Raw genomic sequence first — 56,961 nt, 5'->3', positions numbered from 1 at the left:
CACCGCTTCGGCCAGGGTCATGGCCACCTGCTGGATGGAGATCTTCACGAAGCGTGAGCTGTCGTAGGGCGTGGCCCACTTCATGCCTTCCGGGAAGAAGCGCTGCAGCTCGGTGAGACGGTCCCGAACCGCCTGTGCGGTGGCCAGCGCGTTGCCCGAGGGCGCCAGCTGGATGCCGATTGCGGTGGACGGCTGGCCATTGAGACGGGCAGAGGTGGCATAGGCCTGTGCCCCCAGCTCGATGCGTGCCACGTCCTTGAGCCGGACAGTGGAACCGTCGGTGCTGGCACGCAGGACGATGTTGCCGAACTGCTCGACCGATCCCAGCTGACCGTTGACCACCACGGTGGCGGAAATGGCCTGACCGGCCACGTTGGGCAAGGCGCCGATTTCACCGCCGGAGACCTGGGCGTTCTGCCCCCGGATGGCCGCGTTGACATCGGCCGCGCTCAGACCGAAGCCCTGCAGCTTGGCGGGATCGATCCAGATGCGCATGGCGCGCTCGGTACCGAAGAGCTGGGCCTGCCCCACGCCGGGCACCCGCTGCAGTTCGGGCAGCACGCTGCGCGCGGCGTAGTCACCCAGTGCCACCGGGTCCCATGCGGGGTTGTCGGACGAGAGCACCGCGACCATCAGGAAGTTGCTTTGGGCCTTCTCGACCCGGACACCCTGCTGGGTCACCGCCGACGGCAGACGGGGGGTGGCACGGGACAGACGGTTCTGCACATCCACCTGCGCCAAGTCGGGATCGGTGCCAGGTTCGAAACTCAGGGTGATCTGGCCGGTGCCGTTGGCCTGCGCCACCGACTCCATGTAGATCAGACCCGGCGAGCCGTTCATTTCCTGCTCGATGATGGACAGGACGCTGTCTTCCAGCGTCTTGGCCGAGGCGCCCGGGTAAGCCGCACTGATGTTGACCGACGGCGGTGCCACCGGTGGGTACTGGGCAATCGGCAACTGCGTGATGGCCACCGCGCCGGCCACCATGATGAACAGCGCGATCACCCACGCGAAGATGGGGCGGTCGATGAAAAACTTCGCCATGTCGGCCGCTCCTTATTTTGCCGCCGGTTGGGCAGGCGCCTTCGCCGCAGCAGGCGCACCCGGTTGCCACGGCACGGCCTTGACCGGGGTCCCCGGGGGCAGCATCTGGACTTTCTGGAAGCCGTCGACCATGACCTGCTCACCCGCCTGGAGGCCCTCCAGGATGACCCAGCGGCCGCCCTGTTGACCACCCACCTTCACGGGGCGCGTCTCAATCTTGCCTTCGGAACCCACGACCTTGACGGAATCGCCCTGAGCCGAACGCGCCACAGCCTGCTGCGGCAGTGTGATTGCGTTGGCCACCTTGGCCTGCTCGAGCCGCACGCGCACGTACAGCCCCGGCAACAGGCGGCCGCCCGGGTTGGGCACCTCGGCCCGCAGAGTGACCTGACCCGTGGTGGTGTCCACCGTCAGATCGGTGAACAGGAGCTTGCCCGGTTTGGCATGCTCGGAGCCGTCGTCAAGGACCACACGCACTTGCGCGGCACCCTCCCCGGCCGACTTGAGCTGCCCGGCTTCCATCGCACGGCGAAGACGCATGGCTTCGGCCGCAGACTGGGTGAAGTTCACGTACAGGGGATCGACCTGCTGGATCACCGCCAGGGCGGTCGCCTCACCCTGCCCGACCAGGGCACCTTCGGTGACGAGCGATCGCCCGATCCGGCCAGAGATCGGCGCGCTGACATTGGCATGCCCCAGGTTGATGGTGGCGGTCTGCACCGCCGCCTTGCCGGCGGCCACATCGGCCTCGGCCACCTTTTGCGCCGCGAGGGCGTTGGCGTACTCCTGCTGGCTGATCGCGTTTTCGGCCACCAGCGGCTTGTAGCGATCGGCCAGCGCGGTCGCCTGGGTGAGGCTGGCTTCGGCCTTTGCCAGGGAGGCGCGCGCCGATTGCAGCGCGGCTTCGTACGGCGCAGGATCAATGCGGAACAGGGGTTGCCCCGCTTTCACGTCACTGCCCTCGGTGAACAGCCGCTGCTGCAGGATGCCGGCAGCGCGTGCGCGCACCTGGGCCACCCGCGAAGCCTCCAGCCGCCCGGGCAACTCGGTCTGCAGTCCGACGTCACCGGGCGTCACGGTCACCACACCCACCTCAGGCAGTGGCATGCCGCCCGCGGGTGCACCTCCTCCTGCGGCAGGCTTGTCGCCCTGCCCGCAGGCCGCCAGCGTGGCCGCCGCCAGGGCCACGGCCAGCGAAGTCATGACCAGACGGGACGGTGCCGGTCGCTGTGAAGAAGAGGATGAGGTGCTGTCGGCGGGCATGGTGTTCTCTTGAAAGAAGGAAGAAATCCGGGCACGAATGAAACCCGCATGACCGGTGGTCAACGGGCATGCGGCGAAGTATACATTCATTCCTGAATGTATGTGCATAATCGGGGTATTGGCAGCACGCCAAAACCCATCATGCAGGAGTTATGCCATGGTACGACGCACCAAGGCCGACGCAGAGGTCACCCGGCATCGTCTGCTGGACGCCGCCGAGACGCTCTTCCAGGCCCAGGGCGTGTCCAGCACGTCGTTACAACAGATTGCCGCGGCGGCGGGCGCCACACGTGGCGCCATCTACTGGCACTTCAAGGACAAGGCCGATCTCTTCAATGCCATGATGGACCGGGCAACCCTGCCCATGGAGTGCGGCTTTCCGGACCTGGAGACACCGGCAGAGGCACTGGAAGCGCCCCTGGAAGCCTTGCGGTCAGGCATGCGTTACGTGTTGCACCTGATCGCGACCGACGAGCGCATCCGGCGGGTGTTCGAGGTCGCCACCCATCAGGTGGAATACAACGCCGAGATGGCGGGCGCGCGGGAACGGCACCTGCGCATCCGCAATCAGTACCTTGAACTGAGCGCCCAAAAAATCGCTGTGGCGGCAGAACGTGCCGGCATCCGCTTGCCGGTGCCTCTGCGCTCGGCCAGCCTGGGTCTTCACATCGTCATGGATGGTCTGCTCCAGAGCTGGCTGCTCGACCCGGCCGCCTTCGACCTGGAGCTGGTCGGACAGCACACCATGGATACCTATTTCAGGGGGCTGGGCTTTGATCTGGCTCCGCCGCCTGCGCCGGCTCCACAGCGGAAGGCAGCGGCGCACGGGAAGGCAGCCGCAGATGCAGCGCCGCCTGCGCCAGCAGATTGGCCGACACCGGCGCCGTCACAAAAACGAACAGCGTGATCAGCAACTCGGGAATGCCCGGCCGCCCTTGAACGGCTGACAGCACGATGGACGCCAACAGCACGCCGCCCACCCCCAGCGTGGACGCCTTGGTGGGCGCATGCAGACGCATGTAGAAATCAGGCAGACGGACCAGCCCGATCGCGCCGACCAGCAGGAAAAAAGCGCCGACCAGAATGAAGATGGCGGCCAGCCATTCGATGGCGGTTTGCACAGCGATTCCTCCCGTCACTCGACCACATCACCACGACTGAGGTAGCGCGCCAGGGCCACCGTCCCGGCAAAGCCGAGCATGGCAATGATCAGCGCCGCCTCGAACAGCAGCGAGGTCTGCCAGCGCAGCCCCAGCATGACCACCAACGCCACCACGCTGAGATAGAGCGTGTCCAGCGCCAGGATGCGATCGGTCAGGGTCGGTCCGCCCACCAGTCGCCAGGTACACAGAAGGATGGCCACGGCCACCGCGGCGATGCCGATGTTCAGCGCCATTTCCAGGATATTCATGCGCGCCCTCCTTCAGGCAGACGAAACACCCGCAGCAGGGCAGTCTCGTAGCGCCCCTTCATGTCCGCCACCATGGCCCCGGCGTCGCTGCAGTCCAGGGCATGCACCCAGATCACTCCCTGCTGCTCATCCACCACGGCCGACACGGTGCCCGGGGTGGTCGTGATGATGCTGGCAAACAGGGCATTCACGCGGGGATGATCGCTGGCCAGGGGCACTGCCATCCAGCGCGGTTGGGGCCGGTTCATCGGACCGAGCACCAACCGGGCCACCGTGATGTTGGCCACCACGATATCCCAGAGCACCACCATCAGCAGGCGCAGCGCGGCGATCCAGTCAATAGGGCGACCAGGCCACAGGAAACTGCTCAGCAGGCGAGGCACCAGCAGCGCGATGAGGGCGGCCGACAGCAGGTGCACGGGCTCCACGCTGCGCGACAGGGCCAGCCAGGTGGCGGCAAGCAGCAGCGACAGAACCGGATGGTCGAACCACCCGGGCCGGCGGGACGGTTCGGATGCAGAGGTCTTCATGGTGACTTCTCCCCGGATGTGGTGCGTTGGCCGTCATACGGACGGGTGGTGGGCTGGCTGCCTGCCTCTGCCCCGAGCACCGCTTCCACATAGGCCGCGGAGTCGGCCAGTTGCGCAGCGGCGGCATCGGTGTAGCGCTTGACCGGGGACGCCAGCACCGCCAGCGCCACAGTAAGACCCATGAATGCCCAGACGGACGACAGGAGCTTGGCACTGGCCCCGGCTGGGCTGCCCTGCCCCCGATCATCCGGCTGCACATGCCAGAACACGATGACACCGGCACGTGCCAGGCCCACGATGGTCAGGAACCCCACCACCAGCACCACCGACCAGACCCAGGCCTGCGCCGGCAATCCGGCACTGCTGCCCAGCACCATCAGCTTGCCGAGGAAACCCGGCAGTGGCGGCAGGCCCGCCGCCGAGGCGGCACCAAAGATCATGAGCAGTCCCAGCAGCACGGGCTCCCTGACGGCGGACGCCGGCTTGAGCCGGTCCTGCGCATCACCCCGCTGGGCACCAATCAGCTCCACCAGCAGGAACAGGCCGGCCATCACGATGGTGGAGTGCAGCAGGTAGTACAGCGCCGCAGAAAGTGTGCCCACCGTGTGAAGCCCCACACCCGCCATGATGGTGCCCACCGAGGACACCGTGAGGTAAGCGACCAGCCGTCCCATCGAATGGGCGGCTAGCGCCCCCAGCACACCCAGCACACTGGTGATCAGGGCCATCGGCAACAACCAGTCGGCGGCAACCTGCGCCACCGGTCCGGCGTCGGCGCCAAACACCCCCCAGTGGACACGGACGATGCTGTAGACGCCCACCTTGGTCATGATGGCGAACAAGGCCGCCACCGGCGCACTGGCGGACGCATAGGTGCCAGGCAGCCAGAAGTACAGGGGAACCAGCGCGGCCTTCAGGCCAAAGACGATGAGCAGGATCAGTCCCGCAGCTCGGGCCAGGGGCACCGTGTCCGCCGGCAGCTGCGACAGACGCAAGCCGACGTCGGCCATGTTGAGTGTGCCGGTCACCGCATATACGAGCGCCAGTCCGATCAGGAACAGGCCGGAGGCGCACAGGTTGAGGATCACGTAGTGCACGCCCATGCGCAGCCGCTCGCGGCCCTGCCCGTGCAACAGCAGCACGTAAGAGGCGATCAGCAGCACCTCGAAGAACACGAAGAGGTTGAACAGGTCGCCCGTCAGGAAGGCACCACTGAGCCCCATCAGCTGGAACTGGAACAGCGCATGGAAATAGCGGCCGCGGCCATCCCACCCCCCGCTGGCGTACCACAGCACCGGCACCGCGACCAGATAGGTCAGCAGCACCATCATGGCGGACAGGCGATCCACCACCATCACGATGCCGAAGGGGGCAGGCCAGTCGCCCAGGCGGTAGACCATCAGCTCGCCGCCCTGGGCCATGTGCACCAGGCCGACGGCCATGGCCAGACCCGCCAGGGTGACCAGCATAGCCACCCGGCGCCGCCAGCGCAGCCGCGCATCGTCGTGTCCACCACCTTGACCGGCCATGCCGCCAGCATCGCCGATGAGCAACAGCAGGACGGCCCCCAGCATTGGCAGCACCACTGACAGCACCGGCGCGTGCTGCGCCCAGAAGTCCATGAGCGAATGCAGCATCAGCCCCGACCTCCCGGCTCGACGCCATCGATGTGGTCGGTACCATTCTCATGCCGGCTGCGCAGCGCCAGTTCGACCACAAAACCGGTGGTGGCAAAACCGATCACGATGGCGGTCAGCACCAGCGCCTGAGGCAACGGATCGGCTACTGGTCCCTCGCCGACCAGTATCGGCTGGGCGTTGCTCCACAGCCGCCCCATGACGAAGATGAACACGTTGACGGCATAGCCGAACAGCGACAGACCCAGCACCACCGGGAAGGTGCGCCCCCGCAGCATCAGATAGATGGCGGTGGCCGTCACCACGCCAATGCCGCTGGCCAGCAGGAATTCCATGCTCATGCGACCACTCCTTTGGTCGTGCTGGCCGGTGAAGCCCCTTCGCGGGACACCTGCCCAAGCACCGAAATCGTCAACAGGGTGGACCCGACCACGGTCAGGTAGACCCCCAGATCGAACACCGCCGCCGAGGCCAGCGGCAACTCACCGAGCACGGGCACGTGGGGATGCCCGAAGGCGCTGGTCAGGAAAGGCCGCCCGAACATGAACGCCCCCACCCCGGTGAGACCGGCGATACCCAGTCCGCTGCCGATCCAGCGCACAAAGCGCCGTCCACCAGCCGCCGCCAGCATCGCCTCCGCCCTGGCCTGCCCGAGCGCCATGAACTGAAGGACCAGCGCCACCGCGGTGATCAACCCGGCGATGAAGCCCCCGCCCGGCAGGTTGTGACCCCGCATGAAGATGTAGAGCGAGAACACCAGCGCCACAGGCAGCACCACCGACGCCGCCACGCGCAACAGCAACGGTTGCTCGGCAAACGACCAGGGCATTCCTGCTGGATCGGTCAGCGGCCGGCGCGCACGCATGCCATCCATGAGTGCGAGCACACCCACCGCCGCAATGCCCAGCACGGTGATTTCGCCCATCGTGTCGTAGCCTCGGAAGTCCACCAGGATGACGTTCACCACGTTGCTGCCACCCCCCTTGGGCAGGGACTGCTCCAGGAAATACCAGGAGATCGAGTCGTGGTCACGGGTGAGCACCAGCCAGGTCAGCGCCGACATGCCCAGTCCACCCGCCAGCGCCAGCATGGCATGCAAGCCCTTGCGCACGGCGGTCGACTCCTTCGGTGAGAACTGGGGCAGCAGGGCCAGGCCCATCAGCAGCAGGACGGTCGAAACGATATCGACCGAGACCTGCGTCAAGGCAAGATCCGGGGCAGAGAACCCGAGGAAGGTCAGCGAAGCCGCCAGGCCGACCACCCCCACCAGCACCACCGTCTGGAACCGGCGGTGGTGGGTCAGGACGATGACTGCGCATGTGACCAGCAGGGCCAGCCAGACCACGACCGCCAGCGGCGTGGCGGCCATCGTGGGACGCGGACCGGTTCCGATGCCACTGCCCAGCAAGGGGGCCGCACCGACCACCAGGGCCGCCAGAAGAAACCAGGCCACATAGCGCTGCAGCGAGCCGGTCTCCAACCGGCCCGTGATTTGCCCGGCCCAGCGAAACAGTCCGTCGATGATCGACTCGAACATCTGGCGCCCTGTGGCCGGGCCGAACCACTGCTCGGACGCCAGGCGATGCAGCCGTCGACCCGACGCCAGCCAGACATATAGGCCGACACCGGCGGCCAGCGCAACCACGCTCATGAGCAGCGGCAGGTTGAAGCCGTGCCAGATCGAGAGGTGGTACTCGGGCAGCGGACGCGCCACCATGGCCGTCGCCGCGACATCCACCAGGGGTCCGAAGGTGGCCGCCGGCAGCAGGCCCACCGCGATGCACAGCGTCACCAGCAGCATCGCCGGCAGCTTCATGCCCAGGGGCGGCTCGTGCGGGTGGGTGTTGGGAACATCCCCGAGCGGTCCGTTGAAGTAGGTGTCGTGCACGAAGCGCAGCGAGTACGCCACGCTGAAGATGCCGGCCAGGGTCACCACGGCGGGTACCAGCCAGGCCCAGATGCCGGCTGTGCCATTGACGGCCTCGGTGAAGAACATTTCCTTGGACAGGAAGCCATTGGTCAGCGGCACACCCGCCATTGAGGCGGCCGCCACCATCGACAGCGTGGCCGTCCATGGCATCAGCGACCACAGGCCACCCAGGCGTCGCATGTCGCGCGAGTGCGTTTCGTGATCGACGATGCCCGCGATCATGAAGAGCGAGGCCTTGAAGGTCGCGTGGTTGAGCACATGAAACACCGCCGCCACAGCGGCCAGGGGCGAGCCGAGTCCGACCAGAAAAGTCACCAACCCCAGATGGCTGACCGTGGAATACGCCAGCAATCCCTTGAGGTCGTGCTTGAAGATGGCGATGAAGGCGGCAAACAGCACGGTCACCAGGCCGGCGGCCGTCACGATGGCCTCAAACCAGCCGGAGCCGCCCAGCACCGGGTACATGCGCATCAACAGGAAGACGCCCGCCTTGACCATGGTGGCCGAATGCAGGTAGGCCGACACCGGTGTGGGCGCCGCCATGGCATCGGGCAGCCAGAAGTGAAACGGGAACTGCGCGCTCTTGGTGAAGCAGCCCAACAGGATCAGCAGCAGGGCCGGTACAAATCGCGGATCGGCCTGGATCTCGGCGGCCCGCCCGACCATCTCGCTGAGTTCAAAGGTGCCGGCAATCTGGCCCAGCAGCACGAAACCACCGAGCATGGCCAGGCCACCGCCCCCGGTGACCGCGAGTGCCTGACGCGCCCCGGCCCGGGCATCGGGCCGATGGCTCCAGTAGCCCACGAGCAGGAAGGACGACAGGCTGGTCAGCTCCCAGAACACCACCAGCAGCAACAGGTTGTCCGACAACACCACGCCCAGCATGGCCGCCATGAACAGCATCATGAGGCTGTAGAACTTGGCCGCCGAATCCTTGGGGCTGAGGTAGTAGGCCGCGTACAGGATGATGCACAGCCCGATCACCATGATCAGGCCGGCGAACATCAGGGACAGGCCATCCAGTCGAAAGCTCAGGGCCAGTCCGATCTCCGGCACCCAGGACCAGGCCTGCCGGATGCCCTCGCCGCCCATGACCCGGGGGGCCATGGACAGCAGCAAGCCGAGGCTGGAAGCCGTGACCGCAGCGGCCAGCCACGCGGAAGCCATGCGGGCACGAGAACCTGCCCAGGCAGTGGCAATGGTGCCCAGCAGCAGCGGGAGCAAGACAATCAGAAGCAGCACGTCATGACACCTCGGAGAGAACAGGCCGCAGAGCGCACGCCGCTGGCCGAAGTTGTAACGGACCCTTTCAAGACGCAAGGGTTCCCGATCATCTCAGAATCGGTACTGGTCATTGCACAGGCTCGGTCGATCAATCCTTCAGGCGCAGCCTGACAGGCTCCTGTCCGGCCGGACGGATACGGAACGCGAGACGGGAGCCGGTACCGACCACCGATCCGACGGTCCAGAACACAGCCGTGACGCCGACCAGGGTTCCTGCCGAACCGAACAGCAAGGGCATGACCACACTGGACAGGTTGATGGCCATGGACCTCAACCCCAAGGCTTCGCCGTGCCGGTGCCGCGGTGTGATCTGATGCAGTGTGCTCATGACCATGGGTTGCACGGAGCCCAGCGCCACCCCAAGAAGCACGGAGAGGATGGTCATCAGCAGCGCCGACTGCACCAGCGGGTAGAGCGCGAACAGCAAGGCGGTGGCCAGCATGGCCGCACCGACCACCAGGCCCTCCCGCAGGCGGGCCGCCAGCCAGGGCATGGCTACCCGCACGGCGGTGGCGGCCAGCGCGAAGGCACCCAGCACCGATCCGATGGCCGTGGCGCTGAAGCCGCGTTCATGGCCGAGCACTGGCACCAGGAAAGTGTGCACATCCCAGCAGGACGCCAGCAGCCAGTTGACCAGCATCAGGTGACGGAAGTCCTTTTGTCGCAGCAGGTCCCAGGAGCGCTGCCCCGCCGGCCGCTCCACCGCCACCTCGGCGGGGTGTTCATCGACGCGGGCCACCCAGGCCCAGGCCAGCAGGGGCAACACGGCCAGAAAGGCGTAGGCCGCCCGAAAGCCCGAGGCATCGATCAGCAGGCCAGCCGCCAAGGGACCCACAAAGTTCGAGATCGACGGACCGATGGCCAGCCAGCTGAACACCTGCCGCAGCTCGTGGGCATCTTGGGCCAGTCGCCCGGCGTGGCGCTGCAAGGCGATGACCGTGATGCCCGAGCCCGCCCCGGTGGCCAGGGCGGCCAGACAGAGCACGGGAAACACCGGCCAGGCCACCGCCAGGGCGGCACCCGCCACCGTGATCACGACGGCCCAGTGCACGGGCTTGCGAAGGCCATGCCGGTCCACGTAGCGTCCGGCCGGCAGCGCCAGGAACACCTGCGAGGTCGCAAAGAGTGCCAGCAGGATGCCCACGGTCGCCGGCCCCTGCCCTTCGCGCAGGGCCATGAGCGGAGCCGCCATCCGGAAACCGGTCATGGCGGCGTGCAGACAGATCTGGGCGCCGATCAGGCGCCACAGGGCGCGCCTCAGGCCGGCGTTCAATCGCCGTTCCCGTCGCTGCCCTCCAGCGGCAGCAGCGCCTGGGCCCGGTCCTGGGGCAAGGCTTCCACCCCCTTGAGGGCACGGCCCATGGCTCGGCTGCGCACTTCGGCGGCATCCAGGGTGTTGAGCACGGTCTGGGTCTGGTTCTTGACCTTGGCCAGCACGTCACCGAACTTGCCGAATTCGGTCTTGACGGCACCCAGCACCTGCCAGACCTCGCTGCTGCGCTTTTCCAGGGCCAGGGTGCGGAAGCCCATCTGCAGGGAGTTGAGCATCGCCATCAGCGTGGTCGGGCCCGCCAGGGTGACACGGTGGTCGCGCTGCAGCGCCTCCATCAGCCCCGGTCTGCGCAGCACCTCGGCATACAGTCCTTCGGTGGGCAGGAACAGGATGGCAAAGTCGGTGGTGTGCGGCGGCTCCAGGTACTTGTCGGCCATGGACTTGGCCTCCAGACGGATGCGCTGCTCCAGACCGCGTGCCGCCAGTTCCACACCCTCCGCATCGGCCCGCTGCTGGGCGTCCAGCAGGCGTTCGTAGTCCTCGTTGGGAAACTTGGCGTCGATGGGCAGCCAGCACGGTGCACCGTCATCGCCGCGCCCTGGCAGACGGATGGCAAAGTCCACCACGTTGCGGCTGCCCGGGCGCGTGGCTACCTGGGTGGCGTACTGCTCAGGGGCAAAGACCTGTTCCAGCAACGCACCCAGCTGCGCCTCGCCGAACATGCCGCGTGTCTTGACGTTGGTCAGCAGGTGCTTGAGATCGCCCACGCCCTGCGCCAGGTTCTGCATCTCGCCCAGTCCCTTGTGGACCTGCTCCAGGCGCTCGGCCACCTGCTTGAAGCTTTCCCCCAGGCGTTGCTCCAGCGTCGCGTGCAGCTTCTCATCAACGGTTGCGCGCATCTCGTCCAGCTTGGCTGCATTGCTCTGCTGCAACAGCCCCAACTGGGCTTCCAGCGTGGCGCGCACCTCCGACAGGCGACGGGCATTGGCCTCGCTCAGATCCTGCAACTGGCGCGTGAGGGTATCCGACAAGGTACCGCGCAACTGCAGCAGTTGCTGGGCAAACGCGTCGATCTGGGCGTTCTGGGTGCGCGTAGCCTCGGCCGCCTGCCGATTGACCGCCTCCTGAAAGGTGGCCAGGGTCTGCAGCACCTCCTGGCGTCCTGCGCGGGCGTTGTCACCCACCTCCCGCCGCAATTCGCTCTCCAGCACACCCAGACGGCTTTCGGTCTGCCGCGACAGGTCCTGCACCTGCTGCGACAGCTGCTGCCGCTGGGCCTGAGCCTGCTCGTCGGGTGGCGGGCGACGCACCAACAACCAGCATAGCAGCGCCAGGTTCAGCAGGCCAAGTGCCAACAATGCCCAGACCATCGCATCCCCGGTCATGCGCTCACCCTGGGATCACCTGCGGGTTCAGCGGCGTCAGGGCCCGCCCCTCGGTCAGGTAGGCGATCAGGTTGTCGGCCGCCAGCATGGCCATGGCCATGCGCGTCTTGAGGGTGGCGCTGGCAATGTGGGGCGTGAGCACCACATTGGGCACCGTGAGCAGATCCGGGTGCACCGCCGGCTCCCCCTCAAAGACATCCAGACCGGCTGCCGCGATCCGCCGCTCGCGCAGCGCCAGCGCCAGCGCGGCATCGTCGACGATGCCACCGCGGGCGATGTTGGTCAGCGTCGCCGTCGGCTTCATCTTCGCGATTTCGGTGGCACCGATGATGTGGTGCACTGCCGGCGAATAGGGCAGCACCAGCACCAGGTGGTCGGCCTGGGCCAGCAGTTCCTCCATGCCTACGTAGCGCGCACCGCAGGCGCCCTCGGTGGCCGCATCCAGGCGCGAACGGTTGTGATAGATCACCTTCATGCCAAAGCCATGAGCCCCCCGGCGGGCGATGCCCTGACCGATGCGCCCCATGCCCAGAATGCCCAGCGTGCTGCCATGCACCTCGGCGCCGGCAAACAGGTCCAGCGACCACTGCTTCCACAGCCCCGCGCGCAGGAAATGCTCGCTCTCGGTCATGCGCCGGGCGGTCGCCATCATCAGGGCGAACCCGAAGTCGGCCGTCGTCTCGGTCAGCACATCCGGGGTGTTGGTGCCCAGCACACCCGAGGCCGTCATGGCCTCCAGATCGAAGTTGTTGTAACCCACCGCGATGTTGGCCGCGATCTTCAACTGCGGGCAGGCGGCCAGCAAGGTCGCATCGATCCGCTCGCCGCCGGTGGTCATCACCCCCACCTTGCCCTGAAGGCTCTGCGCCAGTTCCTGTGCGGTGCGGGTGACCCCCGGCGCGGTGGTCTCGACATCGAAATGGGCTTGCAGGCGCTCGACCACTTCAGGAAAGACATCGCGGGCGATCAGGATGGCAGGACGTGTGCTCATGGGTGTGCGTGGTGGGTGGGTCAGACGAAGAACAGCCAGGTCATGATCGCGAACAGGGGCACCAGGATGGCCCCGGACCACGCCATGTAGCCGAAGAAGCTCGGCATCTTGACACCACGGTCTTCGGCAATGGCCTTGACCATCAGATTGGGCGCGTTGCCAATGTAGGAATTGGCTCCCATGAACACGGCCCCGGCGGAAATGGCCACCAGCGTCGGGGCCAGCGTGGTCATCAGCACCTGCGGATCCCCGCCCGCGGTGTTGAAGAACACCAGATAGGTCGGCGCGTTGTCCAGGAACGAACTCAGGACGCCGGTGGCCCAGAAGTACATGGCCGGGTTGGGCGTGCCATCCGGGTTGGTCACCGCCCTGACGATGGCACTGAAGGGACCGTCGACGCCGGCCTTGAGCATGGCAATCACCGGGATGATGGTCAGGAAAATGCCGGCGAACAGCTTGGCCACCTCCTGCATCGGCCCCCAGTTGAACTGGTTGTCGGCATGAACGCTGCCCGGCGTCACCTGCAGCGATGCCACGGTGACGATGATCAGGCCGATGTCACGTAGGATGCCCGGCAGGCCGACCTCGGTGCCGGCTATGTTGAACACCACGTCGGACTTCCAGAGGCCGCTCATGAGCACCAGGCCCACCACGCAGGCCAGCAGCACGAAGTTGACGCCACCATCAAAACCGAACTTTCGATCATCCGGCGTGGGGTCCTGAGGCTGGATCTCTTCCTTGCGGTGGTAGAACCACCAGTCCATGGCGTAGAACAGCGCCAGCAGCAACCCCAGCAGGAAGGCCGTCTCCGGCAGGATGTGGATGAAGGTCCAGCTGAACTCGACGCCTTTGAGGAAGCCCAGGAACAGCGGCGGGTCTCCCAGAGGAGTGAGCGAGCCACCGGCGTTGGAGACGATGAAAATGAAGAACACGACCACATGCACCACGTGCTTGCGGTTGTCGTTGGCCCGGATCAGCGGGCGGATGAGCAGCATCGAGGCACCGGTGGTACCCATGAAGCTGGCCAGCACCGCACCGATGGCCAGGATGGCGGTGTTCAGGCCCGGGCTGCCATGCAGGTTGCCCCGGATATAGATGCCCCCGGAGACCGTGTAAAGCGCCGTCAGCAGGATGATGAACGGGATGTACTCGGCCAGCATCGCATGGACGATGCCGGCGCCCGCGGCCGCGGGACCGAAGAAGACCGCAAACGGAAGCAGGAAGGCCAGCGCCCAGGCGGCCGACACCTTGCCGAAGTGGTGGTGCCAGAACATCGGCGCCAGCAGCGGCATCAGGGCAATCGACAGCAGAATGCCGGCAAAGGGCACGCCCCACAGGATGGACAGCTGGCTGCCGTCCAGATCAGCGGCCTGCGCCAGCGCAGGCAGGAACGCGGCAGCGACAGCTGCCCAGCGGATGGATCGGGATGTCATGGTGTGATGTCTCCTGAGGCGGCCCTCCAGCCACCGATGGCACCAGTGCCCGACGGGCCTGGTGCTGTTGTTCAGCTTGCGTCGACGGCAGGCGGTCAGACCGCCAGCAGATCCACCTCGAACAGCAGGGTGGCATTGGGGGGGATCACACCGCCCGCGCCACGCGCGCCGTAGCCCAGTTGCGGCGGGATGACCAGACGGCGGGTGCCACCCACAGCCATGCCCTGCACGCCTTCGTCCCAACCCTTGATGACATGGCCGGCGCCGAGCGGAAACTCGAACGGCTGGCCACGGTCCTTGCTGGAGTCGAACTTGCTGCCCTGCACGCCGTCGTTGTAGAGCCAGCCGGTGTAATGAACCTGCACATACCGGCCGGCCTGGGCAACCTCGCCCTGTCCGACGACCGTGTCTTCGTACTGCAAACCGCTGGGGGTGGTGTTCATGGCATCTCCTTATGGGGGCAAACTCCTGATTATCAGCGCAGTCCACTGAAGCGGGACTGACAGTGGCATCCTAGAATGTCCGGTCACAAAGAGGAGCCCCTTCATGAGCGTTTACGACAAACTGTCCCAACTGGGTATCGAACTGCCCCCGGTGGCCGTGCCCGCCGCCGCCTACGTGCCCTTCGTGCAGACGGGCAAGCAGGTTTTCCTCAGCGGCCATATCGCCAAGAAAGACGGCAAGCCCTGGGTAGGACAACTGGGCCTGACCATGGGCACCGAGGAAGGCAAGGCCGCGGCGCGCGCCATCGCCATCGACCTCATGGGCACGCTGCACGCGGCCTGCCAGGCGGCCGGGACCGATCTCAACGGCGTCAAGCGCATCGTCAAGGTGATGAGCCTGGTCAACAGCACCGGCACCTTCACCGAGCAGCACCTGGTCACCAACGGTGCCAGCGAGCTGTTCGGCGAGGTCTTCGGTCCGCAGGTTGGTGCCCATGCCCGCAGCGCCTTCGGGGTCGCCCAGATCCCGATGGGGGCCTGCGTGGAAATCGAACTGATCGCCGAACTGGCCTGATGTTCCGCCTGGTTCCCCAGGACAAGGCGTACCGGCTGCTCAACCACGGGCCCACCGTACTGGTGGGCAGCCGGTCCGGTGACCGGGCCAACGTGATGGCGGCGGCCTGGGCCATGCCCCTGGATTTCGACACCCCCAAGGTGGCGGTCGTGATCGACAAGGCCACCCTCACCCGCCAGCTGGTGGAAGCCTCCGGCCATCTCGTGGTCAGTGTGCCCTGCGTGGCCCAGGCGGCACTGGTGCGGGCGGTGGGCAGCGAAAGCGGCCTGCAGCATCCAGACAAGCTGGTGCGATGCGGCGTCAGCCATGCGCCAGGGCCCCGCACAGGCGCGCCCCTGGTTTCAGGCTGCATCGCCCATCTGGAGTGCCGAGTGCTGCCCGCCACGGCGCATGTGGCGGGTCCGCATGACCTCATCCTCGCGGAAGTCATTGAGTCGAGCGCCGATGACCGGGTGTTCTCCGATGGACGCTGGCACTTCGAGACGGCGCCCGACGATCTGCGCAGCCTGCACCATGTCGCAGGCGGCTTCTTCTACGCGATTGGCCAGCCCGTCGGCGACTGACGCCCGCTCGGGCCGAGGCTCAGAACCAGGTGGTGATCGCCGCGACCACACGGTAGCGATCGTCCACCACCGGCATCCAGCGCCACTTGTCGAAGGTGGTGCAAGGGTGCGAAATCCCTGACGCCACCGTCTGCCCCACCTGTGGGTGCTCATGCCCGGGCGCCTGAGGGTCAAACCGCAGATAGGCGTGCTGGTCATTGAGCGCATCGATGTGCCAATGACCAGGGGTGGTCCTGGGCGATCCACCCCGGCCATCGGCCAACCACAGGGGAACGGGCAGCCCCATGTCCTGACCGACATCGCGCTTGCCCATGGTCAGCAAGGCCAGCCCTGGCTCGGGACAGGACTGCACGCAGGCCAGCACCTCCATGGCTGGCCTGAGGGTCTCGCGCAGGTTCAGGCGCTCACCGACACAGCACAGGTAGCGCTGGTAGCGGCTGTGGTCGTGGGTCAGGTAGCAGCCCGAACGCAGCACCCCACGCACAGGAACGCCCAGGTCGGGCAACAGGCGCTCGGCCACCAGATCGAAGATGGCCGAGCCGCCGGCGCTCAGGATCAACGCCCCCCCGTCGGCCTCGGTCAGATCGCAAAGCTGTTCGGCGACCACGCCCCTGGCCACCGCCTCGACACGGTCCATCAGCTTGCGCACCCCAGCCCGATCCTTGTCGTGATCGCAGCTGGCCAACGGTCCCTCGTAGCACTCCACGCCCACCAGGCGCAGACAGTGGCTGGCATGAATGCGCCGCGCCAGGTCCAGCGCCTGCCCGCTGTCCCGGCAACCGGTTCGCTGCCCTGGGATGCCCATTTCCAGCAGCACCGGCCAACGCCCCGTCCATTGACGGGCCTGTGCCCACGCCTCGATCTGCATGACCTGCTGCGGCGAGTCGACCAGAAAGCTCACCCACCAACCCGGTACCTCGTCCTGCAGGTTGACGAGGGCATCCAACTCGGCCCATTGCAGCACCTGGTTGGGGATGAGCACCCGGCGAACACCATGCCGCGCGGCCACGGACGCCTGAAACACCGTGGCCAGGCTGATCGCCCAGGCACCAGACTCGATCTGCCGCTGCCACAACTCCGGGGACATGGTGGTCTTGCCGTGCGGGGCCAGGTCCAGCCCACGCTCACGGCAAAAATCGGCCATCCAGCGCAGGTTGTGTGCCAGGGCGGACGCCTTGAGCACCGCCATCGGCAGCATCAGGTCACCGCGCAGCAGATCCCATCCCTGCAGGCCAGCTTCCGCGATGGCCAGCGCGGGGTGATCCGTCGGAAAACCCTTGAGGCGATTGTCCAGGAAGCCTGTTGGAATCATGTTGGCGAGGGTGGTGATGAAAGATCACTCCACCCGGGTGATGCGCTGGGGCTTGAATCCCAAATCGGCCGCCTTGCCCTTGCGGCCACGCCCGGCCTTGGCATTGTTCAGGCTGCGAATCTCCAGGGTCTCGTCACGTTCCTTGCCGCCGCGGCCCACGCCCTCGATCTTCACGCTGCGCGTGTAGGCGCAGGCGCCGGCCAGCATGTCCTTCGGCTCCAGGTCGATCAGCATCAGCCCGCGGCCACCCTTGTCCATCTGCTTGAGTTCACCGATCTCGAAGGTCAGGATGCGGCCACCGGTGGAGGCGCAGGCCACATGGGTCGCAGGAACCAGTGGCTGATCGCCAGAGGTGTGGGCCACGTGCGAAGGCGCACAGATGGTTTCGCCCTCGCCCACGCTGATGAAGGCCTTGCCCGCCTTCTGGCGCGAGATCAGGTTTTCGACGGTCGCCAGGAAGCCATAGCCGCCCGTGCCGGACAGCAGCAAGGTGGCGTTGACCGGACCTGCGAAATAGTGGGCGGGCTGTGTCCCGGCCTCCAGATCGATCAGCGTCGTGATCGGCTGGCCATCGCCCCGGGCCCCCGGCAGGCTGGCCACAGGCACGCTGTAGACGCGGCCGTTGCTGCCGAACACGATCAGCACGTCCACCGTGCGGCATTCAAACGTGCCGTAAAGACCGTCCCCGGCCTTGAAGGCAAAGCCCGCCGGGTCATGCCCGTGACCGGTGCGCGCTCGCACCCAGCCCTTGGAAGACACCACGACCGTCACCGGTTCGTCCACCACCTTGATCTCGGCGACGGCCTTCTTTTCGGCCTGAATGAGCGTGCGCCGCTCGTCCCCGAACACCTTGGCATCGGCCTCGATCTCGCGAATCATCAGGCGGCGCAGGGTGGAAGGGTTGCCCAGAATGTCTTCGAGCTTGCCCTGCTCCTCGCGCAGTTCCTTGAGCTCCTGCTCGATCTTGATCGCCTCCAGTCGTGCCAGCTGGCGCAGCCGGATTTCCAGGATGTCCTCGGCCTGGCGGTCCGACAGGCGAAAGCGCTCGATGAGTGCGGCCTTGGGTTCGTCGGCGCTGCGGATGATCGAAATCACCTCGTCGATGTTCAGCAGCACCAGCTGCCGCCCTTCGAGGATGTGGATGCGGTCCAGCACCTTCTGCAGCCGGTGCTGCGACCGGCGCGTGATGGTCGTCTGGCGGAACTCGATCCACTCCAGCAGCATCTGCCGCAGGGACTTCTGGGTCGGCCGGCCATCCAGCCCCACCATCGTCAGATTGATGGGTGCCGAAGTCTCCAGACTGGTGTGTGCCAGCAAGGCCGTGATCAGCTCCTGCTGCTCGATGCGGCTGCTCTTGGGCTCGAACACCAGGCGCACCGGCGCGTCCTTGCTCGACTCGTCGCGCACCCCGTCGAGCACCATGAGGATGCTGGCCTTGAGCTGGGTCTGGTCCTGAGTCAGGGCCTTCTTGCCCGCCTTGACCTTGGGGTTGGTGAGCTCCTCGATCTCTTCGAGCACCTTCTGGCTGCTCACGCCAGGCGGGAGTTCGGTCACCACCAGCTGCCACTGGCCGCGCGCCAGTTCCTCGATCTTCCAGCGGGCACGCACCTTGAGGCTGCCGCGGCCGGTGCGGTAGGCGTCGGCGATGTCGCCGGCGGGGCTGATGATCTGGCCGCCGCCGGGATAGTCCGGCCCGGGAATCAGACCGTACAGCTCATCATCGGTCAGCTTGGGGTTGCGCACCAGCGCCACGCAGGCATCGGCCACCTCGCGCAGGTTGTGGCTGGGGATCTCGGTGGCCAGGCCCACGGCAATGCCGCTGGCCCCGTTGAGCAGCGAGAACGGCAGACGCGCCGGCAATTGACGGGGTTCCTCGGTGGATCCGTCGTAGTTGGGCACGAAGTCGACGGTCCCTTCATCGATCTCGTCCAGCAGCAGGCTGGTGATGCGTGAGAGCCTGGCCTCGGTGTACCGCATGGCTGCCGCCCCGTCCCCGTCACGGCTGCCGAAGTTGCCCTGACCGTCGATCAGCGGGTAGCGCTGGGCAAAGTCCTGCGCCATGCGCACGAGCGCGTCATACGCCGCCTGGTCACCGTGCGGATGAAAGCGACCCAGTACGTCACCCACCACGCGAGCGCTCTTGACCGGTTTGGCCGGCGTGTTACGGGTTGGGCCGCTGTAGCCCAGACCCATGCGCTCCATGGCGTAGAGAATGCGCCGCTGCACCGGCTTCTGTCCGTCGCAGGCATCGGGCAAGGCCCGTCCCTTGACGACGGACAGCGCGTACTCCAGGTAGGCACGTTGGGCGTAAGCGGCCAGGCTGTCATCGGCGGGACCAGCGGGCGCGGTGGGTTCAGTGATGAGGGAATCCATGGGTATCAGAGCGATGCGGTGCTTGGAGCCAGATCTGTCAGTCGCGCCTGCGGTTGCCGAATGACGCGCGGCGGCTGAAGCCGCTGACGCAACTCGTTGACATTGCGCACATAGTTCAGGGTTTCACGGTACGGCGGCACCTGGCGACCGTGCCTCAACACGGCACCCTCGCCTGCGTTGTAGGCGGCCAGCACCAGGTCCACCTGCCCGTCGAATTTTTTCATCAGCCAGGCCAGGTAGCGCGCACCGGCGTGAAGGTTGGTGCGCGGGTCGGAGAGCTTTTGTTCCAGAGATCCGCCGGCGCTGGCACGCACACCAAAACGCTGGGCGGTCCCGGGCATGATCTGCATCAGCCCCACGGCCCCCCGGGGGCTTACCGCGTGGGGATCGAAGCCCGATTCGACGGCCACCACCGCCTTGAGCAGTTCGTATTCGATCCCGTTGGCGCGAGCGGCCTCGCGCAGGTGATGGCGCACCGCCTTGTAGGCCGTCGACACCTCAAAGGAAGCCAGCAGGCCGGGCGGCGCCGTGACCGCACCGGCAGCAGCCCCTGATGGTTCTCCCACGGCCCCATCACCGGCATAGAACAGCTGGTAGCGGTCATCCAGGCGCTCAGACGCGAAATGCGGGACACCGCGCTCGTCGACGAACCCCCAGACCTGCGCCTGCGCCGCCAGGCACGACAGGCCCAGCAGCAGTGAAGCGCACGTCCTGATGCACCGGCCCATCAGATGTCGACCTCCACCGAGTCGCCGTGCAGCTCCATCAGGTCACGGCGCGCAGCGGCCTCACCCTTGCCCATCAGCTTGGCGATCAGGGACTCGGTGGCGGCAAAGTCCATGGCGCCCAGCGTCACCGGCAGCAGACGGCGGGTATCGGGGTTGAGGGTCGTGTCCCAGAGCTGCTCGGCACTCATCTCGCCCAGGCCCTTGAACCGGCTGATCTGGCATTTCTCGCGCGGCACGCCGTCCTTCTCGGCTTTGTCCAAGATGGCATGGAGCTCACCGTCATCCAGCGCGTACTGCTTGGAGGCGGGCTTCTTGCCCCGGGCCGGCACATCCACCCGGAACAGAGGAGGACGCGCCACATACACATGACCCGCCTCGATCAGCTTGGGGAAATGGCGGAAGAACAAGGTCAGCAACAGGACCTGGATGTGGGATCCGTCCACATCGGCATCGGACAGGATGCACACCTTGCCGTAGCGCAGGCCCGACAGGTCCGGCTGGTCCATCGGGCCGTGGGGATCGACACCGATGGCCACCGAGATGTCGTGGATCTCGGTATTGGCGAACAGGCGGTCACGCTCGACCTCCCAGGTATTGAGCACCTTGCCGCGCAAGGGCAGCACGGCCTGGCACTCCTTGTCCCGGCCCATCTTGGCGCTGCCGCCCGCCGAGTCACCTTCGACCAGGAAGATCTCGTTGTGGAGGATGTCCCGGCTCTCGCAGTCGGTCAGCTTGCCCGGCAGCACGGCCACGCCGCTGCCCTTGCGCTTCTCCACCTTTTGGCCGGCTTTCTGGCGGCTTTGCGCGGCCTTGATCGCCAGTTCGGCGAGCTTGCGACCGTAATCCACGTGCTGATTGAGCCAGAGCTCCAGCGCGGGCCGCACGTAGCCGGACACCAGCCGCACCGCGTCGCGGGAATTCAGGCGCTCCTTGACCTGACCCTGGAACTGGGGATCCAGCACCTTGGCCGACAGCACATAGCTGGCCCGTGCAAAGACGTCCTCGGGCAGCAGCTTGACGCCTTTGGGCAGCAGTGCGTGCAACTCGATGAAGCTCTTGACCGCCTGGAACAGGCCGTCGCGCAGGCCGCTGTCGTGGGTACCTCCGGCGCTCGTGGGAATCAGGTTGACATAGCTTTCCCGCACGGGCGCACCGTCTTCGGTGAACGCCACGCACCAGGCCGCGCCCTCGCCTTCGGCAAAGCTTTCGTCCTTGCTGTCGGCAAAACCTTCGCCCTCGAACAGCGGGATCACCGGATCGGCGCTCAGCGTCTGGCCCAGGTAGTCGCGCAGGCCACCCTTGTACTGCCAGGTCTGCGTGTCGCGGGTCTTCTCGTTGTGCAGGGTGACCGAGACCCCCGGCATCAGCACCGCCTTGCTGCGCAGCAGGTGCGTGAGCTCGCCCATCGGCAGTGCGGGTGAATCGAAGTACTTCGGGTCCGGCCACACCCGCACCGTGGTGCCCTGCTTGCGGTCGCCCTCTGCCTGCGCCCGCACCACCAGCGGCTCGATCACATCGCCGCCCGCGAACACCAGCCGGGCGACCTGCCCCTCCCGATGGCTGGTCACCTCCATCCTCGTAGCCAGGGCATTGGTGACACTGACGCCCACGCCGTGAAGGCCCCCCGAAAAACTGTAGGCCCCGCCCTTGCCCTTGTCGAACTTGCCGCCCGCATGCAGCCGGGTGAAGACCAGTTCAATGACCGGGGCCTTTTCTTCGGGATGCAGGCCGAAAGGGATGCCGCGGCCGTCGTCCTCGACACTGACCGACCCGTCGGCGTGCAGGCTCACGCGGACCTTCTTGCCGTAGCCGGCCAGCGCCTCGTCGGCGGCGTTGTCCAGCACTTCCTGAATGATGTGCAGCGGGTTGTCCGTCCGGGTGTACATGCCCGGGCGCTGCTTGACCGGCTCCAGGCCCTTGAGGACGCGGATGGAGCCTTCTGAATAAGCGGGGGGGTTCTGGCTTGCCATGGACGCGGATTGTAAGCAGAGACACCGGATTTCACTGTATGAATATACAGAATCCGACTGGGCGGTCGCATTCTTGCGACGGCCGCATCAATGACCCGGCAAAATTTCATGCGGTCAAGACACGCGCGCAACACACCCCCGGGCCGGCATTTCGGTACATTCGCGGGATGACTTCTGCTTCCGCTCCCCGCCTGTCGGCCGCCCAGGTGCTCATCTGTGGCGCCGCCATCGTCACACTGTCCATGGGGGTGCGCCACGGCTTCGGTCTCTGGCTGCAACCGATCACCCAGGCCCAGGACTGGACACGCGAGAACTTCGCTTTCGCCATGGCGATCCAGAACCTGGCCTGGGGCCTGTTCGGTATCTTCGCCGGCATGGCGGCCGACCGATTCGGCGCCTTCCGCGTTCTGGTGGGAGGTGCTGCGCTCTACGGACTGGGCCTCTATGGCATGGCGACCGCCAGCAGCCCGACGCTGTTCGCACTCACCGCCGGCGTGCTCATCGGTGCCGCCCAGGCCGGCACCACCTACGCGGTCATCTACGGGGTCATCGGGCGACAGATCCCGGCCGAAAAGCGCTCATGGGCCATGGGGGTGGCCGCCGCAGCCGGGTCCTTCGGGCAGTTCCTCATGGTGCCCGTGGAGGGCTGGCTCATCGCCAGCTTTGGCTGGCAGCAGGCCCTGATGGTGCTGGCCGCTGCCGTGCTGCTGATCATGCCGCTGGCCGCCTTCCTGCGGGAACCCGGGTTTGCGGCCGCAGCGGCCGCACGGCGCGAGCAGACCATCGCACAGGCCCTGCGCGAGGCCTTTGGCTACCGCAGCTTCCAGCTGCTGATGGCCGGCTACTTTGTCTGCGGCTTCCAGGTGGTGTTCATCGGCGTGCACATGCCCAGCTACCTCAAGGATCAGGGTTTGTCGCCACAGGTCGCCAGCTACGCCCTGGCCATCATCGGGCTGTTCAACGTGGTGGGCACCTACGTGGCCGGTTCGCTGGGCCAGCGCATGGCCAAGCGGCACATCCTGGCCTTCATCTACCTGGCACGTTCGGTGGCCATCACGCTGTTCCTGATCGCACCGCTGACGCCCGCCAGCGTGTACGTGTTCTCGGCCGCCATGGGCCTGCTCTGGCTGTCCACGGTCCCCCCGACCAACGCGGTGGTGGCGCAGATCTTCGGTGTGGCGCACCTCTCGATGCTGGGCGGCTTCGTGTTCTTCAGTCACCAGATCGGTAGCTTCATGGGCGTCTGGCTCGGCGGCCTGCTCTATGACCGCACCGGCAGCTACGACATCGTCTGGTACATCTCGATCGCCCTGGGCATCTTCGCCGCACTGGTGAACCTGCCGGTGCGCGAGACCGCGATCGGCCGTGGACCCGCACGCGCCGGAGCCGCGGCATGAATGCCACCCTGCGTCACCGCCTCCAGCAGGGACTCCTGTGGGTCGGCATCGGCCTGACGCTGCTGGGCATCTTCACGCTGTACCAGGAGCCGGACTTCCTGATCCAGCTGGCCGACCAACTCTGGAGCTGCTTCTGATGCACGGTAACGAACCCGCATCCGAGTGGGTGCGTCGATGGACTCACCTCGTCAGGCCCGGTGGCCGGGTCCTGGACGTGGCCTGCGGGGCTGGCCGGCATCTGAGGTGGTTCGCCCAGCGAGGCCATCCTGTCACGGGGGTGGATCGGTCTGCGCAGGCCCTGGCCGATGCCGCCGTGGATGGCGAGCTGGTCGAAGCCGACATCGAAAATGGTCCGTGGCCATGGCCTGGCCGGCAGTTCGACGCCGTCGTGGTCACCAATTACCTCTGGCGACCGCTGCTGCCCACCGTGGTGGACAGTGTGGCCCCCGGCGGGGTGCTCATCTATGAGACCTTCGCCCATGGCAATGCCAGCGTGGGCAAGCCCTCCCGGCCCGACTTCCTGCTGCAGCCTGGCGAACTGCTGACGATCTGCCAGCCGACGCTGCGCATCTTGGCCTACGAAGACGGATTCCTCCAGCAGCCGGAACGCTTCGTGCAGCGGATCGTGGCGGTGCGCGAGAGGCCGTGCCCGCCCGAGGCGCCCGCCAGGCACTTTCTGTCCCCCGCCGCCGATCCCGCCAGCCTGACCGCTGGTTAGAATGAGAGATTGCCCCCGGCCAGCCTGCCATCTCCCCGACAGCGCACCATCACCACACTCCATCAGGAATCATGGAAACCATCACCGGCAGCATCGTGGCTCTGGCCACGCCCATGCATGAAGACGGCAGCATCGACTACGCCGCCCTGCGCAAACTGATCGACTGGCATATTGCCGAAGGCACCGACTGCATCGGCGTGGTCGGCACCACCGGTGAGTCGCCGACAGTCAGCGTCGAAGAGCACTGCGAGATCATCCGCGTGTCCGTGGAACAGGCGGCCGGCCGCGTGCCGATCATGGCGGGATGTGGCGCCAACTCCACTGCCGAAGCCATCGAACTGGCCAAGTTCGCGCGCAGTGTCGGCGCCGACTGCCAGTTGCAGGTCGTGCCCTACTACAACAAGCCCACCCAGGAAGGCCAGTACCAGCACTTCAAGGCGATTGCCGAAGCCACGGGCGACCTGCCTGTCATCCTCTACAACGTGCCGGGACGTTCCGTGGCCGACATGTCGGTCGAGACCGCCCTGCGTCTGGCCCAGGTGCCGGGCATCGTGGGTATCAAGGAAGCCACCGGCAACATCGAGCGTGCCCAGTGGCTCATCCGCGAGGCCCCCAAGGGCTTTGCCATCTACTCCGGCGATGACCCGACCGCGGTCGCCCTGATGCTGTGCGGCGGCCATGGCAATGTCAGCGTGACGGCCAACGTGGCGCCGCGCCTGATGCACGAGCTGTGCAAGGCCGCGCTGGCGGGCGACGTCAAGCGCGCCATGGAAATCCAGTTCCGCCTGATGCCGGTCCACAAGAACCTGTTTGTCGAAGCCAACCCGATCCCGCTGAAATGGGCCATGGCGCGCATGGGTCTGTGTGGCGGTACGATGCGCCTGCCACTGACACCGCTGACGGCATCGCTGGAACCCGTCGTGGAAAGCGCCCTCCAACAAAGCGGCCTGATCGACTGAACCTAATCGCTACAGAACATGCACGCTGCCAACAAGCCTCTTTCCCGCCTGGGCCAATGGACCGTTCTGGCCGTGGCCGCCGCCTTGGCCTCGGGATGCACCGTCCTGCAGGAAGACAAGATCGACTACAAGTCGGCCCAGCGGGGAAGCACGCTGGAAGTGCCGCCGGACCTCACGCAACTGAGCCGCGATTCCCGCTATGCCATGCCCGGTGGCACGGCCACCGCCAGCGGCTACCAGAGCGCGGCCGCGTCGCCCTCTCCGGCGGCGACCGCCATCCAGGCCGCCGGCGATGTGCGCATCGAACGGGCTGGTACCCAACGCTGGCTGGTCATCAACCGGCCCCCCGAGCAGCTCTGGGGCCCCGTGCGCGATTTCTGGAAAGAGAACGGCTTCGAGCTGGAGACCGACCAGGAGAAACTGGGCATCATGGAAACGGACTGGGCCGAAAACCGCGCCAAGATCCCCCAGGACTTCATCCGAGCCACCATCGGCAAGGTGTTCGACAGCCTGTACTCGACGGGAGAACGGGACCGCTTCCGCACCCGCTTCGAGCGCAGCGCGGCCGGCGGCACCGAAATCTACATCACCCACCGCGGCATGATCGAGGTGTACACCAACACCCAGAAAGACCAGACCGTGTGGCAGCCGCGTCCCTCCGACGTCGAGCTGGAAACAGAGTTCCTGCGTCGCCTGATGGTCAAGCTGGGGGTGACCGAGGAACAGGCCAAGGCCGTGGCCGCGACCGCGCCCAAGCAGGGGGCCGCCCGCCAGGTGACCGTCGACGGCGCGCCCGCCCTGCAATTTGAGGACAACTTCGACCGCGCCTGGCGACGGGTCGGCCTGTCACTGGACCGCACCGGATTCACGGTGGAAGACCGTGACCGCAGCCAGGGCGTCTACTTCGTGCGTTTCGTGGCCGCCCGCCCCGACAACCAGGAGAAACCTGGCTTCCTGGGCAAACTGTTCGGGCGCTCGGCACCGGAATCCTCACCCGACCGGCATCGCATCGTCGTCAAGAGCACCGCTGACCTGACCACCGTGACAGTCCTCAACAGCCAGGGGCGTCCGGACACCAGTGCCAACGCACAAACCATCGTCAAGCTGCTGGGTGAAGACCTGCGCTGACCCTGCGACCCAACGGCCTGCGCACGCAGGCTGAACCACGAAAAAAAAGCCACCGTGTGAATCACACGGTGGCTTTTCTCTTGCCCAGAACCTGTCCCGATGGACAGGCCAGCCGGGATCACTTCTGCACAGCTTCCTTGGCGGCGTCGGCTGCGGCCTTGGCGGCTTCGGCAGCCTTGTCGGCAGCCTCTTTGGTTGCATCGGCGGCGGTGGCAGCGGCGTCCTTGGCGGCATCGGTGGCAGCTGCAGCCGCATCCTTGGCGGCATCAGCGGTCGCTGCGGCGCCTTCCTTGGCTGCTTCGGTCACGGCTGCAGCGCCGTCCTTGGCTGCGTCGGTCACGGCTGCGGCGCCTTCCTTGGCGGCCTCGACAACAGGTGCCACGGCCGGAGCGGCGGCTTCTTCTTTCTTGCCACAGGCGGCCAGAGCGACAGCGGCCAGCAGGCTGGCCAGGATGATGGACTTGTTCATGGTTTCTTCCAGTGGATGATGATCAGCAAAGTCACGTTGCCGGCACAGCTGACCGGCATTATTTCGGCATGGATAGCAATGATATCGATATTCATCCATCCGGATTAACCCTTGCTGATTTTTTCGTTTTCTTACACCCTTTGTGCCTAGACATAAACCATCAAAGCCCCAGCACAGATGCCGGAAACGAAGGTGTCCCGCGGTCCCAGCAGGCCTGCAGTCGCTCCCTCAACGCCAGCCGGCGAGGCGCATCTGACCCGGCGACCATCACACCATGTTCGGGATCGATCCGCTCCATGCACCACACCGGCGTCCAGATCGCGCTGGGCAAGGCAGGTGACCCATTGGACGAACAGGCATGGGCTTCGACAATGTGCGACCAGGTGGTGCGCCATTGCACCAGGCGAGGGTGAAGCTGGCGCAAGGCACTGAAATCATGGGCCAGCCAGCGAATCTGCCGTCCGCGCCCGGCCCATGCATGAAGGCCTTCGATGACGGCACGCTCGCCCAGGGGCCAGTCCGCGAAATCCGGGTCACTGAACACGATAGGGGTCCACCGGGTCACCGCCATCGTCTGCACCGCCTGTCGCACCAGGTCGGCAAACGCCTCCCGGCCCTGGATTCGGCCTTCAGGCAAGGGCGGAGGCAATGGCGAGGTTTCAGATGTCATGGACAGCTCCCGAGGTCAACAGGGCCAGGCTCACTCGTCAACCCGATGCAGCCAGCCCGCCTCGTGCCACTCCTGCAGCAGAAGTTGGGCATCGGTGCTGGCGCGCTGGACGGCCCGGGCGCTGAGGACCCGCTGATCGGCCAACCGGTGCATCAGCCGGGCGTCGGCCCCGCCAGCCCGAAAGCTCTCACCGTTGATGAACACATGCTGGCGGTCGTACATCATGCGGGTGCGCCGGTCCAGCCGCAAGGCACCCGGCGTCCAGGGGGCGCTGGCTTCGTCGAACCAGACACGCGGTTTGGGCTCGGTCATCACCTCGCCGAGCGCACACGCCAGCGAGGCCCGGTCCTCGACCAGCTTGCGCAATCCCTCGGCCGCGAAATCCGCCAGTGCCGCGGGCATCGCGGCCGGTGTGGCCGTGGCCGGCTGACCCGGGTCGCGATAGAGCGTGCTGTCCTCGAAGGCATCGGCCATGCGCTGCACCAGTTCGGCCGCCAGCCCCCCCCTTTGCGGAACCCGGAAGCCCACCGAGTACGTCATGCAGTCACCGCCCACCGCCACGCCATCGTGGGCCCACTTCGGAGGCAGGTAGAGCATGTCGCCGGGGTTGAGGACATGCTCTTCCTCAGGCTCGAAATTGCTCAGGATCTTCAATGGCACATCGGGCTGCAGGGAGAGGTCTTTCTGGCGACCGATGCGCCAGCGTCGCTGCCCCTGGGCCTGCAGCAGGAAGACGTCGTAGCTGTCGAAGTGCGGACCAACGCCGCCGCCATCGCTGGCCCAGGAAATCATGAGGTCGTCCAGGCGTGCGTCCGGCACAAACCGGAACCGCTGCATCAGTTCATGGACCGCATTGACGTGCAGATCCACGCCCTGGACCAGCAGGGTCCAGCGGGGCTGCGACAAGGCGGGCAGCTGGCGCCTGCCAAACGGGCCATGCTTGAGCTGCCATCCCTTCTCGCTGTGGACGATCAGGCGCGACTCGACCTCTTCCCGGCCGGACAGGTCAAACAGCGCCGCCCGATCCAGCAGCGGCGAAAATCCGGGAATGGCTTGCCGGATCAGCAAGGGTTTCTTCTGCCAGTAACGGCGCATGAAGGTGGCTGGCGACAGGCCGCCGAGCAACTGCTGGGGCAAGCGGGTGGTGTCTGCCGCGTCGGCGGCTCGGGTCTTTTTGGCGGTCATGGGACAATTGTGCGATGAAAATCTCTGAGCAATGTGTGGTGGGTCTGTCGTGGACCCTCAAAGACACCCTGGGCGAGGTGCTGGACGAGTCGGACGACCCGGTGGAGTTCCTGATCGGTGGCAAGGACCTGCTGGCGAAGATCGAAGAAGCCCTGCAGGGTCATGAACCGGGTGACCGCCTGGAACTGCATCTGGAGCCCGAGCATGCCTTCGGTGACTACGATGACCAGCTGCTGTTCCTGGAACCCAGGCACCTGTTCCCGGACGAAATCGAGGTCGGCATGGGTTTCGAAGGGCTGCCCGCGGGCTGCAATCCCGCCGCGCCAGCCGATCGCCTGTACTTCGTGAGTGACATCTACCCGGACCACGTGGTGATGGACGGCAACCACCCGCTGGCGGGCATCGCCCTGCGCCTGCACCTGCGGATCCACAGCGTGCGCGAAGCCGAACTGGAAGAAATCGGACGCGGCACCCTGGGCACCGGGTTCTTTCGCATGCAGGTGGACGCCGACAGCATCCCGCCCACTGGCGCCGACGGCAAGCCCACATTGCACTGATCCCGTCTGCACCCCAAAAAGCAAAGGCGCTCCATGGGAGCGCCTTTGTTTTGGGCCAAGCCGCCGATCAGCCGCGGCCGGTCGAACCGTAACCACCCGCCCCTCGCGCCGTGGCCTGATCGAAGTCCTGGACCACGCGAAAACTCGCCTGCACAACCGGCACGATGACCATCTGGGCAATTCGCTCCATGGGCTCAATGGTGAAGGGAACATCGCTGCGGTTCCAGGCGCTGACCATGAGCTGGCCCTGGTAGTCGCTGTCAATGAGCCCGACCAGATTGCCCAGCACGATGCCATGCTTGTGACCCAGCCCCGAACGGGGCAGGATCATGGCGGCGTAGCCAGGGTCGGCCAGATGGATGGCCAGGCCGGTGGGCACCAGTTGCCAGGCGTTGGGCGCCAGGGTCAACGGTGCTTCCAGGCAAGCCCGCAAATCCAGCCCGGCGCTGCCGGGTGTGGCGTAGGCGGGCAGCTGGTCGGCCAGACGAGCATCGAGGACCTTGACGTCGATCTGCATGGCGGCGGGCCTCACTCGGCCTTCTTGATGGCTTCTTCCAGCGCCTTGGCAGGATCCACCTCGGCCTCGCCCTCCGCAGCCGGTGCCTCCAGGCTCGGAGCGGCCGGTTCCTCACCCTCGGCGGCGGGCTCGTCGCCCTGCTCTGCCGACGGCTGCTCGTCAAACTGCAGATCCTGCATGTTGTTGAGCATGTCGGTCACCGCCGCGTCGTCCACCTTGACCGCCTGCCCCAGACTACCGGTCACCAGTTGCGGGTTGAAGAGGATCACCCCGACCATGATGAGCTGCAGGATGATGAAGGCGATCGAACCCTTGTAGATCTGCGCCGTGGTGACCGCCGGGATCCGCTCACCCGTCACCTTGTCGTTGTAGTCCTCACGCGCGGCCACGCTGCGCAGGTAGAACAGCGCAAAGCCGAAGGGCGGCGTCAGGAACGAGGTCTGCATGTTCATGGCCAGCAGCACACCGAACCAGATGAGGTTGATGTCCAGGCTTTCGGCCACCGGTGCCAGCAGCGGGATCACGATGAACGCGATCTCGAAGAAGTCGATGAACATGCCCAGCACGAAGACCAGCAGGTTCACGAACAGCAGGAAGCCCATCTGGCCACCCGGCAGCTTGTCGAACAGGTGCTCGACCCAGATGTGGCCATCGGCCGCGTTGAAGGTGAAGCTGAACACCGTCGAGCCGATCAGGATGAACAGCACGAAGATCGACAGCTTGGTACTGTTCTCCAGCGCCTCCTTGAGCAGCTTGACGCTCAGCGTGCGGCGCGCCCCGGCCATGATCAGGGCACCCAGCGCGCCCATGGCACCACCCTCGGTCGGGGTGGCAATGCCCAGGAAGATCGTGCCCAGCACCAGGAAGATCAGGACCAGCGGCGGAATCAGCACGAAGGTGACCTGCTCGGCCAGCTTGGACAGCAGGCCCAGGCGCAGCAGACGGTTGACCAGCGCCAGGGCCAGCGCCAGGAAGGAGCCCACGGTGATCGACATGATGACGATTTCGTCGCCAGCTGGCGCCATCTCGCGACCAATCATCGGATTGATGATGGACTCGTGGTTCAGGGACCACACGTAGCTGACCGCCCCGCAGATGGCCAGCAGCACCAGCAGCGACACGTGACCGGAGGCACCGTTGTCCTCACGGTAGATGCGGGCCTCGGGCGGCAACGCCGGCACCCACTTGGGCTTGATGATAGCCACGGCCGCGATGAATGCCAGGTACAACCCGACCAGCATCAAGCCGGGAATGAGGGCGCCCGCGTACATGTCACCCACGGAGCGACCCAGCTGGTCAGCCAGCACGATCAGCACCAGCGAGGGCGGGATGGCCTGCGCCAGCGTGCCCGAGGCGGTGATGGTGCCGGTGGCAATGGTGCGGTTGTAGCCATAGCGCAGCATGATGGGCAGCGAGATCAGGCCCATGGAAATGACCGCAGCAGCCACCACGCCCGTGGTGGCGGCCAGCAGCGCACCCACCAGCACGACCGCGACCGCCAGACCGCCGCGCACCGGGCCAAACACCTGGGCCACGGTTTCCAGCAGGTCCTCGGCCATGCGGCTGCGCTCCAGGATGATGCCCATGAGCGTGAAGAACGGAATGGCCAGCAGCGTGTCGTTCTGCATGATGCCGAACACGCGCAGCGGCAGCGCCTGGAACAGGTTGGAGGGGAACAGCCCGACCTCCATGCCGATCAGGCCGAAGAACAGGCCGGTGGCCGCCAGGGCAAACGCCACCGGAAAGCCGGTCAGCAGGAAGAACAGCAGACCCGCGAACATCAGCGGGACGAAATTGTTGGCAATGATTTCCATGGCGGGCTCGCTCAGCGGGAGGTGGCAGCAGCGCTGGCTGCCTGTTGGTGCTCGGCTTGGGCAATCTCTTTGGCCAGCATCTCGGTTTCACTGGGGCCTGTGTGGTCCAGCGGATCGGGGCCTTGCCCGGTGATGTAGGCGATGCGCTTGATGAGCTCGGACACACCTTGAGCCATCAGGATGATGAAACCCGCGGGGATGAGCAGATAGACCGGCCAGCGGACCAGGCCACCCGCGTTGGACGACATTTCGCCCGAGGTCCAGGCGCGTTCGAACACGGGCCAGCCTTCCATGACCATCATGATGCAAAGCGGGAACAGGAAGACGATGATGCCGATGACATCGATCCAGTTGCGGGTGCGCTGGCTGAACTTGGTGGAGATGAAGTCGATGCGCACGTGCGCGTTGCGCAGGAAGGCGTAGCCGCCACCCAGCATGAACACGGCGGCAAAGAGATACCACTGGATCTCGAGCCAGGCATTGGAACTGGTGCCGAAGATCTTTCGGATGATGGCGTTGCCGGCACTGATCAGCGTGGCGGCCAGGATGAGCCACATGGCCAGCTTGCCAATGAGGTCATTGATGCCGTCAATGAGGCGGGATATCTTGAGCAGGAAGGACATGGCGTTCCCCATGATCGATGGGAGGGACGAAACAAACCCGCGAGTCTAGCGGGCTGAGGTCCAGGCAGCCTGTGAGAAGGCTGACGAATCCTGGCGTGCCCCGCACAAAAAACCCCGCGGGGGCGGGGTTTTGTGCGCTGCGTGCCAGAACGGCTTACAGCTTGGCCGACTGCATGTAGCGGTCGAACTGGGCATCCGTGAAGCGGAACCAGAGGTTCTGGTCCTTGCGGAAGTTGGAGTAGTCTGCGTAGATCTTCTTCCAGTTCGGGTTGCTGGCGCTCAGTTCGGCGTACAGCGCCATCGACTGCTTGAAGGCCTCGTCCATGACCACCTTGGGGAAGGGCAGGACCTTGGCGCCACCGGCCACCAGGCGCTTGAGGGCGGCCGGGTTGCGGGCGTCATACATGGCCTGCATCATGGTGTGGGCGTGCGATGCGGCCGTTTCCACGATGGCCTTGTTTTCGGCCGACAGACCGTTGTAGGCCGCCTTGTTGATGTAGAAGTCCAGCTGGGCGCCGCCTTCCCACCAGCCGGGGTAGTAGTAGTTCTTGGCCACTTTCTGGAAGCCCAGCTTCTCGTCGTCGTATGGTCCGATCCACTCGGTGGCGTCGATGGTGCCCTTCTCCAGCGCCTGGTAGATTTCGCCGCCGGGGATGTTCTGGGGCACGCCACCCATGCGGGCCAGCACCTTGCCGGCAAAACCGCCGATGCGCATCTTCAGGCCCTTGATGTCGGCCAGGGTCTTGATCTCCTTGCGGTACCAGCCGCCCATCTGGGCACCGGTGTTGCCGCCGGGGAAGTTCACGATGTTGTACTGGTCGTAGAACTCGCGGAACAGCTTCAGGCCGTTGCCGTCGTAGTACCAGGCGGTCAGCTGACGGCTGTTCAGGCCGAAAGGAATGGCCGTGCCCATGGCGAAGGTGTCGTCCTTGCCAAAGTAGTAGTACGGGGCGGTGTGACCAGCCTCGACCGTGCCCTGCTGAACGGCATCGACCACGCCGAAGGCCGGCACCAGTTCACCCGGGGCGTGAACGGTCACGGAGAACTTGCCACCGGACATTTCATTGACCTTGCGGGCAAACACGTCGGCGGCACCGTGGATGGTGTCCAGCGCCTTGGGGAAGCTGGAAGTCAGGCGCCAGCGGATGGCGGCCTGCGCGTGCACAGCCGGTGCGGCACCAGCAGCCAGCACGCCAGCGATACCGGCGTGCTTGAGAATGGAACGACGATCCATGTGATGAAACTCCGTGGTTGTTGAAATCACTTTCCACCCGATCGGCACGGGGCCGGCGGGGACTGGCTACAGTCCGTTGCATTGTAGGAATCGCCTCCCGGGGACCCCTTCGGGTTTTCCCTCGAAGACGACCTCGCGGGATCGGGCGTTCAGCCTTCTGCAAGCTTGAGATGCCCCATGGCGGGGCATCGGCAAGGAATTTCAACTTGGCTGTGAATGCGATTCACAGCCAGCTTTCCGTCACGCCACCTTCAGGCCCGCCGCATCACCCCGCTGATCGGGAAAACGGGCCTGGATGGACCGCTCGATGCCAGACGCATCCAGGCCCATGGCGGCCAGCAGCTTGGCAGGATCGCCGTGCTCGGTGAACACGTCGGGCAGCCCCAGCGTCAGGACAGGCCGGTCGATGCCCAGGGTCTGCAAGGCTTCAAGCACCGCGCTGCCGGCTCCGCCCATCACACACCCCTCTTCCACCGTGACCAGGGCGTCATGGGTCTCGGCGATTTCTCTCAGAAGGTCCACATCCAGCGGCTTGGCCCAGCGCATGTTGGCCACCGTCGCATCCAGCGCCTGTGCCGCCTGCAAGGCCGGGTACAGCAAGGTGCCAAATGCCAGGATCGCGATGCGGCGGCCCCGACGACGCACCTCACCCTTGCCGAAGGGAAGGCCCTCCAGACCGTCCGGCACGGCGACACCCACCCCCGAGCCGCGCGGGTAGCGGACGGCCACGGGGTGGTTCTGGGCGTGTGCGGTGGACAGCAGCTGGCGCGTCTCTGCCTCGTCGGCCGGGCACGCGATCGACATGTTGGGCACGCAGCGCAGGAAAGCAATGTCGTAGGCGCCGGCGTGGGTGGCCCCGTCGGCACCCACAATGCCGGCCCTGTCCAGCGCGAACACCATGGGCAGGTTCTGCAGGGCCACGTCATGAATGAGCTGGTCGTAGGCTCGCTGCAGGAAGGTGGAATAGATGGCCACCACCGGCTTCATGCCCTCGCAAGCGAGACCGGCGGCAAACGTCACGGCGTGCTGCTCGGCAATGCCCACGTCGAAATACCGGCCGGGGAACCGCTGGTGGAACTCGACCATGCCCGAACCCTCGCGCATGGCGGGGGTGATGCCGACCAGCAGAGGGTCCTTTTGGGCCATGTCGCACAGCCACTGACCGAACACCTGGGTGAAGGTGGGCTTGGGCGGGGTGGCTGGCTTGACCAGGCCCACCGCCGGATCGAACTTGCCAGGACCGTGGTAGGCCACCGGGTCCGCTTCGGCCAGCTTGTAGCCCTGCCCTTTCCTGGTCACCACGTGAAGGAACTGCGGGCCCTCGCCGTTGTCCAGCAGGTGGCGGATGTTCTCCAGCGTGGGGATCAGCGAATCGAGATCGTGTCCGTCGATGGGACCGACATAGTTGAAGCCGAACTTCTCGAACAGCGTGGCCGGCACCACCATGCCCTTGGCATGCTCTTCCAGTCGCTTGGCCAGCTCGAACAGGGGCGGCGCCCCCTTGAGCACCGTCTTGCCCACGTTCTTGGCCGCCGCGTAGAACTGACCGCTCATGAGCTGGGCCAGGTAGCGGTTGAGGGCACCGACCGGCGGCGAAATGGACATGTCGTTGTCGTTGAGCACCACCAGCAGGCGCCCGTCCTCGACACCGGCATTGTTCAGGGCCTCGAAGGCCATGCCAGCCGTCATGGCGCCGTCGCCGATGATGGCCACGGCATGGCGGCTCTCGCCCTTCATCTTGGCGGCCAGGGCCATGCCCAGGGCCGCCGAAATGCTGGTGGAGGAATGGGCAGTCCCGAAGGTATCGAATTCGCTTTCGTCTCTGCGAGGGAACCCGCTGATGCCGCCGAGCTGGCGCAGGGTCGACATGCGGTCGCGGCGGCCGGTCAGGATCTTGTGCGGGTAGGTCTGGTGACCCACATCCCAGACCAGCCGGTCTTCGGGAGTGTTGAAGACGTAGTGCAGCGCCACGGTCAGCTCGACCGTGCCCAGGTTGGAGCTGAGGTGACCGCCGGTGCGGGAGACGCTCTCGAGGACAAAGTCGCGCAACTCCTTGGCCAGGACGGGCAATTGCTGGCGAGTGAGGCGCCGCAGGTCGGCAGGAGAATCGATGGAAGACAGCAGGGAACTCATGGCGATATGGCTTTGGTTCAATGCGATCGGCGGCCGACCCAGTCGGCCAGGCCACGCAGGTAACCCGTTTGGGACAACCCGCTGCGATCAAGGGCGGCGTGCGCGCGATCGAGCACTTCGTCGGCATAGGCCTGGGCGGCCGCCAGGCCCATCAGCGACACGAACGTGGGTTTGTCGGCCGCGGCATCCTTGCCAGCGGTCTTGCCCAAGGTCTGGGAGTCGGCGGTCACATCCAGGATGTCATCGACGACCTGGAAGGCCAGCCCGATGCTGGCACCGAAATCGGCCAGGCAGGACGCCTGGTGCGCATCGGCATCGGCTGTGGCAGCCCCCATCATCACGCTGGCCTGAAGCAGCGCACCGGTCTTGAGACGGTGCATGCCCTCCAGGGCAGGCTGGTCAAGCGACAGACCCACACTGGCCAGATCGATGGCCTGGCCCCCGGCCATGCCATGGGCGCCCGCTGCGCGGGCCAGCAGCCGGCACAACCGGGCCGCCATGGCGGGCGGCATGCTGCCGTCGTCTGGCGTCAGGAGCTCGAACGCCAGCGCCTGGAGGGCGTCGCCCGCCAGCAGGGCCTGCGCCTGCCCAAAGCGGACGTGGACGGTGGGTTTGCCCCGGCGCAACACATCGTTGTCCATGCAGGGCATATCATCGTGCACGAGGGAATAGGCGTGAATGAGTTCGACGGCGCAAGCGGCACGCAGGGCCGCGGGTTCGAGACCATCGAGGGCCTCGCTCGTGGCCAGCACCAGCAGGGGTCTCAGTCGCTTGCCCCCGTCGAGCACCGCATAGCGCATGGCCGTGCCCAGCTCGGCCGGTGCCTCGGGGGGCACCCAGGACGCAAGGGCCTGCTCCACGCTGGCCTGCCGCATGACGCGCCACTCCTCAAGGGAAGGCGCAGAGGTCTGGGCGAAGGTGGTGTTCAAGAGGCGTCCCAAGGCTTCAGTTCATTGGCTTCGAGAACACGGATCTGGTTCTCGACCGCGTCCAGCTTCTCGCGACAGTAGGCCAGCAACTGGGCACCCCGCTGGTAGTGGGTCAGCAACTGGTCCAGCGGCAGCTGACCGGCGTCGAGCTGGGAAACCAGACGCTCAAGTTCCCCGAGAGCAGCCTCGTAGCTGGAAGCCACAGGCTCTGGGCTCGCGGCTTTTGCCGTTCTGGACGACTTGGATTCGGATGAGGATGTCATGAATTCGGCAATGCTGAGCGTCTGCAGGCTTGGCGCGCAGGGTACGCACGACCCCGGCAAGAGCAGAGCCAGTGATTTTAGCCCCAGGGTTCTCGTTTTCCGCATCACAAAAACCATGCGGGCCGGCGGGTGCCGCGCGTTCGGTGCACCCGGGGTACAATCCCGCCTCTTTTTTCTTGTTCAACTGACGGGCCTCATCCGCCCGGAGGGACGCAGCACTTCCACCCTTCCCGCGCAGATCGTTCACTCGCTAAGCGCTTCACCCTGCCCCTTCATAGGGGGAGTCTTTAGGTCAGGACCACCATGTCTGATTTGAGTCTTCAGCTCCAGCAGGCCGAAAGCCAACTTCCGGTTTCCAGCTACTTCGACGAGGCGCTGTTCCAGAGGGAACTCGAAACGATCTTTCAGCGCGGGCCCCGCTATGTGGGGCACGCCAATGCCGTTCCGAACGTCGGCGACTACTACGCGCTGCCCCAGGAAAAGGAAGGTCGCGCGCTGGTGCGCACACCGCAAGGGGTGGAACTGGTTTCCAACGTCTGCCGCCACCGCCAGGCCGTCATGCTGAACGGCCGCGGCAATCTGGGCGAGAACCGCAAGGGCCACGCCGGTGGCCACATCGTGTGCCCGCTGCACCGCTGGACCTACAGCGGCGGTCAGGGCAGCAAGCTGGGCTCGCTGCTGGGCGCACCCCACTTCGCCCAGGATCCCTGCCTAGACCTCAACCGCTACGCCTTGCGCGAGTGGAACGGCATGCTGTTCGAGGACAACGGCCGCGACATCGAGACCGATCTGGCCGACATGGGTCCGCGCAGCGCCCTCAACTTTGAAGGCATGGTGCTGGACCATGTGGAGCTGCACGAGTGCAACTACAACTGGAAGACCTTCATCGAGGTATACCTTGAGGATTACCACGTCGAGCCCTTCCACCCTGGCTTGGGCAACTTCGTGACCTGCAGCGACCTGCGCTGGGAGTTCAAGCCCGAGTACTCGGTGCAGACCGTCGGTGTGCAGAACCTGCTGTCCAAGTCGGGCAGCCCGGTCTACCAGCGCTGGCACCAGCAGCTCATGCAGTACCGCAATGGCCAGCTGCCCGAACATGGCGCCATCTGGTTGACCTACTACCCCCACATCATGGTGGAGTGGTACCCGCACGTGCTGACGGTTTCCACCCTGCACCCGATCAGCGTGGACAAGACGCTGAACATGGTGGAGTTCTACTACCCGGAAGAAATCGCGGCGTTCGAGCGCGAGTTTGTCGAAGCCCAGCGTGCCGCCTACATGGAAACCTGCATCGAGGACGACGAGATCGCCGAGCGCATGGACGCCGGGCGCAAGGCCCTGCTGGCGCGTGGCGACAACGAGGTCGGCCCGTACCAGAGCCCCATGGAAGACGGCATGCAGCACTTCCATGAGTGGTACCGGGCACGGATGAAGTGATGATCCGCATCGCCTGCACGCACAGGAGTTGAGATGCAGGCGCTGTGGATGCTGCTGGCCTCGCTGCTGTTTGCCACCATGGGGGTGTGCATCAAGTTTGCGTCGGCCCACTTCAACAGTTTCGAGATCGTGGCCTACCGGGGCGCGGTGGGCATGATCTTCCTGCTGGTGGCCACCCGTGTCCGCGGTGTTTCCCTGAGGACCCAGGTGCCCATGATGCATGTGTGGCGCAGCGTGGTGGGCGTGATCTCGCTGGTGTCCTGGTTCTACGCCATCTCGGTGCTGCCGCTGGCCACCGCCATGACGCTGAACTACATGAGCAGCGTCTGGATCGCGGCCTTCCTGATCGGCGGTGCGATTCTTCTGCAAGGCAAGAACGCGCCGGTGCGACAGCAAGGCCCCCTTTTCCTGACCGTGCTGGCGGGATTCGCCGGGGTCGCCATGATGCTGCGGCCGACCCTGGCACCGGATCAGGTGCTGGGCGCCATGGTGGGCTTGATCTCAGGGGTTTTTGCGGCATTGGCCTACCTGCAGGTCGCGGCGCTGTCCAAGGTGGGTGAGCCGGAGAGCCGCACGGTCTTCTACTTTTCGCTGGCGGCGGTGCTGGCCGGCGGGGCCGGCATGGTGTTTGCCGGGGCATCGCCCTGGCATTGGCCCAGCGCCCTGTGGCTGCTGCCGATCGGCCTGCTGGCCGTGATCGCCCAGCTGTGCATGACGCGTGCCTACGCCAGCGGGGCGACGCTGGTGGTGGCCAACCTGCAGTATTCGGGCATCGTGTTTGCCGGCATCTACAGCCTGACGATCTTCGGTGATCAGCTGCCCCTGATCGGGTGGCTGGGAATGGGCCTGATCATCGTCAGCGGGATCACCGCCACGGTGCTGCGCTCCCGAGCCGTTCCGACCGCCCCTGGCGAGGAACACTGACGGCCCGCCGGTTGTCGCTCAAGCCACGGGCCTGTGGCTTTGTCCTCAAAGACCGGCTGTTGGCTCGCGATCTCTGCCGGTGCTGGTCCAAAATGGTGCCATGTACACCACCCTCATTGACGCCCCATCCCTGCAACGGCTGATCGCCGATGGCCAGCCCTTGGCCCTGTTCGACTGCAGTTTCGACCTGTTCGACGCCAGCGCTGGCAGCCGCCAGTACGAGGACGTCCACATTCCAGGCGCCCGATATGCCCATCTGGACAGCCTGCTGAGCGAAAAGTCACCTGAACAGCCTCGTGCCAGCGGCGGGCGCCACCCCCTGCCCTCGCGCGAAGCCTTTGCCCTCCGGATGCGCGAACTGGGTCTCACCCGGGGCACGCAGGTGGTGGTGTACGACCGGCAGGGAGCCAATTACTGCGGGCGCCTGTGGTGGATGCTGCAATGGTGCGGTCACCAGGCGGTGGCCGTGCTCGACGGTGGGCTGCAAGCCTGGCAAGCCGCAGGATTGCCCACCGAGGCGGGACCCGGCCCCCAGCCTGCTCAGGTTCCGGGTGACTTTGAGGCCAGTCCGCTGCCCGGCGCCCCGGTGGTGGGCGCGCTGGACCTCAAGGCTTCGGTAGGCAGCCCGTGCCTGACCATCATCGACGCGCGCGCACCGGCCCGCTACCGTGGAGAGACCGAGCCGCTGGACCCGGTGGCAGGCCACATTCCCGGCGCGCTCAACCGCCCCTTTGGCGACAACCTGGGGCCCGATGGCCGGTTCAAGTCCCCCGAACTGCTGCACCAGGAATTTTCGGCTCTGCTGGGACACCGGGATCCCGCTGGCGTGATCCACCATTGCGGCAGTGGTGTCAGCGCCATTCCGAATGTGCTGGCGATGGCGGTGGCTGGCTGGGGCATCACTGCACTGTTTCCCGGGAGCTGGAGCGAATGGTGCAACACCCCGGGGGCCGTCTTCGCACGTGGCTGAAGGCTCAAGTATTCCAGCCAACGGTCGATCTTGTTCCGAATACGCGTCATCCGCGGAAGTGGCGCCACGAACATGAATCCCGACGACAAGGACAACCTCGCCGATGAAAGCAGTCTCACCAGCCAGGTGGGCATGCTCAAGGCCATCTCGCTGACCATGGCGGTAGCGGCCACGGTGCTTCTGGCGCCTGTGTACCTGACCACGCACAACCAGTGGGAGACCGCCGCCACCGCGCTGTTTGCGATCTACAGCTGGTTTTTCTACGGACTGACCCGGCGCGGACATGTCCGTCATGTGGCCTTGTGGATGGTGCTGGCCGTCCTGTGCCTGGGTGTGCTGTCCGTCATCGCCTTTGGATCGGTACGCACATCGTCCAGTTTCCTTTTCATCGGCGCCATTGCCGGCGCCGGTATCCTGCTGGGCCGCCGGGCCCTGATCTGGTGTGTCGTCTTCACCGCCACGGCGCTGGGCGCACTGACCTTGGCCGAGCGTGCCGGCTGGATGCATGCACCGGACATGGAAGTCGGTCTCAAGACCTGGCTCACCCAGGTGGCCACCGTGAGTGTGGTCGCGCTGATCGTCTATCACACGCGACGGCAGCTGGAACGCAACGCCCACCGCCTGCGGCAGGCGCTGGAGCAGCGGCAACGCTCGGAAGCCGAACGGGATCGGAGCCTGGAAAGATTCGCCCGGATCTTCAAGAACAGCCCGACACCCATGCTGGCCCAATCGGGGCATGACGGCCTGATCCTGGATGTGAACCCGGCGTTCGAACGCTGTTACGGCTATCGCAAGGACGAGATCGTCGGCCAGTCGGACGAAATGCTGTGGGGGGTTCCGTCCGAGCGCAAGGCCTATCTGGCGAGTCTGTTCAAGGAGCGCCGGGCCGAAATGCACACCGTGCAGGGACGACGTCGAAATGGAGACTTCTTCGATGCGGTGATCTCCAGCGAGATGGGGACCGATGAGGACGACCGCATGGTCATCACCACCGTGTCCGACATGACCGAGCAGCGTCGCGCGCTGGAGCGCCTGCGGCGATCGGAAGAACGCTTTGCCAAGGCCTTCCGGCTCAGTCCCTTGAACATGCGGATCACGCGCCTGTCTGACGGGCAGGTGCTGGAATTCAACCAGCCCAATGACCATGGCGAACTGGCCCTGCAAGCGCGCGCCAGCGGACAGACCCCCAACCTGACCATCTGGCGGGACGCAGCCGATCGAGAGAGCTATGTCCGGGAGATGCTGGAGAAGGGGCATGTTCGAGGCTGGGAGCGGACGCTGCAATTGCCCGACGGGCGCCAGCGCATCGTGCGGTTGTGGTCGGAGAAGATCGACATTGATGGCGAGGCGTGCGCCCTGTCCTGCGTCATCGACGTCACCCGCCAGGTACACAAGGAGCACCTGCTGCGCGAGATCGCCGAGGGAATGGCTGGCCAGGACAGCGATGCCTTCTTCCATGTGATGGTTCGCCATCTCGCGCAGGCGGTCGAAGCCGATGGTGTGCGGGTGTCCGAGCTCGGGGACGGTGGTCTGATGCAGGACCTGGCGGTCTGGATGGACGGGGAAATCCGGGTGCCATCGACCCACGAGATCCGTGGAACGCCTTGCGAACAGGTGATGCAAAGTGGTCAGACGCTGGTGGTGCATGACAGCCTGTCCGCCTGCTATCCGCAGGCCACCGATCTTGAGCAAGCCGGCTTCCAGTCCTACATGGGACACTGTCTTCATGATGCGGACCGCAGACCCATCGGAATGATCTCGGTGTTCTGGCGCCGCACGCTGGCGCCAGACTCGGACGTGCCACAGTTGCTGTCTATTTTTGCCAGCCGGACCAACGCCGAGCTGTTGCGCATGCAGCGGGACCGCGAGATCAGGACGTTCAACGACCAGCTGGAATGGCGCGTGCGGGAGCGCACCGCCGAGCTGCACAAGCTCAACCAGGAACTGGACGCCTTTGCCTACTCTGTCTCGCACGACCTGAAGTCACCGCTTCGGGCCATCGACGGCTTCACCCAGATCCTCGGCGAGAGCCTGAAGGACCGGATCCGTCCCGACGAGGAGCAGATGCTGGCGCGGGTGCTGGCTGCCACCCGGCGGATGAGCACCCTGATCGCCGACATGCTGGCCCTGGCCAGGGTCAGCCAGGGCCCGCTCCAGCGGGAATGGGTGGATCTGAGCGGTCTGTGCAGTGAAGTCGCGCGTCAGCTGAGCGCCCAGCACCCGCAGCGGCAGATCCGCTTTCAGATCGAGCCGCAGCTGCGGGCGTCATGCGACCACCGCCTGGTGCGCATCGTCCTGGAGAACCTGCTGGGCAACGCCGTGAAGTACACCCGCGACCTGGCGGTGGCCGAGATCACGGTGGGCCTGGTGAGGCCGGCCGATGACACGGCGCACGCCCCGGCCTGTTTCTTCGTCAGGGACAACGGCATCGGCTTCGACATGGCGTACGCCGACAAGCTGTTCAAGCCCTTCCAGCGCCTGCACATGCCCAGCTTCGGGTTCGAGGGGACCGGTATCGGACTGGCCACCGTGCACCGGATCATTGAGCGACACGGTGGCGACATCAGCGGGTCGGGGCAGCCAGATCACGGGGCCGAATTCCGTTTCAGCCTGGAACCCAAACCGTCGACACCGACGCAGAAAGACATCAGCCATGACGCGTAAGCACCGTCACCCGGAGCCCGACACCCCAAGCGGGCTGGCCGAGGTTCACGACAAGGCACTGCTGGCCCTGATCCTGGCCACGGCGATCGCGGGTCCCCTGGTGATCACGGGCATCTATCTGCAGCAAGGCCGCACCCATCTGCTGGAGGTCGCCCTGGCGCTGGAGGCCATGGCACTGGCCATGCTTGGTCTGTACCTGACCGGCCATCGACGCTGGCTGCCACATTTGCTGGTGTATGGCTTGCTTCTGCTCTCCACCGCGGGTGTGGTGGCGCAAGGATCGATCCGGGGCGCCTCGGTGAATGTGCTGCTGGCCACGGTGGTCGGCGCGGGCGTGTTCCTGTCGCGCCGGGCCATGATCTCGGTGGCCTTCGTGGCCGTGACGGTGCTGGCCGTGCTGACCTTTGCCGAGCAGCAGGGCTGGCTGCCGGCGGCCCGGCTCCAGGTGAGCTGGGCCACCTGGGTGACCCACGTGGCGGTCCTGGGCTGCCTGGTGGTCAGTGTGACCTATGGCCGATTCAGACTGGAGCAGACCTATCAGGCACAGCTGGCCGCACTGGACCGTGCGAGCCGGGTCGAAGGCAGTTTGCGGGACACCGAGCACCGGTTCCGCGTGCTGTTCCGGAACAACCCCGCGGCCTGCATCGTGCAGTCGATGTCCAACCTGGAAATCCTGGATGCCAACGATGCGTTTGTGACGCTCTTCGGGTATGGGCGTGACGACCTGGTGGGGGTGCGACCTCCCCGCATGTGGGCAGATGCGCAGGATCAGCTGGCCTTTCGGGCATCGCTGGATGCCCTGGGCAAGGTGGAGGGCCAGCGCGCCCGGGGCGTGCGCAAGGACGGCAGCGAGTTCGACTGCGTGGTCTGGGCCGAGATCGCGACCCAAGACACAGAGCGCATGATCATTGCCATGGTCATGGATGTGAGCGCCGAGCTCAAGTCGCGGCGCGAGTTGGAGCAGTCGAACGAGCGGTTTGCCAAGGCCTTCAACTTCAGCCCTCTGGGCATGACGATCACACGGCTGTCGGACGGCCGTTTCATGGAGGTCAATCCGGCCAATGAGCGCGTGCTGGGCTGGCCGATGGCGGACTTTGAAGGCAAAACCTCGCTGGAGGTGGGTGTCTGGCTGAGCGAATCGGACCGGCAAGACTATGTGAACACGCTGCGCCGTGACGGCCGGCTCCAGCACTTCGAAGCCCGCATGCGCACCAAGCAGGGGGAGGTTGTCGACGTCCGCATCTGGGCCGAAATCATCGAACTGGATGGTGAGCCTTGCGCCCTGTCCTTCACGATGAACGTAAGCGCGGAGAAGCGGCGTGAAGCCATGCTGCTTAGGGTGGCGGAAGGGGTGTCGCCCACCACGGGACAGGCCTTCTTCCTGTCGCTGGCCGAGCATCTGGCGGATGCGGTGGCCGCCTCGGGAGTCATCATTGGCGAACTTCGCGGTGACCACAGCATCGATACCCTGGCGCTGCTCACCGATGGCAGCCTGCAGCCCAACCGGGACGTCCCGATCGCCCACAGCACCTACACCCGGTTGCTGGCGAGTGACGAGCTGCTGGTGATCGACACGCCCAGCCGCCAGGTCCTGCAGAGCACGCCCCCGTTCGACCCCGACCAGATCCAGATGATTGCCGGGATGGCGCTGCGCGATCCCGATGGCACCGCCATCGGGCTGATTGCGGCCGTGTGGCCTGCGGATCACCCCCAGGAGCCCGCCATGCGGGCCCTGCTGACCATCTTTGCCAGCCGCTGCAATGCGGAACTGGTCCGGCTGCGACGAGACCGCGAGATCCTGCAACTGCAGGAGACGCTGGAGCAGCGCGTGCAGGCCAGGACCGAGCAGCTGCAGTACCTGAACCGGGAACTCGACGCCTTCGCCTACTCCGTCTCCCACGACCTGAAGTCCCCTCTGCGTTCCATCGACGGTTTCATGCACCTGCTGCAGGAGCAGATGGCCGGGCGCACCACACCGGAGGACGAAGACCTGATCCGGCGGGTGATGACGGCGGTGACCCGCATGAACAGCCTGATTGCCGATCTGCTCGCGCTCGCGAGGGTGAGCCAGGGGCAGTTGCAGCGGATGGAGGTCGACCTGAGCGACCTGGCCGATGGCGTGCTGCGCCAGGAGCGCCATCGCGATCCGACGCGGGAGGTGCAGGTCACGATCGAACCGGGTCTCAAGGCCAATTGCGACCCGAGGATGGCGCAGATCGTGCTGGAAAACCTGATCGGCAACGCGTGGAAGTACTCGCGCCAGCAGCCGCAGGCCCGCATCGAGATCGGTCAGGACAAGTCAGCCGGGTCGGTGCCACCCGTGTTCTTCATCCGGGACAACGGCGCCGGTTTCGACATGGCGAGAGCCGACCGGCTGTTCAAGCCTTTCAACCGCCTGCACAGCGCCAACGAATTCGAGGGATCGGGCATCGGTCTGGCCACCGTGCGCCGCATCATCGAACGCCACGGCGGCCAGATTCGCGCCGAGGCGGCAGTGGGTCAAGGCGCAACGTTCTGGTTCTGCTTTGGCACGGGTCAGGAAAACTGAGCCCGGCAACCGCTGCAAACAGCGTCAGTGGCGGTGCGCAATGCCGCTGACCAGGGTCACCAGCGCGATGCCCGCGGCCAGCCAGAGGACCTGGGCCACCGTCTCGCGCAGGCCAAGCCTCTTTTGCAACTGGGGGATCAGGTCGGCCAGCGCGACGTAGACAAAGCTGCTGGACGCGGCCACGAGAAAGTAAGGCAGCCAGTCTGCCAGCCTGCCCAGCAGAAAGTAACCCACCAGCCCCCCGAGTGCGGTGACCGTGCCAGCCAGTGACACCTTGACCAGCGCTGCGCGCCGGGTGCCAGAGGTTTGCTGCAAGACCACCAGATCGCCCATGTGGTGGGGCACCTCGTGCGCCAGCACGGCCAGGGCGGCAACCACCCCCAGCTTGATGTCGGCGACAAAGGCCGAGGCGATCAGGATGCCATCGCCGAACGCGTGAACGCTGTCGCCCGCCAGCACCGCCCAGCCCCCCGACCGCTTCTCGTGCGCATGGGCGTGCCCATGACGGTGCGCATGTGCGCCCTGCTCGTGGTGATGATGGTGGTGGTGATCGTGACCTTCGTGCACACTGTCCCCGTGATGATGCTCGTGGCCGTGGTGCCACAGTTCGGCCTTGTCGAGCAGAAAGAAGAACACCAGCCCGGCCAGCAGCAGGGCAAACAGCTCATGCGCACTGGCCTCGCTCTCGAAGGCCTCGGGCAGCAGGTGCATGAAGGCGGTGGCCATCAGGGCGCCCGCGGCCAGGCTGAGCATGTGCTGGGTGAAGCGCGCCAGCATGGCCATGCCCAGCAGGGCCGCCAGCCAGACACTGCCGACACCGGCGGCCACGGTTCCAACAAGGATGGCAAGAAGGATCATGTGCGGAAGAACAAGAACGAAAAAGGGCCGCATGAGCGGCCCCCTGGACGGGAACAGGGACGACAGCCGTCAACCCACCCCGTGTTGCGAGAACCATGCCAACGCCCGCTTCCAGCCGTCTTCGGCGGGCTCCTTGCGGAAACTGGGCCGGTAATCGGCATGGAAGGCATGCGGGGCCTCAGGGTACACCACAAAGGTCGAGGCCCTGGACGCCGCGTTGCCGGACGCCAAAGCCACTTTCATCTTATCAACCGTGTCAAGCGGGATGCCGGTGTCCGCGCTGCCGTAGAGCCCCAGCACCGGGCCGTGCAGCCGCCCGGCCACGTCCACGGGATGGCGGGGCGTCAGTTCGGTGTTCTGCCCGACCAGGCGCCCGTACCAGGCCACACCGGCCTTGACCGCCGGATTGTGAGCGACATACAGCCAGGTCTGTCGCCCTCCCCAGCAAAAGCCGGTGACGCCGAGCTTGGAGGTGTCGCCACCGTTGGCGGCCGCCCAGCGAACCGTCGCATCCAGATCCCCCATCACCTGGGCATCGGGCACCTTGGAGATCACCTCCGCCATCAACCGGGCCATTTCGCCGTAGCTTTGCGCATCTCCCTGCCGGACAAAAAGTTCGGGCGCGATGGCCAGGTAACCGGCTCGCGCAAAGCGCCGGGCGGTGTCGGCGATGTACTCGTGAACACCGAAGATCTCGGAAAGCACCAGCACCACCGGCAAACCGGTCTTGCCCGCCGGCGCGGCCCGGTAGGCCGGCATGCCGAAGCCATTGACGTCAATGGTGACCTCTCCCACGGTCAGTCCGTCGGCGGAGGTCTTGATGGCGGTCTGGGCCAGGGTGGGCAAGGTCGAGGCGGCGTAGCCCACCCCCAGCGCGGCCTTGAGCGCGGTGCGGCGCGTGGCGCCGGCCTCGGTGGACTGGCCGGGCAGCAAGGCCGAGAGGTCCTGGGTCTGTGTCAGGTTGAGCATGAGGCGTGTCTCCTTGAATGGCTGAGAAACCGAGCAGACCCATGCAGGCGGCGAAAGTTCAATGGGCCTGCTCCCAATTCGGCCCTACCCCGACCTCGGCCAGCAGCGGCACCTTCAGCTGCGCGACCCCGGCCATCAGGCGCGGGATCTCGGTGCGCAGCCAGTCCACCTCGGCCTCTGGCACCTCGAACACCAGTTCGTCGTGCACCTGCATGATCATCCGGGTGGCCTTGCCCTGGTCATCCAGCGCCTTCTGCACCGCCACCATGGCCAGCTTGATCAGGTCGGCCGCCGTGCCCTGCATGGGCGCGTTGATGGCCTGCCGCTCCAGCGCAGCCAGTTTGGCGCCCTTGGCGTTCCTGATGTCGGGCAGCACGAGCTTGCGGCCGAAGACGGTTTCCACAAAGCCGTTCTGCTTGGCCAGCGCACGCGTGTCGTCCATGTACTGCTTGACCCCCGAAAACCGGGCGAAGTAACGGTCGATGTAGGTCTTGGCGGCAGCGTTTTCGATACCCAGCGATTTGGCCAGCCCGAAGGTGCCCATGCCGTAGATCAGGCCGAAGTTGATGGTCTTGGCATAGCGGCGCTGCTCGCTGCTCACCTCTTCGGGCTTGATGCCGAACACCTCGGCCGCGGTGGCCCGGTGCACATCCAGTCCTTCGTGAAAGGCGCGCATCAAGGCCGTGTCATCGCTGAGGTGGGCCATGATGCGCAACTCGATCTGCGAGTAGTCGGCGCTGGCAATCACATGGCCCGGCGCAGCCACGAAGGCTTCGCGCACCTTGCGGCCCTCGGCGGTGCGGATGGGGATGTTTTGCAGGTTGGGGTCGTTGCTGGACAGGCGCCCGGTCACCGCCACCGCCTGGGCGTAGTGGGTATGCACACGGCCGGTGCGTGGCAGGGCCAGCTGCGCCAGCTTGTCGGTGTAGGTGCCCTTGAGCTTGATCAGGCTGCGGTGCTCCAGGATCTTGGCGGGCAGCGGGTAGTCCTCGGCCAGCTTTTCCAGCACTTCTTCGTCGGTGCTGCGCGCACCGGTGGCGGTCTTCTTGATGACCGGCAGGCCCAGCTTGTCGAAGAAGATTTCGCCCAGCTGCTTGGGTGACGACAGGTTGAAGGGCTGACCGGCAATCTCGTAGGCTTCCTGCTCCAGCGCAAAGATGCGCTGGCCCAACTCGTGGCTCTGCCTGGCCAGCGTGGGGGCATCAATCAGAACACCATTGCGTTCGATGCGGTACAGCGCCTCGCTGCTGGCAATCTCCAGCTCATAGATGAACTTCAACCGGGCATCGGCCTGCAGCTGCGGCCACAGCACACGGTGCACCTCCAGGGTCATGTCACTGTCTTCGCAGGAATACTCGGCCGCCTTGACCACATCGACCTGGGCAAAGGGTATCTGGTGCGCGCCCTTGCCGCACAGATCCTCGTAGCTGATGCCCTTGCGGCTCAGATGTCGCTCGGCCAGGCTCTCCAGGCCGTGCGGCTTGTGCACCTCCAGCACATAGCTCTGCAGCATGGTGTCGTGCACATAGCCCTGCACCTCGATGCCATGGTTGGCGAACACATGGCGGTCGTACTTGATGTGCTGGCCGAGCTTGTGCCGAGCCGGGTTCTCCAGCCAGGGCTTGAGGCGGGCCAGCACCTCTTCCAGCGGCAGCTGCGCGGGGGCGTCCGGGCCTTCGTGTTTGAGCGGGATGTAGGCGGCTTCGCCCGGGGTGACGCTGAAGCTGATGCCCACGATCTGCGCCACCATCTCGTCCAGCGAGGTGGTCTCGGTGTCGATGGCGGTGAGTTGGGCGGCTTCGATCTTCGCCAGCCAGCGGTCGAAGGCTTCCCAGGTCAGGAGGGTGTCGTAGGCCAGGTTGCTCGCGCGCGGTGCGGTGGCGGCTGGCTCGGCAAACAGGTCGTCGGTGCCGCCCGGGGCCACAGCGGGTGCCGGTGTCGCCGCTTCACCTCCGCCCAGCGCCTTGGCCAGGCCCTTGAAGCCATAGGTTTCGTAGAACGTGCGCAGCGGCTCCTTCTGCGGCTCGCCCATGCGCACCGAGTCCAGCGCCGGCAGGCCGGGCACCCAGCCGTCAAGATCGCAGTCGGTCTTGATGGTCAGCAGCTGGCGACCGATGGGCAGCCAGTCCAGCGCCTGGCGCAGGTTCTCGCCCACCGCACCCTTGATTTGAGCGGCCTGAGCCATCAGGTTGTCGACCGAGCCGTATTCCTGCAAGAGCTTCACCGCGGTCTTCGGGCCCACCTTGTGCACACCCGGGACGTTGTCCACCGGGTCACCCACCAGCATCTGGTAGTCCAGCATCAGCCGGGCCGGCACGCCGAACTCGGCCTCGACCCCCGCCAGATCGCGCACCTTGCCGCTCATCGTGTCGATGATGGTGATGTGCTCGTTGACCAGCTGCGTCAGGTCCTTGTCGCCGCTGCTGATGAGCACCTCGATGCCCTGCCGGGCGGCCGTCATGGCCAGGGTACCGATCACGTCGTCCGCTTCCACACCCGGCACATCCAGCACCGGCCAGCCGCTGAGGCGGATGACCTCGTGGATGGGCTCGATCTGGCTGCGCAAGTCATCGGGCATGGGGCTGCGCTGGGCCTTGTACTCCGGGTAGAGCGCATCCCGGAAAGTCGGCCCCTTGGCGTCGAAAACGCAGGCCGCATACAGCGACGGATAGTCGCTGCGCAACTTCTGCATCATGTTGATGATGATGCGGATCGCACCGGTTTTCTGCACCCTGCCGTCGGGCAATGTGGTGCTCATGGCATCGCCACCGGCAAAAAAGGCGCGGTAGAGGTAACTCGACCCGTCAACAAGCAGCAGGCGCGGGGTGGGCGTTTTTTCGTCAGACATGCGGCGATTGTGGGGGAAACGGCTGGCCACCGGTCTGCCGTCATCCGGCCATCACCCTACAATGGCGGGATGTGCGCACGTCAACTCACCTCGTCCATCCGGTCTGCCGCTCTCGTGCTGGGGCTGGCTGGCCTGCCCCTCATTGCCCTGGCACAGGCCGCGCCCGCCGCGACCCCTGCGACGGACAACAGCGCCCAGACCAGCGGGCCGAATGAACGCATCGAGCGCATCAGCCACGAGGATGCCGGCAGCCTCATCGATGAATTGCGTGTCGGCGGACAGACCCGCAACATCACGGTGCAGCCCAAGAATGGCGCCCCCAGCTATGAGGTGGCCCCGGCCCGCGGTGGTGAGGACATGAGCGACGCCAACAGCGGCTCATCGGCCAATACCGGGCGCAGCCGCTGGCGTCTGCTGTCTTTCTGATCACCCTTCACCGCTTGCCATGGCTGTCTACACAGAAGTCCCCTTCGGGGAAGCCGCCGCGCTGGCCGAGAAACTGGGCCTGGGTACGCTGACGGAGCTGCGGGGCATCCAGGGCGGCATAGAGAACACCAACTATTTCATCACCTGCGTCACCGATGGGGTGGCCCAGGAGCACGTGCTGACGGTGTTCGAGCGGCTGGGCTTCGACCAGTTGCCCTTCTACCTGCGGCTGATGCAGCACCTGGCCCGCAAAGGCATCCCGGTGCCGGGCCCCGTGGCCGATGGCAGCGGCGAGATCCTGCACACGGTGCAAGGCAAGCCGGCGGCGGTGGTGGAGAAGCTGCGCGGCCGCAGCGAACTGTCGCCGACGGCTGGCCATTGCCAGGCGGTGGGGGACATGCTGGCGCGCATGCACCTGGCCGGGCGGGACTTCGGCTTGCAGCAGCCCAACCTGCGGGGACTGAACTGGTGGAATGACACTGTGCCCGTGGTGTTGCCACACCTGGCCGCGAGCCAGCGAGACCTGCTGACTGCCGAGCTGGCCTACCAGAATCATGTGGCCGCCCTGCCCGCCTACACCGCCCTGCCCCGTGGCCCCATCCACGCCGACCTGTTCCGCGACAACGTGATGTTCGAGGACGGTCGCCTCAGCGGCTTCTTCGACTTCTACTTTGCCGGCTGCGACACCTTCCTGTTCGATCTGGCGGTGTGCCTGAACGACTGGTGCATCGTCCATGCCGAGGGCGACGACGACGGTCAGCATGACGAGACCCGCGCACAGGCCATGCTGGCGGCCTACCAGGCGGTCAGGCCTCTCACATCGGCCGAGCGCCAGCTGCTGCCGGCCATGTTGCGTGCCGGCGCGCTGCGTTTCTGGCTCTCGCGCCTGTGGGACTGGTACCTGCCGCGCGACGCTGCCATGCTCAAGCCCCACGATCCGGGGCACTTCGAGCGGGTGCTGCGTGCCCGTCTGGCGCGCCTGCCAGACCTCTCGGTTCCGCTGCTCGACGCAGCGCCTGTCACGGCCTGAGTCATGCGCCTGAACATCGTCCCCGCACGCACCGGCTGGTCCTGGATCCGCCTGGGCTGGAAAACTTTCCTGCGCCAACCCCTGGCACTGGCGGGCCTGTTCTTCATGTTCATGATGCTGGCGTCGCTGCTGTCGGTGATCCCTGCCCTGGGCGTGGCCCTGGTGCTCACGCTGATGCCCATGGTCAATCTGGGCCTGATGGCGGCGACCCGGGAGGCGGACAGCGGCCGGTTTCCCATGCCCTCGATGCTGGTGACGGGCCTGCGTGGCCCCCGGGACCGGGTGCGGCAACTGTTGCTGCTGGGTGCGGGCTACGCCATTGCGGTAGCCGTCATTCTGCTGCTCGTGTCGGTCATGGCGGGCGATGCCATCGGCCCTCTGACGGCGGGCGACGATCCCAGCACCGAGGAGCTGCAGGCGGCGTTGCAGCAACGCAGCACGGCGCTGCTGCTGGCCCTGGTGCTCTACACCCCGGTGTCGATGGCCTTCTGGCACGCACCGGCCCTGGTGCACTGGCACGGGGTGCCGCCTGTCAAGGCGCTGTTCTTCAGTCTGGCGGCCTGCTGGGCCAACAAATGGGCCATGCTGGTCTACCTGCTGGGCTGGGGTCTGGTGCTGGTGGTGGTCGGCAACCTGGTGACCGGCATTGCCGCGGCCGTGGGCGGCGCGCAGGCCCTGCAGATCGTCATCCTGCCCGCGTCTATGCTGATGGCTGCGATGTTCCACACGTCCATCTACTTCACCTACCGGGACAGCTTCATGGACACCGAGCCTGAGGCACCGGTCCAGAGCGACCGTCCGGACTGACTGTCACACCAGCACCGCCAAGCTGTCACGGCGGTTTCACACAGTTCACGGATGCTTCGCGGGTTTTCTGTTCAACCCACGAGGCATGACTGTGACCACTGAGCACACCCGTCCGCACGACGTCTTCAACGTCGAAGATTCCAACACCACCGCCAACCCGCACATCGAGCAGGTGCTTCAATCGCGCCTGAGCCGCCGTGAGCTCTTCAGGGGCGCCGGTCTGGCGGGTACCGCCGTGGGCGCCGCGACCCTGACCGGCTGTGCCGCCACTGGTGGCCAGGGACCGGCCAACCCGGTGAACCAGCTGGGCTTCAAGGCCGTGGCGAAACACACCCTGGACAAAGTGGTGGTGCCTGAAGGCTACAGCGCCCAGATCATCTATGCCCTGGGCGACCCGCTGACCCCGCAGGCACCGGCCTTCCGCAACGACGGCACCGACACCGCCTTCGACCAGCGTGCTGGCGACCACCACGACGGTATCGAATGGTTCGGGCTGGATGCCCAGGGCAAGCCGTCGACCGCGGCGGCGCTGCGGGGTTTGCTGGCCATGAACCACGAGGCCACCACCGACGAGAAGCTCACGTCCTTCTTTATCCATGCCGACGGTGGCAAGGCATCCCTGCCCCGCCCTGCGGCAGAAGTCGACAAGGAACTGATGATCCACGGCCTGAGCGTGGTCGAGGTGCAGTCCGATGGCAAGCGCTGGTCCTACAAGCCGGCCTCGGCCTTCAACCGCCGCATCACCACCATGACCGAGGCCGAGATCCATGGCCCCGCCCGCGGCAGCGAGCATCTGGTGACCAAATACGACGCCTCGGCCACCAAGGCACGCGGCACGCTGAACAACTGCGGCTCGGGCAAGACCCCCTGGGGAACGTACGTGTCCGGCGAAGAGAACTGGTTCGGCTACTTCTTCCGCGACGCCAAGGATGATGCCGCCCGCAAGAAGGACAAGCAGGTCCAGGCACTGATCCGCTACGGCCGCAAGGCCGGCGCGGCCAGCCGTCACGGCTGGGAGAGCGCCGGGCCGCAGGACCAGTATGTGCGTTGGAACAACAGCGCCATCGGCGCCTCGGCCAAGGAAGACTACCGCAACGAAATGAATACCTTCGGCTATGTGGTGGAGCTCGACCCCTACGACAGCAAGGCCGCCCTGCGCAAGCGCACGGCTCTGGGCCGCATGGGTCATGAGAACATCACCTTCGCCCGCGTGAGCGCCGGCCAGCCGGTGGTGGCCTACATGGGCGACGACGCCCGCGGCGAATACATCTACAAATTCGTGTCCGATGCCAAGTGGGACCCGGCCGACGCCAACGCCGCCAACCGCCTGGCCGCCGGCGACAAATACCTGAACAAGGGCACGCTGTTCGCCGCACGCTTCAAGGACGACGGCACCGGCGAGTGGCTGGAACTGTCGATGAAAAACCCGGTCATCGCCAACAGTTCGTACTTCGAGTTCAAGTCCGACGCCGACATCGCCATCTTCACCCGCCTGGCGGCTGATGCGGTGGGCGCCACCAAAATGGATCGCCCCGAGTGGGGTGGCGTGAATCCGCGCAATGGTGAGGTCTACATCACCCTGACCAACAACAGCAACCGCACCGTGGCGACGGCCGATGCCGCCAACCCCCGCGTCTACACCGACGCCAAGGCCGGCAAGGAACAGAAGGGCAACGTCAATGGCCACATCATCCGTCTGGCCGAGAAGCAGCCGCAGGAAGCCACCTTCCGGTGGGACATCTACCTGTTCGCCTCGGAAGCCGGCGCCGATCGGGGCAAGGTCAACCTGTCCAACCTGACCGACGACAACGACCTGTCCTCGCCCGACGGGCTGGTGTTCAGCCAGGCCACCGGCCTGTGCTGGATCCAGACCGACGACGGTGCCTACACCGACGTGACCAACTGCATGCTGCTGGCTGCCATGCCCGGCCGCGTGGGTGACGGCGGTGCAAAGACCCTCTCGTATGGCGACAAGCAGGTCAAGACCTACGTGGGCAAAGAACAGTCTGCCGCCACATTCAAGCGCTTCCTGGTCGGCCCCAAGGGCGCCGAGATCACCGGTATCACCGAGACGCCCGACGGACGTGCCTTGTTCATCAACATCCAGCACCCGGGCGAGAACACCAAGATGGCGAACGTGACCGACCCGTCGAAGTACGAAAGCCAGTGGCCTGCCAATGCCGGCTATGGCAACGGAAAGCGTCCGCGCTCGGCCACCATCGTCATCACCAGGAACGATGGCGGCGTGATCGGCACCTGATCACCGGACCACCTGTCCAAGGCCCGCCTCGGCGGGCCTTTTTTTGACCTGTCATGACTGGAACATTGATGATGCGTATTCCTGCCTGGGCCTTTGCACGCCTGACGGCCGCTGCCCTGCTGGCCCTGCCGTTGCTGACACACGCTGCGCCACCGGCTGGCCGTGCAGCGCCTTTCCGCCTCGCCGCCCACCTGCCGGTCGACGGCGTGGCCGAGATCGTGGCCGCCACGCCGGACGGCATGACCCTTCTGTTCACCAGCGCAGACGCGGGCCGTGTGGGTGTCGTGGACATCCGCCAACCCGACAGACCAGCGCTGAAAGACTGGATCGACGTGCGCCTGCATGGCGTCGGAGAGCCGACCTCCGTGGCCGTAACCCCTGACGGGCGATTCGCGGTGGTCGCCATTCGCATGGACGATGACCAGCACAACGCCCGTCGCGGGCTGCTGCGAATCTACGATGTCCGGCGCCCGGAGCAGGTGCGACATGTGAAGGACATCACCGTGGGCGTCGGCCCCGATTCGCTGGCACTGGCGGGCCAGGGTCGCACCCTGCGCGCCGTGATCGCGATCGAAGACGAGGAGACCAACGCCAAAGGCGATGCCCTGCTGGGCGGGCAGCGCCCGGGATTCATCGAAGTGGTCGGTCTGCAGACGCTGTACGGCGGCCGAGACTCGGGACTCCAGCGGATGGACCTGGTGGAAGCGTTGCGCGGCACGGACGGAGTGCTGTATGCCCATGATCCGCAGCCCGAGTTCGTCAGCATCTCACCATCGGGGCGGCGGGCGGCCGTCTCGCTGCAGGAGAACAACGCCATCGCCATCGTCGACCTCAGCGATGCCCGCCGAGCCCGCCTGGAGCGTGTATTCAGTGCGGGGATCGTCGAGCGCCAGGGCAATGCCGATCTGGCCAAGGACAAGGAAGTTCGGCTCAAGGACAGCTTCAGGGGCCGGCGTGAACCCGACGCCATCAGCTGGGTGAACGATGACGTGCTGGCCTTGGCCAACGAAGGCGATGGCAAGAAGGATGAGAACGGCAGCTTGCCAGGCGGCCGGGGCTTCACCCTGATGGATGCGCGCGGTCGGGTGGTCCATGAAGACAACGGCGCGCTGGAAGCGATCGCCGTTCGCCATGGTCACTACCCGGACGGGCGTTCGGCCGCCAAAGGCATCGAAACTGAAGCGATCACCGCTGCCCGGTTCGGCAAGACGCCGTACCTGTTCGTGGGATCGGAGCGCGGTTCATTCGTGGCGGCTTATCAGATCACCGGCTGGACAAGCCCGAGTTTGTCCAGTTGTTGCCCACCGGCCAGTCTCCGGAGGGCCTGACCACGGTCACCCGTCGACGGGACGGCCAGCAGTTGGTGGTGACCGCCAACGAGGGTGATGGATCGATCCAGATCTACCGGCATGACTCAGGCGCGCCGGTCAGGGAACCCCAGCTGCTGTCCGCATCGGTCGACGTACCCTGGGGTGCGATTTCAGGGCTGACCCAGGACGGACGTCACCTGTATGCGGTGCCTGACAACGCGTTCGGCCAATCCCGCATCTGGCGCATCGACCCCAACCCGGGCACCCCAGGCCAGTGGACGATTGACCAGACCATTGCCATTCGGACGGCCGATGGTCGGGCGGTGAAGGCCGATCCTGAAGGCATTGCCCATGTGCCCGAGGGCTTCTGGATCGCCAGCGAGGGCGCCAAGGTGGCGGACAACGCACTGCTGCTGGTGGACCGGGAGGGCGTGGTGCGCCAGCAGGTCTCGCTGCCGCCTTCCGTACAGAGCCGCTTTGCGCGTGCGGGCATCAGCACCGGGTTTGAGGGCGTGGCGGCCTCCCCGGATGGACAGACGCTGTACCTGGCGATCCAGCGCGGCTTCGACCCGGAGAAGCCACAGGCGGCCATCGTGCGCTGGCATCGTCCCACCGACACCTGGACCACCGCGCTCTATCCCCTGGAGCGGCACAGCCGCGACCCCAAGACGTTCTGGATGGGGATCTCCGAAATCCAGTTGCTGCCCGATGGCCGACTGCTCGTGCTGGAGCGGGACAAAGGCGGCGGAGAAGCGCGCGCCATCAACGCTGAAGTCAAGCGGATCTACAGCGTGCGGGTTGGCGACATCGAGGAAGGGGCCGTCCTGGCCAAGCAACTTGTGCGCGATCTTCGGCAAGACCACAACTACCTGCAGGAAAAGGCAGAAGGCATGGTGGTCTTCCGGGACGAGTTGTGGGTGGTCAACGACAACGATGGCGCGGGATGGACCCGCTGGCTGCCGCTGGGACGCCCCTGAATGTGGTTTCTATGCGACACATTCACTCCAAACCCCAAGTGTCACAGAGATTGCATCTGCTTTCGATGGGCGGAATCAATAATCAAGTGCAACACCCAACCGGTAAGGTACCGCGATGGGCAAGCACTACGAACAACTCACGGCTGAAGAACGAGCGGCGATCATGATGATGAAGGCGGACAACTGCTCGGCG

The 56,961-nt window shown here is 65.8% G+C and carries 49 protein-coding genes and 1 pseudogene (1 of these 50 only partly in view); 20 read left to right on the top strand and 30 right to left on the bottom strand.

Features of this window, described 5'->3' with window-relative positions; genetic code table 11:
- Both ACFQNJ_RS07250 and ACFQNJ_RS07245 read right to left on the bottom strand, forming a co-directional pair.
- Positions 1-1,044, bottom strand: the start of a protein-coding gene (locus ACFQNJ_RS07250) for an efflux RND transporter permease subunit (protein WP_382255512.1). 2,115 nt of this gene lie to the left of the window's left edge; 1,044 of the gene's 3,159 nt are visible here — the first part of the coding sequence; it begins with the start codon at positions 1,042-1,044; the stop codon falls past the left edge of the window.
- A 12-nt stretch (positions 1,045-1,056) separates the two neighbouring features.
- Entirely contained in the window at positions 1,057-2,307 is a 1,251-nt protein-coding gene (locus ACFQNJ_RS07245) for an efflux RND transporter periplasmic adaptor subunit (protein ID WP_382255510.1), read from the bottom strand.
- Between the two features lie 157 nt (positions 2,308-2,464).
- Between ACFQNJ_RS07245 and ACFQNJ_RS07240 the strand changes: the two genes are divergently transcribed.
- Positions 2,465-3,214: a TetR family transcriptional regulator gene (locus ACFQNJ_RS07240; RefSeq protein WP_382255508.1), complete on the top strand. Its 750-nt coding sequence runs from the start codon at positions 2,465-2,467 to the stop codon at positions 3,212-3,214.
- Here ACFQNJ_RS07240 and ACFQNJ_RS07235 read toward each other — a convergent pair.
- The 11 genes and pseudogenes from ACFQNJ_RS07235 to ACFQNJ_RS07185 all read right to left on the bottom strand — a co-directional run.
- Positions 3,147-3,428, bottom strand: a pseudogene (locus ACFQNJ_RS07235) (Na+/H+ antiporter subunit G); the annotation flags it as partial. The gene ACFQNJ_RS07240 and the pseudogene ACFQNJ_RS07235 overlap by 68 nt on opposite strands.
- Positions 3,429-3,442: 14 nt before the next feature.
- Positions 3,443-3,718, bottom strand: a complete 276-nt coding sequence (locus ACFQNJ_RS07230; RefSeq protein WP_374639937.1) for a K+/H+ antiporter subunit F — start codon at positions 3,716-3,718, stop codon at positions 3,443-3,445.
- Positions 3,715-4,248, bottom strand: coding sequence for a Na+/H+ antiporter subunit E (locus ACFQNJ_RS07225; protein WP_382255505.1), 534 nt, complete (start codon positions 4,246-4,248; stop codon positions 3,715-3,717). Before ACFQNJ_RS07225 ends, ACFQNJ_RS07230 begins: the two co-directional genes overlap by 4 nt.
- Positions 4,245-5,885, bottom strand: a complete 1,641-nt coding sequence (locus ACFQNJ_RS07220) for a monovalent cation/H+ antiporter subunit D (protein WP_382255502.1) — start codon at positions 5,883-5,885, stop codon at positions 4,245-4,247. The genes ACFQNJ_RS07225 and ACFQNJ_RS07220 overlap by 4 nt, the downstream gene beginning before the upstream one ends.
- The gene (locus ACFQNJ_RS07215) at positions 5,885-6,220 is read right to left on the bottom strand and encodes a Na+/H+ antiporter subunit C (protein WP_374640029.1); all 336 of its coding nucleotides are present in this window, start codon (positions 6,218-6,220) and stop codon (positions 5,885-5,887) included. The genes ACFQNJ_RS07220 and ACFQNJ_RS07215 overlap by 1 nt, the downstream gene beginning before the upstream one ends.
- A 2-nt stretch (positions 6,221-6,222) precedes the next feature.
- Positions 6,223-9,057, bottom strand: a complete 2,835-nt coding sequence (locus ACFQNJ_RS07210) for a monovalent cation/H+ antiporter subunit A (RefSeq protein ID WP_382255500.1) — start codon at positions 9,055-9,057, stop codon at positions 6,223-6,225.
- A gap of 130 nt (positions 9,058-9,187) precedes the next feature.
- Positions 9,188-10,360, bottom strand: coding sequence for an MFS transporter (locus tag ACFQNJ_RS07205; protein ID WP_382256031.1), 1,173 nt, complete (start codon positions 10,358-10,360; stop codon positions 9,188-9,190).
- Between the two features lie 8 nt (positions 10,361-10,368).
- The gene (locus ACFQNJ_RS07200) at positions 10,369-11,757 is read right to left on the bottom strand and encodes a DNA recombination protein RmuC (RefSeq protein ID WP_382255497.1); all 1,389 of its coding nucleotides are present in this window, start codon (positions 11,755-11,757) and stop codon (positions 10,369-10,371) included.
- Between the two features lie 4 nt (positions 11,758-11,761).
- Entirely contained in the window at positions 11,762-12,748 is a 987-nt protein-coding gene (locus tag ACFQNJ_RS07195) for a 2-hydroxyacid dehydrogenase (protein ID WP_382255494.1), read from the bottom strand.
- Positions 12,749-12,768: 20 nt separating this feature from the next.
- Positions 12,769-14,181, bottom strand: coding sequence for a sodium:proton antiporter (locus ACFQNJ_RS07190; protein WP_382255492.1), 1,413 nt, complete (start codon positions 14,179-14,181; stop codon positions 12,769-12,771).
- Between the two features lie 95 nt (positions 14,182-14,276).
- Positions 14,277-14,624 carry an FKBP-type peptidyl-prolyl cis-trans isomerase gene (locus ACFQNJ_RS07185; RefSeq protein WP_374639929.1) on the bottom strand — a complete coding sequence of 116 codons (348 nt, stop codon included), beginning with the start codon at positions 14,622-14,624 and terminating at the stop codon, positions 14,277-14,279.
- Positions 14,625-14,727: 103 nt separating this feature from the next.
- Here ACFQNJ_RS07185 and ACFQNJ_RS07180 point away from each other — a divergent pair, with 103 nt between their 5' ends.
- On the top strand, positions 14,728-15,198 hold the full coding sequence (locus ACFQNJ_RS07180; RefSeq protein WP_374639928.1) for a RidA family protein: 471 nt from the start codon (positions 14,728-14,730) through the stop codon (positions 15,196-15,198).
- On the top strand, positions 15,198-15,761 hold the full coding sequence (locus ACFQNJ_RS07175) for a flavin reductase family protein (RefSeq protein WP_382255489.1): 564 nt from the start codon (positions 15,198-15,200) through the stop codon (positions 15,759-15,761). Before ACFQNJ_RS07180 ends, ACFQNJ_RS07175 begins: the two co-directional genes overlap by 1 nt.
- 19 nt (positions 15,762-15,780) lie before the next feature.
- On the opposite strand, the gene ACFQNJ_RS07170 is transcribed toward ACFQNJ_RS07175, so the two are convergent.
- From ACFQNJ_RS07170 to ACFQNJ_RS07155, 4 genes are read right to left on the bottom strand one after another with little or no spacing between them, the layout of a single operon-like run.
- On the bottom strand, positions 15,781-17,073 hold the full coding sequence (locus tag ACFQNJ_RS07170) for an amino acid deaminase (protein ID WP_382255486.1): 1,293 nt from the start codon (positions 17,071-17,073) through the stop codon (positions 15,781-15,783).
- A 24-nt stretch (positions 17,074-17,097) separates the two neighbouring features.
- Entirely contained in the window at positions 17,098-19,446 is a 2,349-nt protein-coding gene (gene parC / locus ACFQNJ_RS07165; protein WP_382255483.1) for a DNA topoisomerase IV subunit A, read from the bottom strand.
- 5 nt (positions 19,447-19,451) lie between these two features.
- Complete coding sequence (locus ACFQNJ_RS07160) at positions 19,452-20,174, bottom strand: lytic transglycosylase domain-containing protein (protein ID WP_382255481.1); 723 nt, start codon at positions 20,172-20,174, stop codon at positions 19,452-19,454.
- A complete protein-coding gene (locus ACFQNJ_RS07155) occupies positions 20,174-22,144 on the bottom strand; it encodes a DNA topoisomerase IV subunit B (protein WP_382255479.1) in 1,971 nt (656 codons plus the stop codon). Before ACFQNJ_RS07155 ends, ACFQNJ_RS07160 begins: the two co-directional genes overlap by 1 nt.
- Before the next feature lie 167 nt (positions 22,145-22,311).
- On the opposite strand from ACFQNJ_RS07155, the gene ACFQNJ_RS07150 reads away from it, so the two are divergent.
- From ACFQNJ_RS07150 to bamC, 5 genes are all read left to right on the top strand, one after another.
- Positions 22,312-23,541, top strand: a complete 1,230-nt coding sequence (locus tag ACFQNJ_RS07150) for an MFS transporter (protein ID WP_382255477.1) — start codon at positions 22,312-22,314, stop codon at positions 23,539-23,541.
- On the top strand, positions 23,538-23,678 hold the full coding sequence (locus ACFQNJ_RS07145; RefSeq protein ID WP_382255474.1) for a hypothetical protein: 141 nt from the start codon (positions 23,538-23,540) through the stop codon (positions 23,676-23,678). Before ACFQNJ_RS07150 ends, ACFQNJ_RS07145 begins: the two co-directional genes overlap by 4 nt.
- Positions 23,678-24,259 (top strand): class I SAM-dependent methyltransferase, encoded by a 582-nt coding sequence (locus ACFQNJ_RS07140; RefSeq protein ID WP_382255471.1) that lies wholly within the window; start codon positions 23,678-23,680, stop codon positions 24,257-24,259. Before ACFQNJ_RS07145 ends, ACFQNJ_RS07140 begins: the two co-directional genes overlap by 1 nt.
- A gap of 71 nt (positions 24,260-24,330) precedes the next feature.
- Positions 24,331-25,218 carry a 4-hydroxy-tetrahydrodipicolinate synthase gene (gene dapA, locus ACFQNJ_RS07135; protein WP_382255468.1) on the top strand — a complete coding sequence of 296 codons (888 nt, stop codon included), beginning with the start codon at positions 24,331-24,333 and terminating at the stop codon, positions 25,216-25,218.
- 18 nt (positions 25,219-25,236) lie between these two features.
- Entirely contained in the window at positions 25,237-26,346 is a 1,110-nt protein-coding gene (gene bamC / locus ACFQNJ_RS07130) for an outer membrane protein assembly factor BamC (protein WP_382255465.1), read from the top strand.
- Between the two features lie 118 nt (positions 26,347-26,464).
- On the opposite strand, the gene ACFQNJ_RS07125 is transcribed toward bamC, so the two are convergent.
- From ACFQNJ_RS07125 to ACFQNJ_RS07115, 3 genes are all read right to left on the bottom strand, one after another.
- The gene (locus tag ACFQNJ_RS07125; RefSeq protein ID WP_382255463.1) at positions 26,465-26,815 is read right to left on the bottom strand and encodes a hypothetical protein; all 351 of its coding nucleotides are present in this window, start codon (positions 26,813-26,815) and stop codon (positions 26,465-26,467) included.
- Between the two features lie 160 nt (positions 26,816-26,975).
- Positions 26,976-27,485 carry a hypothetical protein gene (locus ACFQNJ_RS07120; RefSeq protein ID WP_374639914.1) on the bottom strand — a complete coding sequence of 170 codons (510 nt, stop codon included), beginning with the start codon at positions 27,483-27,485 and terminating at the stop codon, positions 26,976-26,978.
- Between the two features lie 30 nt (positions 27,486-27,515).
- A complete protein-coding gene (locus ACFQNJ_RS07115; RefSeq protein WP_382255460.1) occupies positions 27,516-28,670 on the bottom strand; it encodes a JmjC domain-containing protein in 1,155 nt (384 codons plus the stop codon).
- A 14-nt stretch (positions 28,671-28,684) separates the two neighbouring features.
- Here ACFQNJ_RS07115 and ACFQNJ_RS07110 point away from each other — a divergent pair, with 14 nt between their 5' ends.
- Positions 28,685-29,227, top strand: a complete 543-nt coding sequence (locus ACFQNJ_RS07110) for an FKBP-type peptidyl-prolyl cis-trans isomerase (protein ID WP_374639912.1) — start codon at positions 28,685-28,687, stop codon at positions 29,225-29,227.
- Between the two features lie 67 nt (positions 29,228-29,294).
- On the opposite strand, the gene dut is transcribed toward ACFQNJ_RS07110, so the two are convergent.
- The 7 genes from dut to xseB form a co-directional block, all read right to left on the bottom strand.
- Positions 29,295-29,744 (bottom strand): dUTP diphosphatase, encoded by a 450-nt coding sequence (gene dut / locus ACFQNJ_RS07105; protein ID WP_382255456.1) that lies wholly within the window; start codon positions 29,742-29,744, stop codon positions 29,295-29,297.
- Positions 29,745-29,755: 11 nt separating this feature from the next.
- A complete protein-coding gene (locus tag ACFQNJ_RS07100; RefSeq protein WP_382255453.1) occupies positions 29,756-31,558 on the bottom strand; it encodes a TRAP transporter large permease in 1,803 nt (600 codons plus the stop codon).
- An 11-nt stretch (positions 31,559-31,569) separates the two neighbouring features.
- A complete protein-coding gene (locus ACFQNJ_RS07095; protein WP_382255450.1) occupies positions 31,570-32,181 on the bottom strand; it encodes a TRAP transporter small permease subunit in 612 nt (203 codons plus the stop codon).
- 154 nt (positions 32,182-32,335) lie between these two features.
- Entirely contained in the window at positions 32,336-33,415 is a 1,080-nt protein-coding gene (locus ACFQNJ_RS07090; protein ID WP_382255447.1) for a TRAP transporter substrate-binding protein, read from the bottom strand.
- A gap of 240 nt (positions 33,416-33,655) precedes the next feature.
- Entirely contained in the window at positions 33,656-35,548 is a 1,893-nt protein-coding gene (gene dxs / locus ACFQNJ_RS07085) for a 1-deoxy-D-xylulose-5-phosphate synthase (RefSeq protein WP_382255445.1), read from the bottom strand.
- A 17-nt stretch (positions 35,549-35,565) separates the two neighbouring features.
- A complete protein-coding gene (locus ACFQNJ_RS07080; RefSeq protein WP_374640027.1) occupies positions 35,566-36,423 on the bottom strand; it encodes a polyprenyl synthetase family protein in 858 nt (285 codons plus the stop codon).
- A 50-nt stretch (positions 36,424-36,473) separates the two neighbouring features.
- Positions 36,474-36,740, bottom strand: a complete 267-nt coding sequence (gene xseB, locus ACFQNJ_RS07075) for an exodeoxyribonuclease VII small subunit (protein ID WP_374639906.1) — start codon at positions 36,738-36,740, stop codon at positions 36,474-36,476.
- Between the two features lie 303 nt (positions 36,741-37,043).
- Here xseB and ACFQNJ_RS07070 point away from each other — a divergent pair, with 303 nt between their 5' ends.
- From ACFQNJ_RS07070 to ACFQNJ_RS07050, 5 genes are all read left to right on the top strand, one after another.
- Positions 37,044-38,177, top strand: a complete 1,134-nt coding sequence (locus ACFQNJ_RS07070; protein ID WP_382255440.1) for an aromatic ring-hydroxylating oxygenase subunit alpha — start codon at positions 37,044-37,046, stop codon at positions 38,175-38,177.
- 33 nt (positions 38,178-38,210) lie between these two features.
- The gene (locus ACFQNJ_RS07065) at positions 38,211-39,101 is read left to right on the top strand and encodes a DMT family transporter (protein WP_287984592.1); all 891 of its coding nucleotides are present in this window, start codon (positions 38,211-38,213) and stop codon (positions 39,099-39,101) included.
- A gap of 100 nt (positions 39,102-39,201) precedes the next feature.
- Positions 39,202-40,071, top strand: coding sequence for a sulfurtransferase (locus ACFQNJ_RS07060; RefSeq protein WP_382255437.1), 870 nt, complete (start codon positions 39,202-39,204; stop codon positions 40,069-40,071).
- A gap of 72 nt (positions 40,072-40,143) precedes the next feature.
- Complete coding sequence (locus tag ACFQNJ_RS07055; protein WP_382255434.1) at positions 40,144-42,735, top strand: ATP-binding protein; 2,592 nt, start codon at positions 40,144-40,146, stop codon at positions 42,733-42,735.
- Positions 42,725-45,283, top strand: a complete 2,559-nt coding sequence (locus ACFQNJ_RS07050; protein ID WP_382255433.1) for a PAS domain-containing sensor histidine kinase — start codon at positions 42,725-42,727, stop codon at positions 45,281-45,283. Before ACFQNJ_RS07055 ends, ACFQNJ_RS07050 begins: the two co-directional genes overlap by 11 nt.
- A 24-nt stretch (positions 45,284-45,307) precedes the next feature.
- On the opposite strand, the gene ACFQNJ_RS07045 is transcribed toward ACFQNJ_RS07050, so the two are convergent.
- The 3 genes from ACFQNJ_RS07045 to polA all read right to left on the bottom strand — a co-directional run bounded on the left by ACFQNJ_RS07045 (position 45,308) and on the right by polA (position 49,958).
- Positions 45,308-46,141, bottom strand: coding sequence for a ZIP family metal transporter (locus ACFQNJ_RS07045; RefSeq protein ID WP_382255430.1), 834 nt, complete (start codon positions 46,139-46,141; stop codon positions 45,308-45,310).
- Positions 46,142-46,210: 69 nt separating this feature from the next.
- Positions 46,211-47,110: a dienelactone hydrolase family protein gene (locus ACFQNJ_RS07040; RefSeq protein ID WP_382255427.1), complete on the bottom strand. Its 900-nt coding sequence runs from the start codon at positions 47,108-47,110 to the stop codon at positions 46,211-46,213.
- Between the two features lie 58 nt (positions 47,111-47,168).
- The gene (gene polA / locus ACFQNJ_RS07035; RefSeq protein WP_382255424.1) at positions 47,169-49,958 is read right to left on the bottom strand and encodes a DNA polymerase I; all 2,790 of its coding nucleotides are present in this window, start codon (positions 49,956-49,958) and stop codon (positions 47,169-47,171) included.
- Positions 49,959-50,027: 69 nt separating this feature from the next.
- On the opposite strand from polA, the gene ACFQNJ_RS07030 reads away from it, so the two are divergent.
- The 6 genes from ACFQNJ_RS07030 to ACFQNJ_RS07005 all read left to right on the top strand — a co-directional run bounded on the left by ACFQNJ_RS07030 (position 50,028) and on the right by ACFQNJ_RS07005 (position 56,768).
- The gene (locus tag ACFQNJ_RS07030) at positions 50,028-50,384 is read left to right on the top strand and encodes a hypothetical protein (RefSeq protein ID WP_382255421.1); all 357 of its coding nucleotides are present in this window, start codon (positions 50,028-50,030) and stop codon (positions 50,382-50,384) included.
- 19 nt (positions 50,385-50,403) lie between these two features.
- A complete protein-coding gene (locus ACFQNJ_RS07025) occupies positions 50,404-51,414 on the top strand; it encodes a homoserine kinase (protein WP_382255419.1) in 1,011 nt (336 codons plus the stop codon).
- Between the two features lie 3 nt (positions 51,415-51,417).
- Positions 51,418-52,221: a BPSS1780 family membrane protein gene (locus tag ACFQNJ_RS07020; protein ID WP_382255416.1), complete on the top strand. Its 804-nt coding sequence runs from the start codon at positions 51,418-51,420 to the stop codon at positions 52,219-52,221.
- Between the two features lie 85 nt (positions 52,222-52,306).
- Positions 52,307-54,481, top strand: a complete 2,175-nt coding sequence (locus ACFQNJ_RS07015; protein WP_382255413.1) for a PhoX family protein — start codon at positions 52,307-52,309, stop codon at positions 54,479-54,481.
- Positions 54,482-54,549: 68 nt separating this feature from the next.
- Positions 54,550-55,809 (top strand): hypothetical protein, encoded by a 1,260-nt coding sequence (locus ACFQNJ_RS07010; RefSeq protein ID WP_382255410.1) that lies wholly within the window; start codon positions 54,550-54,552, stop codon positions 55,807-55,809.
- The gene (locus tag ACFQNJ_RS07005) at positions 55,779-56,768 is read left to right on the top strand and encodes an esterase-like activity of phytase family protein (protein WP_382255407.1); all 990 of its coding nucleotides are present in this window, start codon (positions 55,779-55,781) and stop codon (positions 56,766-56,768) included. Before ACFQNJ_RS07010 ends, ACFQNJ_RS07005 begins: the two co-directional genes overlap by 31 nt.
- Positions 56,769-56,961 lie beyond the last annotated feature (193 nt).

This window comes from Hydrogenophaga bisanensis, from assembly GCF_042665135.1.
Lineage (GTDB): Bacteria > Pseudomonadota > Gammaproteobacteria > Burkholderiales > Burkholderiaceae_C > Hydrogenophaga > Hydrogenophaga bisanensis.
The sequence above is the reverse complement of the archived record's forward strand: the minus strand, read 5'-3'. Positions and strand labels throughout refer to the sequence as shown.

What these genes read in the sequence shown, in the direction of transcription:
- ACFQNJ_RS07175 (WP_382255489.1), top strand. Translation starts at nt 15,198, where the DNA reads ATGTTCCGCCTGGTTCCCCAGGACAAGGCGTACCGGCTGCTCAACCAC.
- ACFQNJ_RS07215 (WP_374640029.1), bottom strand. Translation starts at nt 6,220, where the DNA reads ATGGAATTCCTGCTGGCCAGCGGCATTGGCGTGGTGACGGCCACCGCC.
- ACFQNJ_RS07010 (WP_382255410.1), top strand. Translation starts at nt 54,550, where the DNA reads ATGATGCGTATTCCTGCCTGGGCCTTTGCACGCCTGACGGCCGCTGCC.
- ACFQNJ_RS07155 (WP_382255479.1), bottom strand. Translation starts at nt 22,144, where the DNA reads ATGGCAAGCCAGAACCCCCCCGCTTATTCAGAAGGCTCCATCCGCGTC.
- ACFQNJ_RS07110 (WP_374639912.1), top strand. Translation starts at nt 28,685, where the DNA reads ATGAAAATCTCTGAGCAATGTGTGGTGGGTCTGTCGTGGACCCTCAAA.
- ACFQNJ_RS07230 (WP_374639937.1), bottom strand. Translation starts at nt 3,718, where the DNA reads ATGAATATCCTGGAAATGGCGCTGAACATCGGCATCGCCGCGGTGGCC.
- ACFQNJ_RS07195 (WP_382255494.1), bottom strand. Translation starts at nt 12,748, where the DNA reads ATGAGCACACGTCCTGCCATCCTGATCGCCCGCGATGTCTTTCCTGAA.
- polA (WP_382255424.1), bottom strand. Translation starts at nt 49,958, where the DNA reads ATGTCTGACGAAAAAACGCCCACCCCGCGCCTGCTGCTTGTTGACGGG.
- ACFQNJ_RS07025 (WP_382255419.1), top strand. Translation starts at nt 50,404, where the DNA reads ATGGCTGTCTACACAGAAGTCCCCTTCGGGGAAGCCGCCGCGCTGGCC.
- ACFQNJ_RS07115 (WP_382255460.1), bottom strand. Translation starts at nt 28,670, where the DNA reads ATGACCGCCAAAAAGACCCGAGCCGCCGACGCGGCAGACACCACCCGC.
- ACFQNJ_RS07065 (WP_287984592.1), top strand. Translation starts at nt 38,211, where the DNA reads ATGCAGGCGCTGTGGATGCTGCTGGCCTCGCTGCTGTTTGCCACCATG.
- ACFQNJ_RS07240 (WP_382255508.1), top strand. Translation starts at nt 2,465, where the DNA reads ATGGTACGACGCACCAAGGCCGACGCAGAGGTCACCCGGCATCGTCTG.
- ACFQNJ_RS07170 (WP_382255486.1), bottom strand. Translation starts at nt 17,073, where the DNA reads ATGATTCCAACAGGCTTCCTGGACAATCGCCTCAAGGGTTTTCCGACG.
- ACFQNJ_RS07080 (WP_374640027.1), bottom strand. Translation starts at nt 36,423, where the DNA reads ATGCGGCAGGCCAGCGTGGAGCAGGCCCTTGCGTCCTGGGTGCCCCCC.
- ACFQNJ_RS07180 (WP_374639928.1), top strand. Translation starts at nt 14,728, where the DNA reads ATGAGCGTTTACGACAAACTGTCCCAACTGGGTATCGAACTGCCCCCG.
- ACFQNJ_RS07070 (WP_382255440.1), top strand. Translation starts at nt 37,044, where the DNA reads ATGTCTGATTTGAGTCTTCAGCTCCAGCAGGCCGAAAGCCAACTTCCG.
- ACFQNJ_RS07150 (WP_382255477.1), top strand. Translation starts at nt 22,312, where the DNA reads ATGACTTCTGCTTCCGCTCCCCGCCTGTCGGCCGCCCAGGTGCTCATC.
- xseB (WP_374639906.1), bottom strand. Translation starts at nt 36,740, where the DNA reads ATGACATCCTCATCCGAATCCAAGTCGTCCAGAACGGCAAAAGCCGCG.
- ACFQNJ_RS07100 (WP_382255453.1), bottom strand. Translation starts at nt 31,558, where the DNA reads ATGGAAATCATTGCCAACAATTTCGTCCCGCTGATGTTCGCGGGTCTG.
- ACFQNJ_RS07190 (WP_382255492.1), bottom strand. Translation starts at nt 14,181, where the DNA reads ATGACATCCCGATCCATCCGCTGGGCAGCTGTCGCTGCCGCGTTCCTG.
- ACFQNJ_RS07160 (WP_382255481.1), bottom strand. Translation starts at nt 20,174, where the DNA reads ATGGGCCGGTGCATCAGGACGTGCGCTTCACTGCTGCTGGGCCTGTCG.
- ACFQNJ_RS07185 (WP_374639929.1), bottom strand. Translation starts at nt 14,624, where the DNA reads ATGAACACCACCCCCAGCGGTTTGCAGTACGAAGACACGGTCGTCGGA.
- ACFQNJ_RS07090 (WP_382255447.1), bottom strand. Translation starts at nt 33,415, where the DNA reads ATGGATCGTCGTTCCATTCTCAAGCACGCCGGTATCGCTGGCGTGCTG.
- ACFQNJ_RS07020 (WP_382255416.1), top strand. Translation starts at nt 51,418, where the DNA reads ATGCGCCTGAACATCGTCCCCGCACGCACCGGCTGGTCCTGGATCCGC.
- bamC (WP_382255465.1), top strand. Translation starts at nt 25,237, where the DNA reads ATGCACGCTGCCAACAAGCCTCTTTCCCGCCTGGGCCAATGGACCGTT.
- ACFQNJ_RS07055 (WP_382255434.1), top strand. Translation starts at nt 40,144, where the DNA reads ATGAATCCCGACGACAAGGACAACCTCGCCGATGAAAGCAGTCTCACC.
- ACFQNJ_RS07120 (WP_374639914.1), bottom strand. Translation starts at nt 27,485, where the DNA reads ATGACATCTGAAACCTCGCCATTGCCTCCGCCCTTGCCTGAAGGCCGA.
- ACFQNJ_RS07095 (WP_382255450.1), bottom strand. Translation starts at nt 32,181, where the DNA reads ATGTCCTTCCTGCTCAAGATATCCCGCCTCATTGACGGCATCAATGAC.
- ACFQNJ_RS07050 (WP_382255433.1), top strand. Translation starts at nt 42,725, where the DNA reads ATGACGCGTAAGCACCGTCACCCGGAGCCCGACACCCCAAGCGGGCTG.
- ACFQNJ_RS07200 (WP_382255497.1), bottom strand. Translation starts at nt 11,757, where the DNA reads ATGACCGGGGATGCGATGGTCTGGGCATTGTTGGCACTTGGCCTGCTG.
- ACFQNJ_RS07040 (WP_382255427.1), bottom strand. Translation starts at nt 47,110, where the DNA reads ATGCTCAACCTGACACAGACCCAGGACCTCTCGGCCTTGCTGCCCGGC.
- ACFQNJ_RS07015 (WP_382255413.1), top strand. Translation starts at nt 52,307, where the DNA reads ATGACTGTGACCACTGAGCACACCCGTCCGCACGACGTCTTCAACGTC.
- ACFQNJ_RS07030 (WP_382255421.1), top strand. Translation starts at nt 50,028, where the DNA reads ATGTGCGCACGTCAACTCACCTCGTCCATCCGGTCTGCCGCTCTCGTG.
- ACFQNJ_RS07220 (WP_382255502.1), bottom strand. Translation starts at nt 5,885, where the DNA reads ATGCTGCATTCGCTCATGGACTTCTGGGCGCAGCACGCGCCGGTGCTG.
- ACFQNJ_RS07045 (WP_382255430.1), bottom strand. Translation starts at nt 46,141, where the DNA reads ATGATCCTTCTTGCCATCCTTGTTGGAACCGTGGCCGCCGGTGTCGGC.
- ACFQNJ_RS07140 (WP_382255471.1), top strand. Translation starts at nt 23,678, where the DNA reads ATGCACGGTAACGAACCCGCATCCGAGTGGGTGCGTCGATGGACTCAC.
- dut (WP_382255456.1), bottom strand. Translation starts at nt 29,744, where the DNA reads ATGCAGATCGACGTCAAGGTCCTCGATGCTCGTCTGGCCGACCAGCTG.
- dapA (WP_382255468.1), top strand. Translation starts at nt 24,331, where the DNA reads ATGGAAACCATCACCGGCAGCATCGTGGCTCTGGCCACGCCCATGCAT.
- dxs (WP_382255445.1), bottom strand. Translation starts at nt 35,548, where the DNA reads ATGAGTTCCCTGCTGTCTTCCATCGATTCTCCTGCCGACCTGCGGCGC.
- ACFQNJ_RS07125 (WP_382255463.1), bottom strand. Translation starts at nt 26,815, where the DNA reads ATGAACAAGTCCATCATCCTGGCCAGCCTGCTGGCCGCTGTCGCTCTG.
- ACFQNJ_RS07245 (WP_382255510.1), bottom strand. Translation starts at nt 2,307, where the DNA reads ATGCCCGCCGACAGCACCTCATCCTCTTCTTCACAGCGACCGGCACCG.
- parC (WP_382255483.1), bottom strand. Translation starts at nt 19,446, where the DNA reads ATGGATTCCCTCATCACTGAACCCACCGCGCCCGCTGGTCCCGCCGAT.
- ACFQNJ_RS07060 (WP_382255437.1), top strand. Translation starts at nt 39,202, where the DNA reads ATGTACACCACCCTCATTGACGCCCCATCCCTGCAACGGCTGATCGCC.
- ACFQNJ_RS07225 (WP_382255505.1), bottom strand. Translation starts at nt 4,248, where the DNA reads ATGAAGACCTCTGCATCCGAACCGTCCCGCCGGCCCGGGTGGTTCGAC.
- ACFQNJ_RS07145 (WP_382255474.1), top strand. Translation starts at nt 23,538, where the DNA reads ATGAATGCCACCCTGCGTCACCGCCTCCAGCAGGGACTCCTGTGGGTC.